Source organism: Pauljensenia sp. C0254C2, assembly GCF_056583835.1.
Genome location: NZ_JBWPJO010000002.1, coordinates 1 through 57,671 on the forward strand (window position 1 = coordinate 1; position 57,671 = coordinate 57,671).

At 59.0% G+C, this 57,671-nt stretch carries 48 protein-coding genes, 3 tRNA genes and 1 pseudogene (1 of these 52 running past the window's edge); 37 read left to right on the top strand and 15 right to left on the bottom strand.

All coding sequences use genetic code 11. From position 1 onward, the window contains the following. Positions 1 to 260 precede the first annotated feature (260 nt). Positions 261 to 1,526 carry a VG15 protein gene (locus AC1DA5_RS01580; protein ID WP_058237554.1) on the top strand — a complete coding sequence of 422 codons (1,266 nt, stop codon included), beginning with the start codon at positions 261 to 263 and terminating at the stop codon, positions 1,524 to 1,526. A gap of 268 nt (positions 1,527 to 1,794) precedes the next feature. Here AC1DA5_RS01580 and AC1DA5_RS01585 read toward each other — a convergent pair whose 3' ends face one another. After that, positions 1,795 to 2,409, bottom strand: coding sequence for a type IV toxin-antitoxin system AbiEi family antitoxin domain-containing protein (locus AC1DA5_RS01585; RefSeq protein WP_058237553.1), 615 nt, complete (start codon positions 2,407 to 2,409; stop codon positions 1,795 to 1,797). Between the two features lie 97 nt (positions 2,410 to 2,506). Between AC1DA5_RS01585 and AC1DA5_RS01590 the strand changes: the two genes are divergently transcribed. From AC1DA5_RS01590 to AC1DA5_RS01600, 3 genes are all read left to right on the top strand, one after another. Beyond that, positions 2,507 to 2,821: an ADP-ribosyltransferase gene (locus AC1DA5_RS01590; RefSeq protein WP_058237552.1), complete on the top strand. Its 315-nt coding sequence runs from the start codon at positions 2,507 to 2,509 to the stop codon at positions 2,819 to 2,821. A 65-nt stretch (positions 2,822 to 2,886) separates the two neighbouring features. After that, positions 2,887 to 3,066, top strand: coding sequence for a hypothetical protein (locus tag AC1DA5_RS01595; protein ID WP_154955724.1), 180 nt, complete (start codon positions 2,887 to 2,889; stop codon positions 3,064 to 3,066). Between the two features lie 147 nt (positions 3,067 to 3,213). After that, positions 3,214 to 3,360, top strand: a complete 147-nt coding sequence (locus AC1DA5_RS01600; RefSeq protein ID WP_157843526.1) for a hypothetical protein — start codon at positions 3,214 to 3,216, stop codon at positions 3,358 to 3,360. Positions 3,361 to 4,353: 993 nt separating this feature from the next. Here AC1DA5_RS01600 and AC1DA5_RS01605 read toward each other — a convergent pair. The 3 genes from AC1DA5_RS01605 to AC1DA5_RS01615 form a co-directional block, all read right to left on the bottom strand. Next, positions 4,354 to 4,442 (bottom strand) — tRNA-Ser (locus AC1DA5_RS01605). 150 nt (positions 4,443 to 4,592) lie between these two features. Next, a tRNA-Ser gene (locus tag AC1DA5_RS01610) sits at positions 4,593 to 4,679 on the bottom strand. 173 nt (positions 4,680 to 4,852) lie between these two features. Further along, entirely contained in the window at positions 4,853 to 6,187 is a 1,335-nt protein-coding gene (locus AC1DA5_RS01615; RefSeq protein WP_058237551.1) for an AGE family epimerase/isomerase, read from the bottom strand. A gap of 108 nt (positions 6,188 to 6,295) precedes the next feature. On the opposite strand from AC1DA5_RS01615, the gene AC1DA5_RS01620 reads away from it, so the two are divergent. From AC1DA5_RS01620 to AC1DA5_RS01640, 5 genes are all read left to right on the top strand, one after another. Further along, entirely contained in the window at positions 6,296 to 6,631 is a 336-nt protein-coding gene (locus AC1DA5_RS01620) for an LPXTG cell wall anchor domain-containing protein (protein WP_480289078.1), read from the top strand. A 60-nt stretch (positions 6,632 to 6,691) separates the two neighbouring features. Continuing rightward, on the top strand, positions 6,692 to 8,362 hold the full coding sequence (gene pgm / locus AC1DA5_RS01625; RefSeq protein ID WP_058237549.1) for a phosphoglucomutase (alpha-D-glucose-1,6-bisphosphate-dependent): 1,671 nt from the start codon (positions 6,692 to 6,694) through the stop codon (positions 8,360 to 8,362). A gap of 166 nt (positions 8,363 to 8,528) precedes the next feature. Beyond that, positions 8,529 to 9,887, top strand: a complete 1,359-nt coding sequence (locus tag AC1DA5_RS01630) for an MFS transporter (protein ID WP_117394379.1) — start codon at positions 8,529 to 8,531, stop codon at positions 9,885 to 9,887. Positions 9,888 to 9,964: 77 nt separating this feature from the next. Then, entirely contained in the window at positions 9,965 to 12,655 is a 2,691-nt protein-coding gene (locus tag AC1DA5_RS01635) for a beta-glucosidase (protein WP_058237548.1), read from the top strand. After that, the gene (locus tag AC1DA5_RS01640) at positions 12,621 to 14,129 is read left to right on the top strand and encodes an App1 family protein (protein WP_371935776.1); all 1,509 of its coding nucleotides are present in this window, start codon (positions 12,621 to 12,623) and stop codon (positions 14,127 to 14,129) included. The genes AC1DA5_RS01635 and AC1DA5_RS01640 overlap by 35 nt, the downstream gene beginning before the upstream one ends. Here AC1DA5_RS01640 and AC1DA5_RS01645 read toward each other — a convergent pair. The 5 genes from AC1DA5_RS01645 to AC1DA5_RS01665 all read right to left on the bottom strand — a co-directional run bounded on the left by AC1DA5_RS01645 (position 14,126) and on the right by AC1DA5_RS01665 (position 21,621). After that, a complete protein-coding gene (locus AC1DA5_RS01645; protein WP_082628624.1) occupies positions 14,126 to 17,356 on the bottom strand; it encodes a PIG-L family deacetylase in 3,231 nt (1,076 codons plus the stop codon). The two genes, AC1DA5_RS01640 and AC1DA5_RS01645, sit on opposite strands and share 4 nt — an antisense overlap. 40 nt (positions 17,357 to 17,396) lie before the next feature. After that, positions 17,397 to 18,206, bottom strand: a complete 810-nt coding sequence (locus AC1DA5_RS01650) for a carbohydrate ABC transporter permease (RefSeq protein WP_058237545.1) — start codon at positions 18,204 to 18,206, stop codon at positions 17,397 to 17,399. After that, positions 18,203 to 19,144 carry a carbohydrate ABC transporter permease gene (locus AC1DA5_RS01655; RefSeq protein ID WP_058237930.1) on the bottom strand — a complete coding sequence of 314 codons (942 nt, stop codon included), beginning with the start codon at positions 19,142 to 19,144 and terminating at the stop codon, positions 18,203 to 18,205. The genes AC1DA5_RS01650 and AC1DA5_RS01655 overlap by 4 nt, the downstream gene beginning before the upstream one ends. Positions 19,145 to 19,236: 92 nt before the next feature. Continuing rightward, complete coding sequence (locus AC1DA5_RS01660; protein ID WP_257525594.1) at positions 19,237 to 20,616, bottom strand: ABC transporter substrate-binding protein; 1,380 nt, start codon at positions 20,614 to 20,616, stop codon at positions 19,237 to 19,239. 27 nt (positions 20,617 to 20,643) lie between these two features. Beyond that, the gene (locus AC1DA5_RS01665) at positions 20,644 to 21,621 is read right to left on the bottom strand and encodes a carbohydrate kinase family protein (RefSeq protein ID WP_058237543.1); all 978 of its coding nucleotides are present in this window, start codon (positions 21,619 to 21,621) and stop codon (positions 20,644 to 20,646) included. A 131-nt stretch (positions 21,622 to 21,752) separates the two neighbouring features. On the opposite strand from AC1DA5_RS01665, the gene AC1DA5_RS01670 reads away from it, so the two are divergent. From AC1DA5_RS01670 to AC1DA5_RS01680, 3 genes are all read left to right on the top strand, one after another. Next, positions 21,753 to 22,547 carry a DeoR/GlpR family DNA-binding transcription regulator gene (locus tag AC1DA5_RS01670; protein WP_058237542.1) on the top strand — a complete coding sequence of 265 codons (795 nt, stop codon included), beginning with the start codon at positions 21,753 to 21,755 and terminating at the stop codon, positions 22,545 to 22,547. Further along, positions 22,544 to 23,938, top strand: a complete 1,395-nt coding sequence (locus tag AC1DA5_RS01675) for a family 4 glycosyl hydrolase (protein ID WP_058237541.1) — start codon at positions 22,544 to 22,546, stop codon at positions 23,936 to 23,938. Before AC1DA5_RS01670 ends, AC1DA5_RS01675 begins: the two co-directional genes overlap by 4 nt. Before the next feature lie 122 nt (positions 23,939 to 24,060). Next, entirely contained in the window at positions 24,061 to 28,530 is a 4,470-nt protein-coding gene (locus AC1DA5_RS01680) for a lamin tail domain-containing protein (protein ID WP_480289079.1), read from the top strand. A gap of 57 nt (positions 28,531 to 28,587) precedes the next feature. On the opposite strand, the gene coaE is transcribed toward AC1DA5_RS01680, so the two are convergent. Beyond that, positions 28,588 to 29,280 (bottom strand): dephospho-CoA kinase, encoded by a 693-nt coding sequence (gene coaE, locus AC1DA5_RS01685; RefSeq protein WP_092648986.1) that lies wholly within the window; start codon positions 29,278 to 29,280, stop codon positions 28,588 to 28,590. 334 nt (positions 29,281 to 29,614) lie between these two features. Between coaE and AC1DA5_RS01690 the strand changes: the two genes are divergently transcribed. The 5 genes and pseudogenes from AC1DA5_RS01690 to AC1DA5_RS01710 all read left to right on the top strand — a co-directional run. After that, a complete protein-coding gene (locus tag AC1DA5_RS01690) occupies positions 29,615 to 31,231 on the top strand; it encodes a peptide ABC transporter substrate-binding protein (RefSeq protein WP_058237539.1) in 1,617 nt (538 codons plus the stop codon). Between the two features lie 394 nt (positions 31,232 to 31,625). Beyond that, positions 31,626 to 32,552: an ABC transporter permease gene (locus AC1DA5_RS01695; RefSeq protein ID WP_058237538.1), complete on the top strand. Its 927-nt coding sequence runs from the start codon at positions 31,626 to 31,628 to the stop codon at positions 32,550 to 32,552. After that, positions 32,545 to 33,519 carry an ABC transporter permease gene (locus AC1DA5_RS01700; RefSeq protein WP_058237537.1) on the top strand — a complete coding sequence of 325 codons (975 nt, stop codon included), beginning with the start codon at positions 32,545 to 32,547 and terminating at the stop codon, positions 33,517 to 33,519. The genes AC1DA5_RS01695 and AC1DA5_RS01700 overlap by 8 nt, the downstream gene beginning before the upstream one ends. A gap of 191 nt (positions 33,520 to 33,710) precedes the next feature. Beyond that, positions 33,711 to 35,444: a dipeptide ABC transporter ATP-binding protein gene (locus AC1DA5_RS01705; RefSeq protein WP_058237928.1), complete on the top strand. Its 1,734-nt coding sequence runs from the start codon at positions 33,711 to 33,713 to the stop codon at positions 35,442 to 35,444. 139 nt (positions 35,445 to 35,583) lie between these two features. Continuing rightward, positions 35,584 to 35,901 (top strand): annotated as a pseudogene (locus AC1DA5_RS01710) (acetylxylan esterase); the annotation flags it as partial. 93 nt (positions 35,902 to 35,994) lie between these two features. On the opposite strand, the gene AC1DA5_RS01715 reads toward AC1DA5_RS01710, so the two are convergent. Beyond that, positions 35,995 to 37,467, bottom strand: coding sequence for an arylsulfatase (locus AC1DA5_RS01715; RefSeq protein ID WP_058237536.1), 1,473 nt, complete (start codon positions 37,465 to 37,467; stop codon positions 35,995 to 35,997). Further along, positions 37,460 to 39,121 (bottom strand): xylulokinase, encoded by a 1,662-nt coding sequence (locus tag AC1DA5_RS01720; protein ID WP_480289080.1) that lies wholly within the window; start codon positions 39,119 to 39,121, stop codon positions 37,460 to 37,462. The genes AC1DA5_RS01715 and AC1DA5_RS01720 overlap by 8 nt, the downstream gene beginning before the upstream one ends. A 230-nt stretch (positions 39,122 to 39,351) precedes the next feature. On the opposite strand from AC1DA5_RS01720, the gene mgrA reads away from it, so the two are divergent. Both mgrA and AC1DA5_RS01730 read left to right on the top strand, forming a co-directional pair. Then, positions 39,352 to 40,422 (top strand): L-glyceraldehyde 3-phosphate reductase, encoded by a 1,071-nt coding sequence (mgrA, locus tag AC1DA5_RS01725; protein ID WP_083314349.1) that lies wholly within the window; start codon positions 39,352 to 39,354, stop codon positions 40,420 to 40,422. A gap of 13 nt (positions 40,423 to 40,435) precedes the next feature. Beyond that, positions 40,436 to 41,419: a PfkB family carbohydrate kinase gene (locus AC1DA5_RS01730; protein WP_157886412.1), complete on the top strand. Its 984-nt coding sequence runs from the start codon at positions 40,436 to 40,438 to the stop codon at positions 41,417 to 41,419. Positions 41,420 to 41,448: 29 nt separating this feature from the next. Here AC1DA5_RS01730 and AC1DA5_RS01735 read toward each other — a convergent pair whose 3' ends face one another. Continuing rightward, positions 41,449 to 42,438 (bottom strand): diaminopimelate dehydrogenase, encoded by a 990-nt coding sequence (locus AC1DA5_RS01735; RefSeq protein ID WP_092649163.1) that lies wholly within the window; start codon positions 42,436 to 42,438, stop codon positions 41,449 to 41,451. A gap of 133 nt (positions 42,439 to 42,571) precedes the next feature. Between AC1DA5_RS01735 and AC1DA5_RS01740 the strand changes: the two genes are divergently transcribed. Then, a tRNA-Arg gene (locus tag AC1DA5_RS01740) sits at positions 42,572 to 42,644 on the top strand. Here the strand turns inward: AC1DA5_RS01740 and AC1DA5_RS01745 are convergent. Then, the gene (locus tag AC1DA5_RS01745) at positions 42,610 to 42,933 is read right to left on the bottom strand and encodes a helix-turn-helix domain-containing protein (protein WP_480289081.1); all 324 of its coding nucleotides are present in this window, start codon (positions 42,931 to 42,933) and stop codon (positions 42,610 to 42,612) included. The two genes, AC1DA5_RS01740 and AC1DA5_RS01745, sit on opposite strands and share 35 nt — an antisense overlap. A 103-nt stretch (positions 42,934 to 43,036) precedes the next feature. Between AC1DA5_RS01745 and AC1DA5_RS01750 the strand changes: the two genes are divergently transcribed. Continuing rightward, positions 43,037 to 43,288: a helix-turn-helix domain-containing protein gene (locus tag AC1DA5_RS01750; protein ID WP_480289082.1), complete on the top strand. Its 252-nt coding sequence runs from the start codon at positions 43,037 to 43,039 to the stop codon at positions 43,286 to 43,288. A gap of 165 nt (positions 43,289 to 43,453) precedes the next feature. Here the strand turns inward: AC1DA5_RS01750 and AC1DA5_RS01755 are convergent, their stop codons facing one another. Then, positions 43,454 to 43,777, bottom strand: a complete 324-nt coding sequence (locus AC1DA5_RS01755; protein WP_480289083.1) for a hypothetical protein — start codon at positions 43,775 to 43,777, stop codon at positions 43,454 to 43,456. A gap of 42 nt (positions 43,778 to 43,819) precedes the next feature. Here AC1DA5_RS01755 and AC1DA5_RS01760 point away from each other — a divergent pair, with 42 nt between their 5' ends. The 16 genes from AC1DA5_RS01760 to AC1DA5_RS01835 form a co-directional block, all read left to right on the top strand. Further along, positions 43,820 to 44,098, top strand: a complete 279-nt coding sequence (locus tag AC1DA5_RS01760; RefSeq protein WP_480289084.1) for a hypothetical protein — start codon at positions 43,820 to 43,822, stop codon at positions 44,096 to 44,098. A gap of 1,697 nt (positions 44,099 to 45,795) precedes the next feature. Next, positions 45,796 to 46,029, top strand: coding sequence for a helix-turn-helix domain-containing protein (locus AC1DA5_RS01765; RefSeq protein WP_480289085.1), 234 nt, complete (start codon positions 45,796 to 45,798; stop codon positions 46,027 to 46,029). Further along, positions 45,995 to 46,276: an HNH endonuclease gene (locus tag AC1DA5_RS01770; protein ID WP_480289163.1), complete on the top strand. Its 282-nt coding sequence runs from the start codon at positions 45,995 to 45,997 to the stop codon at positions 46,274 to 46,276. The genes AC1DA5_RS01765 and AC1DA5_RS01770 overlap by 35 nt, the downstream gene beginning before the upstream one ends. Positions 46,277 to 46,396: 120 nt before the next feature. Continuing rightward, positions 46,397 to 46,729, top strand: a complete 333-nt coding sequence (locus tag AC1DA5_RS01775) for a hypothetical protein (protein ID WP_480289086.1) — start codon at positions 46,397 to 46,399, stop codon at positions 46,727 to 46,729. Then, a complete protein-coding gene (locus tag AC1DA5_RS01780) occupies positions 46,726 to 48,171 on the top strand; it encodes a terminase large subunit domain-containing protein (protein WP_480289087.1) in 1,446 nt (481 codons plus the stop codon). The genes AC1DA5_RS01775 and AC1DA5_RS01780 overlap by 4 nt, the downstream gene beginning before the upstream one ends. 71 nt (positions 48,172 to 48,242) lie before the next feature. Further along, a complete protein-coding gene (locus AC1DA5_RS01785; RefSeq protein ID WP_480289088.1) occupies positions 48,243 to 49,400 on the top strand; it encodes a phage portal protein in 1,158 nt (385 codons plus the stop codon). After that, positions 49,393 to 50,940, top strand: coding sequence for an HK97 family phage prohead protease (locus tag AC1DA5_RS01790; protein WP_480289089.1), 1,548 nt, complete (start codon positions 49,393 to 49,395; stop codon positions 50,938 to 50,940). Before AC1DA5_RS01785 ends, AC1DA5_RS01790 begins: the two co-directional genes overlap by 8 nt. A gap of 2 nt (positions 50,941 to 50,942) precedes the next feature. Then, positions 50,943 to 51,254, top strand: coding sequence for a hypothetical protein (locus AC1DA5_RS01795; RefSeq protein WP_480289090.1), 312 nt, complete (start codon positions 50,943 to 50,945; stop codon positions 51,252 to 51,254). Then, entirely contained in the window at positions 51,251 to 51,607 is a 357-nt protein-coding gene (locus tag AC1DA5_RS01800) for a hypothetical protein (protein ID WP_480289091.1), read from the top strand. The genes AC1DA5_RS01795 and AC1DA5_RS01800 overlap by 4 nt, the downstream gene beginning before the upstream one ends. 12 nt (positions 51,608 to 51,619) lie before the next feature. Continuing rightward, positions 51,620 to 52,051: a hypothetical protein gene (locus AC1DA5_RS01805; RefSeq protein WP_480289092.1), complete on the top strand. Its 432-nt coding sequence runs from the start codon at positions 51,620 to 51,622 to the stop codon at positions 52,049 to 52,051. 2 nt (positions 52,052 to 52,053) lie between these two features. Continuing rightward, positions 52,054 to 52,488: a hypothetical protein gene (locus AC1DA5_RS01810; protein ID WP_480289093.1), complete on the top strand. Its 435-nt coding sequence runs from the start codon at positions 52,054 to 52,056 to the stop codon at positions 52,486 to 52,488. A gap of 11 nt (positions 52,489 to 52,499) precedes the next feature. Continuing rightward, positions 52,500 to 52,763: a hypothetical protein gene (locus AC1DA5_RS01815; protein WP_480289094.1), complete on the top strand. Its 264-nt coding sequence runs from the start codon at positions 52,500 to 52,502 to the stop codon at positions 52,761 to 52,763. A gap of 141 nt (positions 52,764 to 52,904) precedes the next feature. After that, complete coding sequence (locus tag AC1DA5_RS01820) at positions 52,905 to 54,956, top strand: phage tail protein (protein ID WP_480289095.1); 2,052 nt, start codon at positions 52,905 to 52,907, stop codon at positions 54,954 to 54,956. Next, a complete protein-coding gene (locus AC1DA5_RS01825; RefSeq protein ID WP_480289096.1) occupies positions 54,953 to 56,725 on the top strand; it encodes a hypothetical protein in 1,773 nt (590 codons plus the stop codon). The genes AC1DA5_RS01820 and AC1DA5_RS01825 overlap by 4 nt, the downstream gene beginning before the upstream one ends. 12 nt (positions 56,726 to 56,737) lie before the next feature. Beyond that, complete coding sequence (locus AC1DA5_RS01830) at positions 56,738 to 57,193, top strand: hypothetical protein (RefSeq protein ID WP_480289097.1); 456 nt, start codon at positions 56,738 to 56,740, stop codon at positions 57,191 to 57,193. A 2-nt stretch (positions 57,194 to 57,195) separates the two neighbouring features. Beyond that, positions 57,196 to 57,671, top strand: the 5' portion of a protein-coding gene (locus AC1DA5_RS01835) for a peptidoglycan recognition protein family protein (RefSeq protein ID WP_480289098.1). Its footprint extends 274 nt past the window's final position; 476 of the gene's 750 nt are visible here — the first part of the coding sequence; the start codon lies at positions 57,196 to 57,198; its stop codon lies beyond the right edge, outside the window.

The following is a 57,671-nucleotide window of genomic DNA, read 5'->3' on the forward strand; positions in this document are numbered from 1 at the left end:
TCACCCACTACATCGCTCGGTCGCTGCTCGAAGCCGGAGGGTTTAGACCCGCGCTACACCCTCGTTCGTGAAGAGCCCGTTAAAAGCAAAGTTCGACGCTCTAGGGGTCGCGATCCGTGCAGGAGTCTCCCCAGAATCGGCGGCAACAAGCTTGGGTCTGGATGGCGTCGAGTTTACAGGGGCGGTTCCGGTGAGTTTGCGTATGCCTGAATCGGAAGCAACGGATTTGGAAGAAAAATAGATAGAGCAGGGAGGTCCAGTTGGAGATTCCCAGTAATTTACAGCAGGAACTCGACCGGCTCTGGGCAAACTACCAGCAGGACCTCGACGCGATCACAGAGTACGCGTGCGGCCTCGTCGAGGAGGTTGCCGGCAACGCTGATGACACGCTAGAAGTGATCAAGGACTACACATCCGTAGCGTCACAGGCAGCTAATGAGTATTACGACGCTGTGCGAACCGTGTGGGAAAAAGCAGGCGTTGACCTGCCTGCATTCGAGCACGACAATCTGATCGACCTGAGGCGGGCTCTGCGGCAGGTTCAAGGCGGCTTCTCAAACACCGACTTTAATGGCCTGACCTACAAGCAGGTTATTAGTGGCGAGGTGCACTCGGGGATGACGATTTGGGATCTGCTTCCCGACATTACGAATGTAGATACTGCGCAGCAGCTTGTAGCCGACATGATTCATTCAGCTGCGCGCCTGACGACTCAGCGGAACATGCGCCTGGATCCGACCAGCCCGAGATGGGCGAGGGTACCGAGGGGCGAGACGTGCGAGTTCTGCCTGATGCTCGCGTCGAGAGGGTTCGCGTATACCAGTGAGAAAACGGCTGGACGGGAAATGCAGTATCACTCGGATTGTGATTGCAGGATCGTTCCATCGTGGGGAAAACAGACTTTAGCCGGATATGATCCTGACGGCTTGTATGCGCGGTATAAAGCGTGCGCGGACACTGTTGCGCCTATGACGACGCGCGAACGGTACGACGCGTATAAGAAGACGCTGGCCGCCAGGGGCGGTGAGGAGCTTCGTGACTATGAGTCGTGGAAATGCAGTATCGAGCTTGCTGAGATGCGTTGGCGTGATCGGCACTGGCTCAACACCGGTGAGCTACCAGAAATCACGTTCGCGTCACCGGGGGTCGAGCAGGAGATTCTTAAAGAACGTCCGCATGAGCTACGAACAGCCCAACGATTAAGGCTATGTGGCGTTCAGTGTCACTTCATCGAGGACGAACTGCATATTCGACGTGGAAATGAAACAGTAACTGTTGGATTATCTGATCTTGCTGGCGGTATCGAGCTAAAAACCTTACTTAAAGCGGGTTCCGCGAACACGATTGAATCCCACTTGCGTTCACTGAGAACGAAGAGCGATTGCCGGCGTGTCATATTTGATAACCACGAAAATGACCAAATGGACGATGCTTCTCTCATCGACATACTCACGCGGTCAAAACGATTTGGCAGAGGAAGCGTTTATGTCCTTACCGGGACAGAAAGGCTCATGAAAGTACGATAGGCGTTCAACATGTCACCCTACAGTGTCACACTGAACGCCTAACACCTCGATTATATCACTTGATCGCTCGACTACGCCACCCCCCCTTCAGGCTGGGTGGTTTTTTATGCCCCGCAACCCGCACTCCCATAGTGATTGGAGGAACATGTTCACGAGATTAGAAATGAACAGGCATCGGAACCTGGTATTTGCACTGCCGGACTCGTTGCAAAGCGTAAGGGTGTAGCCAGTTTTTGGGCGAATGCAGTTACGCGGGGTACATGTCCACTTACAAGTCGAGTCCTTTTGGCAACGTGGTTCTAGGATGCCGCGCGAATGCTTGTCGGAGAAGCGCAGGGGCGGTGGCTTTGCCCATCTCAGCGAGCATGTCGATCGCAGTTCCAAGATTGTCGGCGTCGGGGACGAGCGAATACATGTCGGCTAGTGCGTCTTCGAGTGTCATAACGGGCATCCCGTCAATGCGCTCGATGTTCAGGTGTGCGATGTTACGTTGACAGTAGTAGATATGGCGGGCGCGGGTACGGTGCCGGTGGGTTGTGACAAGGCAAGTTTTAGGGTAGGCGTAGTAGGTGAGTCCGTGGAGTTCGAGGGCGCTTTGGGCTGCGACGACGGCTTCGTTTGGGTAGAGCGTGTTTTCGCGCTTCCATGCTTCGACTGCGGGTATAGCTGCGAGCCATGCGGCGTAGGTGTCCTCATACACGATGGGTGGTGTGCCGGCGAATTTATAGACGCCTGATGCAATTCTCTCCAGTCTGCCCAACCTGACTCCGCGAGCGAGTCGGTTGCCAGTGGCGCCTAGGCACGTGGCTTGCACGGCTGTGAACATGCCGTTTTGGTAAGCGGCGAGTTCGGCCAGCTTGGTGCGCATCTCACGCATGGACATGCCGCAATATTACCTATTACGGCATTTTTGCGCCGTATTTCATGATGCTCGGGGTGCCTTGGCGCCCCCTGCAACACGCGCCATGACAGTTGACCGCATGGCACCTTTCGCAACATTTGGTGCTCACGATATGGAAGAGCTTTATCAAAAGATTGGCGAGATTCACGATCACAAAGGGTATATCGCGGCTTCGTTGAAGCCCGGCGGCGTGCAAGTCGGGAGTAAGCCACGGTTCCTGATTCGGCTACTTCTCCCGAAAGGAACCAACGCCGCCGCTATCAGCAAGTTCTCCGTTATTCTCAGCGAGGAAGAGATCCTGATCATACGCGGTGGTAAACCGAAATTGAATAGGATTGTGGATGAGGGCGACAAGAAGGTTGTTCTTGTAAAGTATCTTGGAGGTGAGCAGTAATGATAAGAAAATACGCGTCTCCTTTGCAGGATCCTTGCACATTCCAATGGAATAACCCGCGTCAAATGACGGATGCTGAAATCAAAGCTGAAGAGGAAGAAATGGGTATTTGTATTCCTCGGCCGGGCCCTGAGAAGGACTGGGTAGGGAATAGGGTTTCTGAATGCCTAGATCGTGGTCTGCCTTTCGATACTTCAGATTTGACCAGGGAGTATCGTCGTTTGAAATCTGAAGGTAAGCTCTAAGCGCCTCTTGTTTTAATTTTTGCCCCGCATCGGTGTTGGTGCGGGGTTTTGTTATGCCCACCCTTGTGGCGCTCCGTAAACAGCCCGGAGACCATTGGCTGGACCAACAAGGCTGACGAGCCATAAACGGGAAGAAAGGAACAGACCATGTCTGATTCAACCGCGCCCAGCGAGGGCAACACCGATGTTTCGGAAGAAAACACAGGCGGATTCAAACCGGTCACCATTCAAGAAGACCTCGACCGGATCATCGAAAACCGCCTGGTGAGAGAACGCAAAAAATTGGCTGGTTAACTTAGACTCAGATATTTGTGGCGCGACCGAATGCCTGTCGTTACAACAGAACTTGCAGCGAACCCAGAGCGTGGAACGTGGCCTTCAAAGATCGCATTTCGTCATACATACAAAAGCCATCGCGGTGATGAGCGTGCCAACGTCGCTGAATCTTGGGGAGAGTTCTCGCTCCGTGCGCGGTATCAGTGTTTGCCGAAGGTTGCTACCTTATTGGTTTGTCATCTCGAAGAGTTGTTTCCCGTATGTCGCGTGATACGGGAGCTGTTGGATGTTCGATGCCGCATGCGACCTGCCCAACGCAAGGAGGCAGGTCAAAGTCGATTAACTCTCGTGAGTTTCAGTTGAGGAGGTCGAGCAATTTACGTCCGCTTGACTCCATCGAGGTTCACCACCGGATGATTGATTGCCTCTGAGGCAAAAGTCCGTGGGAGTCTGTCCCAATGTGCGAGTAACAATCTCTTGCGGATCTAGTTTCAGCTCGTGAAAACAAGTGGGGAGAAGCGCGGCAGGTGGTCGAAGCATGGTCCTCCGATCGAGTGTGCCGTCAACGGGTCAAGGTCGATGAGGGGCTTTTGAGTCAACGGGTCAAGGTAAGAGCGCTGAATGCACGTCTCGTGTAGAAGGAAGACCCCGACTTTTTGGCACCATCATGCGGTTCTCACATGATGAGACTCTTAGCGAGGTCTCTCTTACCTCGACCGGTTGATCGCCAGCCCTCCGGCTACTTTGACCGGTTGATCTCTACCTTGACCGGTTGATCGCAAACCATCAGGCTACCTTGAGTGGCTGATCGGGAGCCCTCCGGCTGTCTCGACCAGCGGCTCCAACCTCGACTGCAAGCTTCAGCCTGTGACTACTGTGTGTCTAAAAAAGCCTTCAAGGTGGCCCGAAACCGGGCGTAATTTGCAGTCACACGCGTAGGCACGAGCTACAGCGAAACCCTGTCATGCCAACGAAAAACCCCGCCGTTCCAACGAAACAGCGGGGCATTTGCGGAGACGGCGGGATTTGAACCCGCGAGGGGCGTGAACCCCTACCTCCTTAGCAGGGAGGCGCACTCGACCGGACTATGCGACGTCTCCAAGTACCGCTTGAGTCTACCGGGCTTGCGCCCGTGCCACAAATACGCAGACTCACGATCCGGGCAAACTTCCCGGCGCGGCGGCACGTAGCTGGAAAAAATCCCGAAAACAGTGATCACCGAGGTGAAGCGCCATTTTCGGGAAATCCCGCGGAGGGCAAGGGATTCGAACCCCTGGTGCCATTGCTGACACAACGGTTTTCAAGACCGTCACCTTCGGCCGCTCGGTCAGCCCTCCCAGCCCGCCTAGTGTACCTGTTCGGGCGCGCAGATGAAAATCTGAAACAGCAGTGAAACACGTAACGATGTCAACACCACGGCACCACTAACGCGCTGGTCCCCTCGTCAATGATGATGACGAACGAGGGTGACCCACCCGCATCACGCGCCGCGCGCGAAAGTCGAACTGGCCTACCAGCGATGCTTGAAAATGTTCCACGAACGCCGATCCGTAGGTGCTTCCTCCGGATGATCCAGAAGACCGCGCGAAATTGCCGAGGCAAACGGCGGCCACAGCGGCACGCGTGACATCAACAATGTCTGGATTGCGTGGTACACATCCAGGCGTGAGGCGATCGGCTCGGAAGCCGGTTCGTTGTTCTCATCCAGCGCGCGAATCCACCTGCCAGGAGACAAGATCAGGTAGTCGTTGATGAAGTCGAGCCAGGAACGGTGACAGTGCTCGTAGCTCTCCACCTCAGCAGGGTTGACACCGTCATCGAGCATTGCGCGGCGAATCGCCAGCGCAGCGCACACACCTTCGCACACGACCCACTGCAGGTGGTGCGTATCCACAGGCTCGCCATCTGCGGACACGGTCAGTGCGAAACCGGGCTTTCCGTTGCGCCGCCATCCATCAACGCGGGCGCGGTGGAAAAGCTCCTGTGCCATTTCGAACAGGTAATCCGGCTGCTGGCGACCCATCGAGCGCAGTGCGGCGCGAATATGGACAGCCAGGCGCGCCCACTGCATCGAGTGGCCGATGACGTAGCCGGTGTACACGCGCCGACCGTCGTCAAAACCGGAGGGGACATGATCCAGCGGTTTCCATTGCGCGTCGTAGTATTCGGGCAGGCGCCAGTTGTGAGACGACGCCTGCTCGTTGACGAACTGCGCGATCACTTCGGCGCGTTCAATCCACAGTGGATCGGTTGTGGCCTCAGCCGCTGAAAGGTAAGCCTCGGCGGTGTGCAGCAGGCAATCCATCGCATGCAGACGGTCGGTCGGCTTATGGTCAGCGGTCAGCGAATCGTGCACCAACCCGTTCTTGTCCAGCCAGAACCGCTCCTGATCGTGCAGCGCAGCGTTGAGAAGTTCAAGCGCGCCGGGCCTGTTGGCGACTGTGGCCGCGGAAGCCGCCAGAATCAGGAACGCGTGGTGGAACTGCGACTTCATATCGGCGTAGGGGCCTTCCCACGGGACCGCGTTGCCCTCAGCATCCAGGTCGTGTGTGAGGCCGGTGAACCAGCCGCCCTGAGCCTCATCCACAAAATGTGTCGACAGGCAGTGGATCCCGTGGTCTGCGAAGCGACGGCAACCGGGGATTCCCATCAGGACACCCAACGAGTACACGTAGGTCATGCGCGAGGTGACCGCGAGCTCCACTGGTCGGGTCGTGTCAGCGTCCCCCTCCGTGGTCAGGTGAGCAAACCCGGTGGATGCCATCGTGCATTTCGCCTCTTCCAGGAGGGCGCGCATTTGTGCCGATAGCCAGTTATTGTGTTCAACTGAACCAATCCAACCCATTGTCTTCGTTAACCTCCAATGGCACTGATGAGCCTCTATCGCGTCATTGCCTTTTCGTCGTAGAGTGGTTGTTATCAGTACTCAGCCTACCGTCTCAGTGGAGTTCAGATGCCTACTGTCATCAATACGTTCAACGCGTCGTCACCTTTGGCCAACACCGGCGCAACTGTACTGCCGTACGTTCTGATTGGCCTCCTGCTGGTTGTCCTCGCCATCGCCGCGTTGCTGTGGGCGCGCAATTCGCGTCGCCAGCAGGCTGAGCAGGCTGCCGCAGCCAAGCCGGTCGTTCCGCCGGCACACACTGACGAGGCAGGCTCCACCGCCGCTGATGCAACCGATGCTGCAGGCGGAGCAGTTGCTGCTGATGAGAACCTTGATTCAGGTGAATCCTCCCTGGAAACGCCTATTAATCCCACTGATGGAGATGATCCGGCAACCAAGTAGGCACGTGCCGAAAGCTGAAATAGGGCGACAGGTGGCACCGATCAGTGACACACTGGAGTCATGCATGAAAGAGCTGGCACAGTTGCCCTACCAGAAGACCTGATCGACGTTCAAGAACTTCTTTCCGCGTATTACGACATTGAGCCGGATGTCAGCAATCCGGACCAACGCGTCGTGTTCGGAACTTCCGGGCACCGTGGATCCTCACTCGATGGCGCATTCAATGAGGCGCACATCGTCGCGATCACCGCGGCCATCGTGGAGTATCGCGAAAGCCAGGGATATAACGGCCCGCTGTTCATTGCGCGCGATACTCACGCGCTGTCCGAGCCTGCATGGAAAACCGCCGTTGAGGTGCTTGCCGCTGCAGGCGTGCAGATCAAGGTTGACGAGCGTCATTCCTACACGCCGACCCCCGCGTTGTCCCTGGCCGTGCTCAATGCGAACGGTGCGCCCGAAAATCTACGCACCAGTGGTGACGGACTGGCTGACGGCATCGTCATCACCCCATCCCACAATCCGCCGCGCGACGGTGGCTTCAAGTACAACCCGCCTCACGGTGGCCCGGCTGACACGGATGCCACCTCGTGGATCGCGCAGCGAGCCAACGAGCTCCTTGAAAAAGGATGGCGCTCCATCCCGCGCGTCCTCGACACTGACCTGTACAGCCACGAATGTGTGGGCACATTCGACTTCCTGGCGAACTACGTGCGCCAGCTCGACACGATCATCGACATGGATGCAATCCGCGAAGCGAAGATCCGCATCGGAGCAGACCCGCTGGGTGGCGCCTCGGTGGACTACTGGGCGGCAATCGCTGAACAGTACGATCTGGACCTGACGGTGGTCAACCCGAAAGTCGACCCGGCCTGGTCGTTCATGACGCTGGACTGGGACGGCAAGATCCGCATGGACTGTTCATCTCCCTACGCGATGGCTTCCCTGCGTGATCAGATGACGCCCGATGCCAACGGGCACACCCCCTACGACATCGCCACCGGCAATGATGCAGATTCAGACCGTCACGGCATTGTGACCGCTGACGGCCTGATGAACCCGAACCACTACCTGGCGGTCGCCATCGAATACCTGCTGACGCACCGCCCCGGATGGTCAGAGTCCACAGCGATCGGTAAGACCCTGGTGTCCTCCTCCCTTATTGACCGTGTTGTCCAATCACTGGATCGCACGCTGATCGAGGTACCCGTGGGCTTCAAGTATTTCGTGCCCGGACTGTTGGACGGGTCAGTGGGCTTCGGCGGTGAGGAATCGGCCGGAGCTTCGTTCCTGCGTAAAGACGGCACCGTGTGGACCACCGACAAGGACGGCATCATCCTGGCGTTGCTCGCCTCGGAAATCATGGCGGTGACAGGCAAGTCGCCCTCGCACATTCACGTTGAGCAGGTGGAACGCTTCGGCGCCTCGTCGTACGCGCGTGTCGATGCGCCCGCGAACCGGGAGCAGAAAGACAAGCTGAAGAACCTGGCTGCTGACGATGTGAGCGCAACGGAGCTGGCGGGCGACCCGATTACCGCGAAACTGGTGCGCGCACCGGGCAACGATGCGGCAATCGGCGGCCTGAAGGTGACCACTGACTACGCGTGGTTTGCTGCCCGCCCGTCAGGAACCGAGGATGTGTACAAGATTTACGCCGAATCGTTCAAGGGCGATGACCACCTTGCGAAGGTTCAGGACGCTGCGCGTGACGTGGTGAGCGAAGCACTCACGTAAGGCTTGATGCGGCGCTGCTGCACGCTGCCGGAAGATTGGAATGAAGGTGAGGCGGGCCCGGCCTGCAAACTTGCCGGCAGAGCAGTGATTCTATACCCGTCTGGGTGACGAATCTGGCCAAAAATGGTGGTGCTGACCCGCCTGCAGACGGTTAGGATAGTGAATCGTGCTCTCGAATTACGCTGATTTGCTGCGCATCCGAGGGGCATGGAAATTCTCACTGGCTGGTATGGTGCTGCGCGCACCCATGTCATTGATGGGAATCTCAACGATTCTGCTGGTCAAAGGCATGTACGGCAACTACACGCTTGCGGGCGCGGTCAGTGCAATCTCCGTCGTCTCCTTGTCGATCTGCGCCCCGATACTTGCCCGCCTGGTCGATCAACGCGGCCAGGCTGTGATTATGGTGCCGTCCCTGGTGGTGTCGGCACTTGCGACCATCGGACTGTTTGGTGCCGCCGTCCTGCACGCCCCTTCGTGGGTGTTGTTCATCTTCGCCGGGCTGTCCGGCGCAACGTGGGGTTCACCCGGTGCACTGGTACGTGCCCGCTGGGCAAAAGTGGTGCGCACGCCGAAACAGCTCACCACCGCGTACGCATTTGAAGCTGCAGTTGACGAGGTTGTCTTTGTCATCGGACCGATCGTTGCCACGCTGCTGGGAACAGCGCTCCATCCGGGGACGGGTCTGATTTTGTCGGTGTTCTTCATCATCGTCGGCTCAATCGGGTTCTTTCCGCAGCGCGCCAGCGAGCCGACCCCGACTCCGAAAATCAAGGGCGTGCGCCAGCCGACCGTCCTTCTCAACCCTGTCATCATCATCCTGGTGCTCACCTTCATCGGTGCGGGCGTCATGTTCGGTGCGAACGATGTGGCAGTGGTGGCCTTCACCGAAGAGCACGCTCACCCTGAGCTTGCCGGTGTGCTGCTCGGCTTCTTCGCAATGGGGTCGTTCACGGCTGCACTGTTCTACGGTGCACGTCACTGGACCACTGCGCTGTGGAAACTCTTTGCCATCGGAATCTTGGCACTCGCCATCGGTGTGTCAACATTCCTGCTGGCGCACTCCCTGCTTGCCCTTGGCGTGGCAATGCTCGTGACGGGACTGGCAATCGCGCCGACCATGACGAACGTCAATGCGATTGTGTCGAAAGTCGTAGCCTCCTCACAGCTCACTGAGGGATTGACGTGGATGTCCACGGCAATGAATATCGGTGTGTCGGTGGGGGCGACGCTGGGTGGCCGCGTGATCGATGCGTCCGGCGCTCACGGCGGCTTCCTCGTTACCGTGTCCTTTGGGTGGGTGATGGTCGCGGTCATGCTGATCGGACTGCCCAGGTTGCGTCGCGACGTGCTGCGCGCTGAAGCCGAACCACTGATCGCAGACTCGTCAAAAGACGAAGGCGCAGACTCAGACACGGCCTCGAGCTCACCCGAGGAGCCAGCCTCCCAAGAACCAGCGTCCAACGGGCAGACGCCTGACGATCACACTTCCAACGATTCTCACAGTGAGGGTGACCCACATTAAAGTGTGCGCCATGAGCGCACGTGGATAAGCTAGTGACAGATCCTGTTGATCCTGTTGACCTGTGAAAGGGACCTGACATGGCTGTCACTCCAACACCGTCCGCACCCACGCTGCGCATCCCGTCCGAGGGAATCACCGTCGATATCGATGATCCCGACGGCCAGATGTTCATGCTGGACCGCTCCCTTCAAGGCTGTGTCTCACTGGCATTCAGCACGCAGATCGACAAGGAACATCCGGGCGATGTTTTCCTGGACGGCTCCCCAACCCCGTACGTGCTGGCTGACGTTCTGGCTATCCGGGGCGTGACCCACCTGGGGATCACAGTATTCGGCGTGCTCACCCAGCGAGGAACGTGCCACCGCGTCACGGTCCGGGGATTTCGCGACCTGAACGGCACGGTGATGGAACCGACCAGCTTCACGCTGACCACCCTGCCCGACACTGCCCCCGATCCAGCGTTCGCACACCACGACGCCATCGCCCTGCGCGCCGCCGAAGAAGGAATCGTCTTGCTGGAAAACCGGCGCAACACGTTGCCGCTGCCTTCGGGCACACTCAACCTGTTCGGAGCAGGCGTGCACGCCTTCCGCACCGCCATCGTCGGGGCAGGCAGGATCAACCCGCGTTACACGGTGCGGCTGCGTGATGCCATCGAAGCATCCGACACGTTCACTCTCAACGAGGAACTGGCCTGTTTCTACCGCACCGGAACCAACGATCTGCCACCACGTGACCTGCGTGATCGCGCCCGCGCACTGTCCGACACCGGCATTATCGTGCTCACCCGCCCCTGCGGAGAAAACACGGACAACAGCTCAGATGAGGCAGAATTCAGACTTGACAGCGCCGAGGACACGCTCGTGCGCACTGTATGCGACCTGTTCGACCGCAACGTCGTCATCTTGAACACTCCGTACCCCATTGACGTGTCCTTCATGGACACCTACCCGGTCGATGCGCTCATCCTTGCAGGAGTGGGAGGTATGCTGGCCGGCCCCGCCATCGAACGCGTCCTGTCGGGCGCAGTGAACCCCTCTGGCCGCCTGTCAGATTCGTGGCCACGGGCACTCGCGGACCTGCCCGCCGACGTCAACTTCTACGACTGTGCAGGTGGAAAGACGCGCTACAACGCCGAACACCGCACATGGATCGACACGGCGTACGAAGAAGGCATCTATGTGGGCTACCGCTTCTATTCCACATTCGACGCCGAGCCGGCCTACCCATTTGGCTACGGACTCAGCTACACCACATTCGACCTGACGCCCTCGGCAACGATCAACAGTGACGAGGGGGGCCACCCGCATGCGCAAATCGATGTGACAGTGACGAATACGGGGGAGCGTGCCGGCCGGGACGTCGTCCAGGCCTACGTGCGCAAGCCACATGAGCGGATCGAAACACCTGAACGTGAACTCGTGGCATTTGCGAAAACGCCACTCCTTGAGCCAGGTGAATCACATGTCGTGCACCTGGACGTTGGCGCTGACCGCCTGAGTGTGTGGGATGAAGAGGTGTCCAGCTGGATCGTGACGGAAGGTGAGTACACCCTGTTTGTCGGACACGACGCGGCCGATGCCGGCCAGACCTGCCAGTTCCGTCTTGACGCTGACCGGGTTCTTGCCCACGGGCACCCAGTAATGCGCGCACCTGAGCCGGTCACTGCGCTTTCACGGCGCGATCCGTCCCACACCTGGCCTCAGGGCACGCGCAGCGGAATCAGGGATACTCCCGGTTTTATCCCCGTGCGCCATGTCCCCTCGCGTGACGGACTGGAGGAAGCCCTGCCTTCTGACACCCCAGTCACATTTGACGACGTGGCGGCAGGGCGGGCCACGGCAGCTGACCTGGCCAGACAGCTCGACGTGGATCAGTGTGTGCGGCTGCTGGTGTGTTCGCGAGACGACTGGGGGATGGAAGGGACAGGCGCTGCCGGCATCATGGCCACCGTCGCGGGCGTTGACCTGCCTGAATTCGTAGTGGCTGACGGCAATTCCGGTGTCAACATCAGGAAACCGAACATCGGGATGCCGACGACGGTCGTCCTCGCCTCCACATTTGACGTGGATCTTGCTGAGGAAGTCGGTCGGGTGATCGGCCAGGAAGCCCACGCCAACCGGATTGACGTGATCCTGGCACCGGCCATGAATCTGCATCGCCACCCCCTGTGCGGGCGCCACCCTGAATACTTTTCGGAAGATCCGTATCTGACTGGCATGATGGCGGGGCATTTTGCGAAGGGCCTGGAAAGCGGGGGAGTGGGTGCCTGCTACAAGCACTTCCTGGCGAACAACGCTGAAGCCTCCCGCAAACGCAACCAGTCGCTGATTCCGGAGCGTGCGCTGCGTGAACTGTACTTGAAATCCTTCGAAGTCGCGATCGGCGTGCACCCGGCCGCAACGCTGATGACCAGTTACAACGGCGTCAACGGGTGTCACACCGCTGCAGATACCGAACTGCTGGAGACGATTATCCGAGGCGAGTGGGGCTGGCGCGGCATGATCATGACCGATTGGACCTCCTACGACACGTGCCCGGTTGACATGATGGTGCCTGCAGGCACCAACTGGATCACTCCGGCCTCCCCGGATGACACTTTCACGGCTCCGATTGTGCGCGCGGTGCGCGAAGGACGAGTGGGCGAATCAGTCGTTCGGAGGGCAACCGCGGAACTCATTGGTACGCTGGTAACCGTTCGCGCCCTCGCCTCGCAGGCTGATTCGCGTCTCAGTGAGCACAACACGAAAGGTGAATCCGACGATTAAACCGGACACAGGGGATCAACCCGACAGCCTGCACACAGGGGATGCCCGCCGCGAGAACCAGGGTGCCCGCGCCACATTCGCGCCTTTGTTGCGCGCAGTGAATACGGTGAGCGAATTCGCCTCCACCGGCTTGGCGCATGCACTGGCCTTCGGAGGTTTCTATCCCTCCGTCGTCGGATTCGGAGGGTACGGCTCTGCAACGCAGGTGCGCATCCTGGCGCGCGCCCTCATGAGCCGCACAGATGATCAGCGTCGATGGCTGGCCGAAAGGCGCGGCTGGCGACAGTTCTTCGACGCGCAGGTGCCACGCCAACCCGCCCTGATCACCGTGGGAAAGGCGCGCGTCATCTGCTTCGCAAACGCGGAAGGCTACATCGACCTGACACTGAGCGACCATGGACTTGCGCCCGGCTGGCATGACGCGTGGATTCAGGTTCTGCACGCCGGCGACGTGGCACACCTGGGAATTGTCGAGGGCGACGCTCCGATTCTGCATCACGTGCGCAACGAACATACGCACACCGATGTCACGCCCACTGCGGAGCGCCGCCGACTGCGCACTCAGCTTTCACGCGAACAACGGGCAGTTCTTCAGCGCATCAATGCCATCCCCACCATGCCGTCAGGCCAGCAGGTGTTCGTCACTGCAGGTAAGGAACTGTACCAGCTGGTGCCGGAGAATCTTTCCTCAACGGCTGGCGGCCACCTGTCCTACATTGAGCATCTTGTCTTGACGGCAAGTGAGCCCGACAGGAAAGACACGCCTGAGCGTGAGAAGCGTTCGGGCAGAATTCGTGCTGGCCAGCCCGTCGCCGTTAAAGTCCGCATCATCGGTGATGATGAGCGGGTCGGGGTCGTCTCTGACCTGGATGACACGGTGCTGGTGTCGATGCTGCCACGTATGGCAATAGCGCTGCGGCACGCCCTCGTCGATCGTTTTTCGTCACGTCAGTCGGTGCCGGGAATGATGCGCCTGCTCAACGAACTGGCTGAAGGTGACCAGCACGCTGAGGCGATTAACCGGCCGCACGCTCCCGTTATCTACCTGTCGACCGGTGCGTGGAACGTGTTGCCCGCAATGCGGGACTTCCTGGGGCGGATGGGCTTCCCTGAGGGAGCATTTTTGATGACTGACTGGGGGCCGTCCGCCAATACATGGTTCCGTTCGGGCCGTGAACACAAACGGCGCGAACTGCAGCGCGTGGTCACTGAACTTCCGAACGTTCGATGGTTCCTGGTGGGAGACGACGGGCAACACGACCCGGAAATCTATGCGGACTTTGCCCGCAAATATCCGGAACGTGTTGCCGGGATCGCCATCCGATCACTGACTCAGTTTGAGCAAATGCTTTCGCACGGCACGTTGACGCCGCTTCGGCCCGAAGCACTCCATGACATCCCGGAAGATATCGACGTGTGGTACGGGCCGAACGGCTTCAACCTCCTTGCTCAAATGCGTCGCGATCAGCGTTAGTGTCGCCGCCGCGATGCTGCCAGCCCTGCAGCTCCGGCCACGCCGAACGCTGCGAGCATGATGAGTGCGCTACCTGACGCGCCGGTTCGTGCGACGCCACCTGGTCGGCCGGCTGCGTTCGGATCGCCCTGATCGGCGTCGCCGCCACGCTGCCCATCCTGATCGCCGGGCTTCTTGTCGGTATCCGGCTTGGGTGTGGGCGTGTCACCGGCCTTCTTTGCCACTATCGGGTAGGCCCACGCGTTGACAGTGTCACCGTTGCGGTAGGACACCAGCAGGTGAACGTCGGTACCCAGTGCTGCGCGAATCTCATCGGTCAGCTCGATCGTCATGTCGGTGCTCCCCACGTCGGCCTGAGCGCTGGCCAGGAGCCTGCCACCCATATTCGGCTGCCACGGCATCGCTGCCCCGTCATCAGGTGAACATGCGTCGAAGTTGTGCGCGGAGTTCGCGCAGCTGGACGTCCACACCGGAATGAAGGACGGATCCCCTTTCCACAGGAAGGCGCGCGCCGTGCCGGCCTGAGTTCCCGACAGCGGAACGCGGATGGCCTCGGCATCGATACTCGGAGCCACGGTGACATCGGCGGCGGGCATCAGACCTGCAATCGGCACGCCTCGTGTAGCGGACTGGAACACCGTTTGAGGTGAATCAATACTGTCCAGCGCGCTGTCAGGAATGATGGGATCGCCAGCTTCATGGGAACGGTCCGTCGGAGGCTCGTACCCGTCCAGGTAGGCGTGACCCCACCGGTACGGCTCAGACTGCTGAGATCCGAAAGCCGACCAGGCCAGACGGGTCTGGCCAACGAAGTCAGGCGTATCGGAATCGTACGGCGTGATGTTGAAGCCCAGGTAGGTCGGGTTGACAGCATTGCTGGCCTGATCTCCGGTCGGTGCAGTGGACGTGGGGCCAATTGCTGCCGGCAGGTTTGCCAACGGCAGTTTGACTTCCAGCTTGTAGTGTCCATCCGTGTAGGCACCCGAATCGTCACGTGGGGCAAATGCCTTGACTTCAACGTCGGGAGCGTTCAGGCCACCCTCGATAGTTTCCGCCAAAGGTCCTGTGGAGAATCCTTGATGATGGTCAGCGTCACGCGACCAGCATGGGCCGTTCGCGCCGTTGCCGTTCCGGCCGTCAGGGTCGTCAGTGAATGGGAAAACACCGAGCTTGAACGTGGTGGACGTGTCGTTGGACGGTGCGAGCGGGTCGAGCAGGAATTCGACGGAGTCAACCAGCCAGTGACCGAAGCAGCGGTCAGGTGTTGCCGCCGCTGAGGCCTGCTCGTCGACCACATCGACCAGAGCGTACAGCGCATCGTCGTACCATCCCAGCCATGCCTGTGACGTGCCGCCGCAGTCAGCCTCGGAGGAGCACTCCTCGCCTTCCCACCGTGCGGCAACGCTGATCGGCGTGCTGCCGTAGGCTGACGCGTCACCATCCAGAGCAGGGGCCTTCGCCAACTTGGGGATCACCGTTGTCGGCACGACATTCAGTTCGAGCTTCTCGGTCGAAACCGATGTTCCAGCGGTTGTGGTGGCTGTGACCTCGTCAATCGTGTTGCCGACGGCAGCAGGATCAGTGTGAGTGAGAATGAACTCCACCGTCACCGTCTTACCCGGTGCGACCGCATCGAATGATTGTGACGGCTGGTTGAGTGCATATCCTTCCGGAACCGTTAGCTCCACCGTGCCACTTTGCGCTTCACTGGAACGGTTTGTGACGGTCACGGGAACCGTGATCGATTCACCTGCACCGATAGCGCGCCGCGCCGGTGACTGGCCGTAGACAAAGACGTTGTAATCTTCGGTCCACTGATCGTAGTAGGCGGCGTTGCCGGCACGCGTGAAGCGGCCGTTGACCGGGGCCACCACGTCAACATGGGTTTCGTTGTAGCCCGTCATCTCGGCTGAATCTGAGGCGAAACGGATCGGCAGACGCATCGTGCCGAGGGCACTGGAGTCAGGGGCGGTCACAGTGAACGTGACATCGGTTGAGTCACCGGACGCCAGTTCACCTGTTGCCTGTTTGTCGCTGACGGTCCACCCCTCGGGGACGTCAATCGAGACGGTGCCGGCCGGAATTGCTTGCTCGCCAGCCACGAGCGTGACAGTGACGTCGACCGATTCACCGGGAGCTACCATCTGGGCTTCCGGTGATCCATACATCAGTGTGCCCAGTGGCATGCCGCTGGGGTCGGGCAGGGATGCGCCGAAGAGGATGGAACGATCATCGCCGCCACCTTCGGTGCCGTTTTCCTGCATCGGTACCCACGACCTACCCACCAGGAAGCGTGTACATCGATTGTCGACAACGGTCTTTTCCATCAGGCGGGCCTGAGTGGCGTGAGCCTTGGCGTTTTCACCGCCAACCTGCGCCCAGGTCTTGGGTGTTCCGGCAGGCTGTCCCTGCACGTTGCCTTCCACCCACGTGTACTCAGATTCGTATCCTGTCCACGTTCCGGCCACGGTGTAGGGACGTCCCTCGATTCCGGCGTAGCCAGCCAGACAGTTGGCCTGATCAGGCAGCTTGGTGGTGTTGCCAAAGTCAAAGACGTATTCGGTGACTTTCTTGACCTGCCAGGGCTGAACCGCGTTGGGTCCGCTGAGCTGTTCAGGGAAACGGTTGGGATCAGCAGCTGCCTGCGCCACTTCCCATGCCAACATCGAGGCGGCCTGATGGTTGCCGTGACCTGCGTCGAAGGAGGCGGGCCATGTCACCAGGATCTCGGGTCGGGTCTCACGCACAACCTGTGTGGCCCGGCGCAACGTTTCGTCATGGTTCCACAGCTGGTGAGTCAGCGGCGCGGACGTGTTGTAGAAGAAGTCCACCCGGTCAAGGAAGTACACATCAACTGTGCCGTCACGTACGTGCGCCGCACGGTCTTCGTTTTCACGTCGCAGGCCCAGGTCCGGCCCGGCTTCGGAGCCGACTGAATTGGAGCCGCCCTCGCCGCGCGTGGTCAGCATAATGCCGCAGCGTACATCGGCAAGATCACCCCACACGCCACACGGTGCACTGAAGGACGCGTCATCATCGGGGTGCGCCCACACGCCCAGGACATCGAGTTTTGTTGGATCACTGGTTGAGGAGGTTTGGGCGTGGCCGAATGCCCATTCAGGTGCCTCAGACGAGGGTGCCGCGAGGGACGGCGTCGCATACATCATTCCTGGGACCAGAAGCGCACACGCCCCTGCGAGCGCGACCGATCTGAGTAGGTGCTTCATTGCAAATTCTCCAGTTCTTTTCAACAATCACGGTCAAATATCAGCCTTTAACTGCTCCTTCGGTCATTCCGGAAATGAAGCTGCGCTGCAGGGCGAGGAAGAGGATCACCATAGGCAATGCAACAAGAACCGCTCCGGCTGCCAGGAGCGTGGATCCGGTGGTGTACTGGCCCTGGAAGAATGCCAGACTCAACGGGGCGGTGCGCATCCTGCCGGTCGGTGACATGACCAGCGGGATCAGGAAGTCGTTCCACGTCCACATGAACGTCAGCACAATCTGAGTCACGATTGCGGGACGTGCCAGTGGAAGCAGGATCGACCACAGGATTCGGATGTCACCGGCGCCGTCAAGCCGGGCAGCCTCCAGGATGGATGGGTTAACTGAGCGGAAAAACGCGCGCATCCAGAATGTGCCGAATGCCAGTGACTGCGCAATCTGTGGCAGCGCCACCGCCCAGAGCGTGTCGGTGAGTCCGAGGGTGCGAAGATCGTAGAACAACGGCAGGATGATCGCTTCGGACGGCACCATGATGCCCAGGAGGAACACGTAGAACAGAACGTTGGAGCCAGGCGGGCGCAAAATGCCGAGCACGTAGCCGCTCATCAGTGAGAGCACCAGTGCCGACGTCACGACAACCACGGCGATCATCGCCGAGTTCTTCATGTACAGCGAGAACTTACCCTGGCTCCACGCCTTCGCGAAGTTCTCGATGTGTCCCCACGACGAGTCGTTGATTTTCTCTGAACTCAACGACAGGAACAGGACATACAGAATGGGGATCAGGGACTGCAGCGCAAAGAAGATCAACACGATGTAGCTGACAACTTTTTCAGCGGGAGAAGTTTTCATTGGTCCTTTTCCCCCCACAGGTTGATGGTCAGATTGATCAGGAAGATCACCAGTGTTAGTACGACCGCCAGTGACGAGGCCGTTCCCACCTGTCCGAGTCGGAACGCCTGGTTGTAGACCTCGTAGGACGGCACGGTTGTGGATGTGCCGGGGCCGCCCGATGTCGTCATGTAGACCAGATCGAATGTCTTCAGCGCTGCGATCACCGTCAGGGTCAGTGAGACGAGGATTTCACCACGCACGCTTGGAATAGTGACGGACCAGAAGCGGCGAAACCACCCAGCGCCGTCAAGCATGGCTGCCTCGTAGTATTCGCGCGGGATGCGCGCAATTCCGGACATGAGCAGGACGGTTACCAGGCCGGTGGACACCCATGTGCCGATCAGGCCCACGGCGATCAGCGCCGTCGAGTAGTCACCGAGCCACGGCCTGGCAAGTCCGCCCAGACCGATCGCCCGGAGCACACGGTTGAGCAGCCCGTCGGGCGCGTAAATTTCACGCCACGAAATGGCCAGCACCACCATGGCGATGACCTGTGGCAGGAAGACGACGGTTCGGAAAAATCCGAGCCCGCGCACGCTTGAGCGTGTCAGCAGTGTCGCCAGGACGAGGCCGATGATCAGTGGGAACACCGCGTAGAAAATGATGAGGACAAGAGCATGCCAAAAGGCGTCCAACAGCCTGGGGTCGGTGAATGTTGTGACGTAGTTGTTGAACCCTGCCCATGTTCCTACGCCCAGGCCATCCCACTTGTAGAACGACAGGGTGATGACGCGACCGATGGGGTACAGCATGAATGCGCCGTACACCAGCACTGGCAGTGCCAGCAGAGCAATCGACATGGCCCACCGTGACTGTGCGCGTGACCTGTTGCGTCCACGTGCGGGGCGTGAACTAGTGGCGGTCGCTGTCTGTGCACCGCCGGTGTGGTTGGTCATCGAAGCCTCCTCAATGTACACGCGAACGGATATAAAAAGCGGATGGGTCGCCCTCGTTGATCATGAAAGACGAACGAGGGCGACCGGCTGCATTATTGGTTGGTGAATTCGGTGTACGCCGTCTCCAGAGTGTCGACGAACTGGTCAGGGGTGATCTTCGAATCAAGCAGTCCCTGCAGTGCGTCACCAAGAACCTGATCGAAGGTCGGGGTGGCGTAGTCGAGGTACGGCAGAACGTTGCCGGAGTTCGTCAACGTGTCGAAGGCGTTCATGACATCGGCCACGACGCCCTTCTCGTTGGCGGCGTAGGTAGCCGTATCGTTGACGGGCACGTTTCCGGTTTCAGCCAGAACCTTCATCGCATCGGCGTTCGTCAGGAAGTCGATGTAGGCCGCAGCGACGTTGACATCCTTGGCGGCTGACGTGATGGCGAACGGCAATCCGGTGCCGCCGGTGGTCTGCGGCGCATCCATTCCTTCGGCCATTGGCGGCAGCATGAAGCCGACATCTTCACCCATTGCTTCGAGCAGGTCAGGTGCGAGCCATGAACCGGCAATCAGGTACACGCCCTTGCCGCCAGCGAAATCCTGCCAGGTGCTGTCGTAGTCAGCGCCGTTGAAGCCGTCGTTGAAGAAACCGTTCTTGGCCCATTCCTGGATCTGCGTGGCGGCAGCAACGTTTTCCGGTGTCTTCCACGAAGCACCTGCGTTACCGAAGCCGAGCGAACGCACGGTATCTGCGTCCACATGTGCGCCCTGCACGACGCCGAAGACGTGCAGTCCCGGCCACTTCTCGACGTTACCGAGCATCAGCGGTGTTTCACCGGCTTCCTTGATGGTCGGCAGCTGGTCGGCCAGTTCCTGCCAGGTTGTGGGCTCCTTCAGACCGAGGTCAGCGAGCTTGGCCTTCGAGTAGTAGATCCCCACTGATTCGCCGACCTGCGGCAGACCGTAGACGCAGCCTTCACCGAACTTGGTGGCATCAGAGGAGTACGAAGAGTTCGCCAGGATGCCTTCAGCGAAGGTTTCGTTCCACTTGTAGGCCTCCACATAGGGGTCGAGGCACTGGATCTGTCCAGCTTGGACGAACTGGCCCATCATGGAACGCGAGTTGTTGGCCTGCACAACGTCAGGCGCATCCGCGCCGGTCAGAGCCAGACGCAGTGTGGTCTGCAGATCGTCAAAGGACTGGGAGTTGCGCTCGATGGTGATGTTCGGGTACTTCTCCATGAACGCTTTGTTGAGGCGCTCGATCTGTTCATTCTGGCCGCCGCGCACTTCCTGGTCCCACACCACAAGTGTCTGTTCGGGGGCGTTCGAAATATCGGTTGATACTTCGGATGCTGCCGTCGACTGGGAGCCGGAGTCGCCACTGGTCTGGCCTCCGTTTCCGCCGCTGGGAGCACACCCCGCCATCAGTGCCAGGCACGCCAGTCCGGCAACCATTGCCGAGCCGTGAGAAGAATACTTCATCGTGTTACATCCTTTCGGTCGTGTCATTTAAACGTTGAGTACATCAAGAAAAGTCAGGTCAAGTCCCTTGGTGAGGTCTCGCGAAAGGCTCGTGACCCAGTGGTGCAGGTCGGAGCCGGTCGGCGCGCTGGATGAGCCGCCGGGGAAGCGAACGGTGTAGTTACTGGCAGCGATTGCCAGGGAAACTGCGGCGCGCGGTGCGAGCCCCGCATGGTGAGCGAAGGTCAGGCCCGCTGAGAACACGTCTCCGGCTCCCGTCGGGTCAACAACAGGGATATCCAGGGCCGGGACCGTGAACAGCTCCGTCCCATCGCAGGCGACAGCTCCCCTCGGCCCGCAGGTGACAACCACCAGCGGCACCTTCTTCGACAGTGCCCGGGCTGCCTCCTCGACGCTGTCGGTGCGTGTGTAACGCATCGCTTCAGTCTCGTTGGGAGTGAACACATCGGTGACGTCAAGGCCGCGCAGATTGTTGATATCCCACTGCCCGCTTGGGTCCCAACCAACATCGCCCAGCACCCACACATCACCCCACTGAGCAATGCTGTCGTGGTTGGCGTTAATCGCATTCATGTCAGCGACGAGGGCGGCCGGGTGATCCCCCTGGATGACATCTGCCAACAGTGAGACGCTCTCCGAGCCATAGGTCACCATTGCCCGGTCACCGTTGAATGCCAGCGACGTCGTGACATTCTGGCGGTCACATCTGCTCGCCCACCTCAGGTCAATACCTTCACTGGTCAGGATGTCGGCCACCAGATGACCTGCTCGATCCTGGCCGATAGTGGTGACCAGGCGTGGACGGGAGGAATCGTCTGTGTCAGGCGCCTGAAGTAAACGCGCAATAGCGATGGCCTGGTTTGCTGCTCCACCTGCAGTGATGGCGCATCCTGATACCCATTGTTCTTCACCTGGGCGCGGGGGGCCTGCAAGTCCCGACATGACAACGTCAAGGAAGACAGGGCCAATGACGCAGGTTGATCCATCTGACGACACAGTGCCCACGGATGCCTCCTTGCCAATGTGGAACTGAACGTGATCTTGTTCTCATCACACTGTAGCGATATTTCGGCGCATTGTGCTTGCAAATGACCAATATTGCTCACAATTGAAAGAATTTCGTTATAATTGGCACTATGTTGGCTTATCAGCGTCGTGCCAGAATCCTTGACTTGGTACATGACCGCGGCAGTATGTCAGTATCCGATCTGGCACAGCACTTCGGCACCTCCGAGTCAACGATTCGGCGCGACCTGAACCGTCTGGATGAGCAAGGCGCACTGACGCGCGTGCGCGGCGGCGGAATTCACGGCGGTGTACCCAGCTTTAGAGCCCTGAGCGAATCCCCTCACGATACACAGGACCTGCCTTTTGCCACGGTTGCTATGCGATCAGCCGAAGAGAAGGATCGTATCGGCAGGTCAGCTGCAGCCCTCGTACCCGATCAGTCGGTCGTCCTCATCGACATCGGCACCACCGGCGTGATGGTGGCCCGCCATCTCAGGCATCGCGACGTGACCGTTGTCACTGCCTCCCTGGCTGTCGCAGACGAACTGCGAGGCGAATGTGAAGCAACGCTTGTCGTACTGGGTGGTGTGTTGCGAACAAACTACCTGTCACTGGTCGGCAGCCTCACTGAACATGCACTGGAGGCAATCAGAGCTGACATCGCATTCGTTGGCACCTCGGGTGTCCGCCATTCCGGCGCTTTGATGGATTCGACCGGAATGGAAGTGCCCATCAAGAAATCAATCATCGCGCATTCTGAACAAACCTTCGCCGTCGCGTCATCGGACAAGTTTCCGGGATCAGGCCTGCTGACCGTGTGCCATCTCAGTGACTTGACGGGTGTTGTGACGACCGCCGAAATATCCACCACCCCCTCACTGGCAGAGCTTGAGGGAACAAACACGAAAGTGATCAGCGCATGAAACTTGTAATTGCAGGCGGAGGCGGATTCCGCGTCCCGCAGATCATCGAAGTTCTTTCAGCAGCACGCGAGGGCAAGGGGCCTCATAGCGGCCTGAACGTCGACGAAGTGGCCCTCTATGACATCGATCAGCGCAGGCTCGACGTCATGATGGCGGTCATCCGCGGAATGGATTTCGCCCATCCACCGACACTGACCGCCTCCACCGACCTGCGCCAGGCCCTCACGGGAGCCAACTTCGTCTTCTCAGCCATACGAGTGGGCGGCACAGCCGGACGTGTCACTGACGAGCGTGTTGCGCTGGCCGAAGGAATCCTCGGACAGGAAACGGTCGGGGTGGGTGGCTATGCCTATGCGTTCCGTACACTGCCCATCGCGATGGAACTGGCTCGTGCAGTGCGCGAGGTGGCTCCCGATGCGTGGGTCATCAACTTTACGAATCCTGCCGGAATCATTACTCAGGCGATGCGGCGCGAACTGGGCTCCCGTGTGATTGGTATTTGCGATACGCCGATCGGACTGGTGCGCCGTGTCAGCGCGGCGGCAGGCATCGATCATCACTGGGTTGACCAGGACGATCCTCGTCTCACATTCGACTACGTGGGCCTGAACCACCTAGGGTGGCTGCGGTCGCTGGAACTGGACGGCACAGATCGTCTGCCTGACCTGTTGGCCGACGATGCCGCGTTGGATCACATCGAAGAGGCACGCACAATCGGTTTTGAGTGGGTGCGCGCACTGGGAATGTTGCCCAACGAATACCTCTTCTACTACTACCTCAACCGCGAATCAGTCGCCCGGATCAGGCAGGAAAAGGCTACACGCGGCGAATTCCTCGACAAGCAGCAAAGCGCTTTCTATGACGAAGCTGCCGGAGCGAGCGACCACGATGCCGCAGCCGCATGGACCAGGGTCCATGACGAGCGCGAAGCGACCTACATGGCCGAATCCCGTGATGAGGAAGACCGCGCCAACCGTCGTGACGAAGACATCGCCGCAGGTGGCTACCAGCAGGTCGCCTTCGATTTGATGAACTCGCTGACCACCGGCACACGCGCACGCATGATCCTGGGTGTGGGCAACTCGGATGCGGACGGTGATCTGATCGTGCCGCAATTGCGCGAAGACGCGGTGATTGAAGTGCCCTGTCGCGTCGACGCTGACGGAGTTCATCCGCAGCACGTGCGGCCTGTGACCGGTCCCGAACTCGGACTCATCACCACCGTCAAGGGGTGTGAGGAACTCGTGATCGAAGCGGCAACGCAGGGGGACAGCACCCTTGCATGGCGCGCAATGGCCAACCACCCATTGGTCGATTCCGTTGCCGTGGCACGCCGCGTGCTGGAGGGTTACATCGACCAAAGTCCCCAGATCGCGAAGGTTTTCGAATAAAGGAAAGAAGGCTCACACACCGGTAGACCTACACGTTAGGCAGTGTTTACCGGGTGGTTGAACTGCGTCATTAGCGTCAGTGAAGTCATAGTGATTTTTGCTGACTGATGGAGTACATACACATGTTTTCAGTTCGACCTCGTGCCCTCATTATGGGAGTGGCGGCAGCTCTGATGATGACGAGCGTGTGGAGCGGTGGCCCGGCACAGGCTGAGACCATCGCTCCGCCGCTCATGATCACGGAGATTGCGCCCGACAATACCGGCTCTGACGAATACGAATACTTCGAAATCCACAACACGACGGATGCGGCGATCAACCTTGCTGAACAGAAGTACTCTTTCGCTTACACTTACGCCGATTCCGATGACCGATCCCAGGACAAACAACTGACGGTTGACGACGCCAACCTGACCCTCAGCCCAGGCGAAACAATCATCATGTGGCTGTCCTACACGGCGAAGAACCTCGATTCCTTTGCTCGCACGGACGCAGATTTTCGCACCAACTGGTCCATGAGCAACACAGCCAGGATTGTGCGCATCACCGGCCAGGCAGGTATGGCCAATAAAGGTGAGCGCGGAATCCGGGTCCTCAAAGACGGGCAAATCGAATCGTGGTCGTACTACCCGGCCGGATCCGTTGGAGCCAACAAAGTCGCAGAATTCGCCGTATCAGACACCCAGTCGATGACGTTGCTGGCGTCGCAGGCCACTGCAACACCTGGCACTGTCCGCGACGAACAGTTCGTCCGCACCTCTCAGCCAGATCCGGGCGACCAGTCAGGTCAGCCAGACCCCGATGACCCCACGTCGGCACAGGACGCACCTGACACGGCAGCACCTCTGATGATCACCGAACTCGTACCCGACACAGATAACGTGTCCGGCTCAGATGGCTATGAGTTCATTGAGATTGCCAACACCACCGACCAGCCCATCGATTTCTCCAACTACACGCTCAGCTACCTGTACCCCGATTCGAAGAGCTCGGCACTGTGGCCCTCCACCCCTGACAACGTCGTGATCCAACCCGGAAAAACCCTGGTGTTCTGGATCAGGAACGGCAACAACAATGATCTGGGCGCAGCCGATTTCAACAAGCAGTGGGGTACGTCGCTGACTATGGGCCAGGACCTGGTGGAAATCTACTCAGGTGGCATGGCCAATGGTGGCGCTCGCGGCATGCAGATCCAGACGAATACCGGCACGGTCATTAACCGGGCCTACTACAACATGAACGGCAAAGAGGTCGAATACAACAAGGGATTCCATTTCTGCGTGAACACGGACGACCTCACCACACAGGGCCGCATTGGCACTCACCCGGCATCGCCGGGCACACTGATGGCTGCCCAGCTCCCCAGGCCCCTGGTCGCGCTGGCCGCAGACACGCAGGAACCGGCGCTGACAGATGCCACCCCATCCACAGTTCGCGCCGACCAGCCACTGACATTCGACTTCACCATCACGGACAACACCAGCGTCAAGACGGTGACACTGAACATGAAGTCAAGCGCCGATCAAGATTCGCGCGCGATCAACTTGACACATGACAGCGAAGACGTCACGCACTTCACCTTCGAGGTGCCTGCCGCTGACATGACCGGCAAACGCTGGTTCGACTACACGCTGACCTACACGGACGGAACCTTCACCAAAACCACCGCTCCCGTACGAGTTGCCATCCAGGGAGCAGCCACTGACCCCTTGCGTATCAACCACGCCGACAATGACTGGGTGTCCGGCACCACCGACCTGATTGCGGCGACCGATGCCCCCTCGTCAATCACGATGACGATCGATGGCACGAACGTGCTGACGGAAGCCTCACTGGAAGGTGAGCCGGTCTTCGCCTTCGAAGCCACGCAGACTGACACGTTCTTCCGCAACGGCGTGCTGGCCCCCAATGGCGACATCCTGACGATTTTCGATGAGGGTACCTACAGCGAGATCACGACCATTTCAACGCCCGTGCCCCTGGTCTACATGGACGGACAGACCGTAACCGCCTCGATCTACGCGGGTACCAAAGCCAAACCCGGGATCGACGAGAACGAAAACAACGACGATTTCGATGTGCGTGCATTGCGACTGATCCTGCCGGACGGACGCACGCTCACCCCACGCGGATACTCCGATGCCACACAATGGCTGCGCATGGGCGATTCCACAGGCAAGCACGATTTCTTTGACGCGACGTTCGACATTCCTAACGACGCGTTCACCGGCGCTCGCCACGCGTGGGACACCACGACAGCAATAGACGGCACGCACACTATCACCGCGCAGGCAACAGTGGACGGCACCCAGCACAACGTCACACGCGTCCTGCGGGTCGACAACACGGCTCCGGTCATCGAGACACACATTGACGAGGGCGCCCTGCTCCAGGGTGACATCACCGTCAATCCCACCGCCACTGACAGTGGGATTGGACTGGATTCACTCAGCGCAACACTCGACGGCAAGGACATCACCCTTCCGCTGACCACCTCGTCGACGTCACTGCCGGCCGGCAACCATGAACTGACCGTCATTGCCGTCGACAAACTGGGGAACTCCGCAACTGTCACCACCCACTTCACGACGCCCGTGGAAGACCCCACGGTTGCAACCTTCACTCCTGGTGACGGTGCCCGTGTGGAAGCCGGCGATGTGGTACTGAGCGCCCACGTGGATGATGAAGCAGGCGACCAGGTCACCGCAAAATTCTACGAAGGCGATCGCGTGGACAACAGCACCATTCGCACCGCCTCCGGAACAGTGAATGACGCTGCCCAAGCTGAGCGTGAGTCAGCTCGTCCGCTCACCAGTGACGAGATCGAGCAGCTTGCCCAGGATGATGATGTGGTCAAACAGATCACCTCAGATGATGCCTTCCCGTATGAACTGTTCGAGATTCCTGTCAGCGACAGCGACGCTGGCGCCACGGTGCGTGTGCACTGGTCCGGACAGGCTGAACGGAACGCTCAGGTGTCGATGCGCGTGCGCGCCGCTGATGGATCCTGGGATGAGGTCGACCGCCACATCACTGGCACAGGCACGGATTCGGCCAACACGCGCGCCGCGTCTGCAGCAGATGGTGCGTACGAAAAATTTGACCTGGACGCCCTCGTCAAGACAGATACGTATGCTCATGATGGTGTGATTACCGTGCTGATCCAGCATTCCGACGGGTGGGCCGGGAAGAACCTGACGACGCGTGAGTCCACCGTGACTCCCGCGCACGCCGACGACGAGGCGCGCTCCACGTACGATTTCACGCTCGCCTGGGAATCGGACACGCAGTACTACAACGAGCGCGACGACTACTACCCACATCAGCTCGCCATCCACCAGTACCTGCTGGATCAGCGGGCCAACATGAATATCCAGTACCTGTTCCACACAGGTGACATTATCGACGACTTCGACCAGCAGCATCAGTGGGACCGTGCCAATCCGGCGTATCGCACGCTCGATGAGGCGGGATTCCCTTATGGCGTTCTGGCAGGAAATCACGATGTTGGCCACCTTGCCAACGACTACTCGGAGTATTCGAAGAACTTCGGTGAGGCACGCTTCGCTGCTAACCCGTGGTACGGCGGCTCATATGAGGACAACCGCGGACACTTCGATCTGTTCTCCGCCGGAGGCATCGACTTCATTGCCGTCTACCAGGGCTGGGGACCAGGGGACGCGGAAATTGAATGGATGAATCAGGTGCTGGCCGCTCACCCGGACCGCATCGCAATCATCGACTTGCACGAATTCATGCTGACGACCGGTGGGCTCGGTCCGATCCCGCAGCGCATCCTTGATGAGGTCCTTGCCACGAACCCGAATGTGCGGATGGTGATGTCGGGGCACTACCACGATGCGTTCACCCGCACGGACAGCTTCGATGACGATGGGGACGGCGTAGCGGAGCGCACCGTGACATCGATGCTCTTCGACTACCAGGCACTTCCCGAGGGTGGCCAGGGCTACCTGCGCTTGCTGCATTTCGACAACGAAGGCCAGCGCATGATGGTACGCACGTATTCACCTTCGCTGCAGCGCTACAATTCCGATGATCAGGGGCTGTTGGGCAGCGCTGACAATCCGTATGAGTACCAGCATTTCGATGTCTCATACGCACAGCTGGGAATTACGCCTTCACAGCGCGTGCTCAGCACGGACAACTTCTCCGCGGACGTGCTGTCCACTCGCCTCATTGGAACTGCCGGGGGTGTTACCACACCTGGCACTGCCAGTGCGACGTGGAAAGATGTGCCGGTGGGGACACATAGCTGGTACGTGGTGGTCAGCGATGTCAATGGTGGTGAAGTGATCTCACCGGTATTGACGTTCACAGCGGTGCCTGTCGGTGAGCCGACCGAGCCGGGAAATCAGCCGACCGAGCCGGGAACTCAGCCCGTCGAGCCGAGCACCGATCAGAACCATGGCCAGGGTCAATCAGCGCAACCAGGTGCATCGCCAAACGTATCTGCGGGAGGGCGTCACCTGTCAGCCACCGGCGCTGATGGCGGTCTGCTCGCAGCGGTCAGCGTGATCGGCATGGCGGGCGCCGTGATGGTGGCGACGCGACGACGCCGTCATACGCACTGACAGATAAGGATCTGGTCAGGCTCCCCACACTGCCATCTGGTGGCGTGGGGAGCCTGCTTATGACAGCAGTGGTGTCAGCCAGTCATCGATGAGTCGGTCGACCACCTGATTGAGGTCAGCGACCGTGCCCGTGTTCGCGATCCACACATCGCTCACCGCCCGTCGCTCAGCCTCACTTGCCTGAGAATCGATGCGCTCGCGGGCATCGTCAGCTGTCAGACCACGGCTCACGAGGCGTTCGACTCGGATCTGCACCGGAGCACCCACCATGATGACGACGTCAAAGGTGGATGCCAGGCCACCCTCGACCAGCAGAGGAACGTCGTAGACAGCGAAGGTGCCGGGCGGTGCGCTGGCGAGTATGCGCGCCGACTCGCGAGCAATACGCGGATGAGTAAATGCCTCCAGGCGGGTGCGCCGCGCCGGATCAGAAAAAACGAGCTGTGCCAGCGCCGGACGATTCAACGAGCCGTCAGCGTTGAGGATATCCGTGCCGAACGCCTGCGCAATGTCGTGCAGGGCGGGCGAACCGGGTGCGACGATCTCCCGGGCAATCTGGTCTGCATCTGCAACAGTGGCATGGCGGCGGGCAAAAACATCCGCCACCGCCGACTTACCGGAACCGATTCCGCCGCTGATGCCGATACGTAGTGCGTCAGGCGGTTGCGTGATGCGACGCTCCGGTGTGCGGAGTGCCGTCGCGTGTGCCTCTCCGCACGTGATGACGTGACCTGCAGCGCTGGGTTTCATGCACTCAAGGGTAGTCACAAATCAATTGGTGACGGTCCCATGGCGAAGTCTTGACCAAAGTGTGTGAAGTCAGACACAATTAGTTGAGGCAAAGATGAGGGTTTGTCTCAAAGTGACGCGACGACACCACGTGAGCTTTCGGCTTGTTTCCAATGATGAAGACGAGTTCTTGATCATTTCGTGATAATTCGTGACCAAATTGTAGCTTCCACATGGTGAACTCTCAACGCTTTGAGGCAGATTGATCGATAGTGTCTGTGACATCTGGCATCCGTGTCCTGTGTATGTGACACAGCGGCCCAGAAGCACCTGCATAAAAATCAGGAGGCATCCCATGAGGATTAAGAGAACATGGCTGGCGGTTCCGGCCGCCCTCGCCCTTGCACTGACCGCATGTGGCGGCGGCAGCGGCGACCAATCAGGAAACGGTGGTGAAAGCGGTGCCGCAGCATCAGGCGGCATTGTCGAGGTCAACGGATCTGAACCTCAGAACCCGCTGATCCCTGCGAACACGAACGAAACGGGCGGTGGCCGTCTTCTTGACGTGCTGTTCGCCGGACTGACTTACTACGATGAGACAGGCGCAAGCCACATGGAAATGGCCGAGTCCATCGAAACTGACGACCATCAGACCTACACCGTCAAACTGAAGGAAGGCCTGAAGTTCTCTGACGGCTCCGATCTGAAGGCCAAGAACTTCGTTGAGGCATGGAAGCTCGGTGCAAAAGAGGCCATGCTCTCCGCTTACTTCTTCGCACCCATCGAAGGTGCCGATGAGGAAGGCAACGGCGATCTGACCGGCCTCGAGGTCGTGGACGACACCACCTTCACCATCAAGCTCAAGCAGCCGGAAGCTGACTTCGAACAGCGTCTGGGCTACTCAGCTTTCTACCCGCTGCCCGACTCTACTCTGGCTGATCCTAAAGCCGGCGGCGAGAACCCGGTCGGCAACGGCCCCTACATGGCTGACGGCGAAGGCGCATGGGTTCACAACGAAGGCTTCTCACTGGTCCCGAACCCCGAGTACAAGGGTGAGCGCACTCCGCAGAACGGTGGACTCCACTTCACCTTCTACGCCAAGCAGGACGCGGCCTACCAGGACCTCGTGGGCAACAACCTCGACGTGCTGGACGCCATCCCTGAAAACGCATTCCAGACCTACGAAAGCGAGCTCAACGGGCGCTCGGTGAACCAGCCTGCTGCTATCTTCCAGGCATTCACCATTCCGAACGACCTTGAGCACTTCACCGGTGAAGAAGGCAAGCTGCGTCGCCAGGCGATCTCCTACGCGATCAATCGTGAAGAAGTCACCGAGAAGATCTTCTCCGGTACCCGCACCCCTGCCAAGGACTTCACCTCACCAGTCGTTGACGGCTTCAACGACTCGATCCCCGGCAGCGAGGTTCTGACCTACGATGCCGACAAGGCGAAGGAACTGTGGGCACAGGCTGAGGCCATCGCTCCGTTCGAAGGCAAGTTCACCATTGCCTACAACTCTGACGGCGGTCACCAGGGTTGGGTTGACGCAACGGTCAACTCCATCAAGAACACCCTCGGAATCGAAGCGGAAGGCAACCCCTACCCGGACTTCAAGTCACTGCGTGACGACGTCACCAACGGCGCCATCAAGGGAGCCATGCGAGCCGGATGGCAGGCTGACTACCCCGGTAAGTACAACTTCCTGGCACCGATTTACGCCACCGGCGCAAGTGCGAACGACGGCAATTATTCGAACCCTGCATTCGATGAACTGCTGACCAAGTCCTCGGGCGCAAGCTCGCTGGAAGAGTCCAACAAGCTGCTGGATCAGGCCCAGGAGATCCTCTTCCAGGATCTGCCGGCAATCCCGCTGTGGTACTCGAACGTGGTCGCCGGCTGGTCGGAGAACGTGGACAACGTGAAATTCGACTGGCACAGCGTTCCGATGTACTACCTGATCACCAAGCAGTGATCTGCTCCGTATAGATCAGCACTACATAGTTCTGTGGCGACCAGGAATGGCCTGTTCGCCACAGAACTATGTTCACGTCCAACCGAGTGACCTGCACAAACATGTCTCTGATGTGATGGGTCATACAGTGCAAAAGTGACGCGAATGCCGCTCAAGAGTCGACTCGGCTCCCAAGACTAAAAGAATTAGTGATACGCTCACCAAGCGAAGCTTGCATATTTTGGCGTGAAGTTTGCACGATGTTGAACATTCGACGTTGGCAGGTCTCACGGCAAAAGGTGAGTGGCCGAAACGATCGCGAGGCGTCAGCTCCGTGATCCTGTAGCACACATGCACGCGATTCTGAGCAATCAGAGGGGCGAGCATGTCCTGTCCACCCCGAAGGAAATACCCAATGTCCCGATATATCGGACGACGGCTCCTCCAGATCATCCCGGTCTTCTTCGGAGCCACGTTCCTGATTTTCGCAATGGTGTACCTGATGCCTGGTGATCCCGTTGCCGCCCTGGGAGGCGACCGTGGCCTCAACCCGGAAGTACAGGCGCGTATCCGTGCGGAATACAACCTCGACAAGCCTTTGTACATGCAGTACCTGCTGTACCTCAAGGGCGTCTTCACTCTCGATTTCGGAACCACCTTCTCGGGTCGTCCAGTTGCCGAAGTAATGGCGGGAGCCTTCCCCATCACCATCAAGCTTGCAGTGATGGCGCTGCTTTTCGAAGCGATCCTCGGTGTGGGTTTCGGTGTCATCGCCGGCATGCGCCGAGGCGGCTTCTTCGACTCAACGGTTCTGGTTCTGTCCCTCGTGGTCATCTCAGTACCGACCTTCGTTATCGGCTTCGTACTCCAGTTCCTGGTCGGCGTGAAATGGGGCATCCTGCCACCGACGGTGGGCAGTAAGACTACGATCACCAATCTTTTGATGCCGGCGATAGTACTGGGCGCCCAATCGCTGGCTTACGTCTTGCGACTGACGCGCCAGTCAGTGTCTGAACACACCGCGGCCGACTTCGTGCGCACTGCGCGGGCAAAAGGCCTGTCGAACGGACAGGTCATGCGCCGCCACATTCTGCGCAACTCACTGATCCCCGTCGTGACATTCCTCGGCGGTGACCTCGGCGCCCTCATGGGTGGCGCCATCATCACAGAAGGCATTTTCAACATCAACGGTGTAGGCGGCACGCTGTGGCAAGCAGTCATCAAGGGCGAGCCGGCAACGGTGGTGTCCTTCACGACTGTGCTCGTGCTTGTCTACATCATCGCGAACCTGATCGTTGACCTTCTGTACGCCTGGCTCGACCCGAGGATCCGCTATGAGTGAGAATCTGATTCCTTCCGCGTCCATTGAGCGCACTCGCCATGGACAACAGCACTACGTCTCTGAAATTGACGAGACCGGCCTGGGTGCCGTCGACGCCGTAGCTGACGATTCAGCACCCTCATCCATGTGGGGTGAAGCGTGGAAGCAGCTGCGCAAGCGCCCCATGTTCTGGGTGGCAGCCATCATCATCTTCATCGCGCTCCTCATGGCCTTCGTGCCGCAGCTGTTCACCTCACAGGACCCGCGTTTTTGCGAACTGGGCAATTCACTTGAACCAGCCGGTCCCGGGCACCCCTTCGGCTTCGAACGACAGGGCTGCGATATCTACGCGCGCGTCATCTACGGTGCTCGCGCCTCAGTGACGGTCGGTGTCTTCACGACCATCGCCGTCGTCCTGATCGGCGGATCGCTGGGCGCCCTCGCCGGATACCTCGGTGGCTGGGTTGACGCTGTGATCTCCCGCATTATCGACATCTTCTTCGCGGTTCCGCTGCTCCTTGCCGCAATCGTGTTCATGCAGATGTTCCGCGACAACCGCAATGTGTGGATGGTCGTCCTGGTGCTGGCATGCTTCGGGTGGACGCAGATTGCGCGCATCACCCGCGGCGCCGTCATGTCCACCAAGAACGAGGAATTCGTGACGGCAGCGCGCGCGACCGGCGCATCGAGCTGGCATATCGTGGTCAGCCACATCCTGCCGAACGCAATGGCACCGGTGATCGTCTACGCAACCGTGGCACTGGGAACATTCATCGTTGCCGAAGCCTCCCTGTCATTCATGGGTATCGGTCTGCCGTCGTCCGTGGTGTCCTGGGGTGGCGACATTTCGATGGCACAAGCATCCCTGCGCGTTCAGCCCATGGTTCTGTTCTACCCGGCTATCGCGCTGGCACTGACCGTTTTGAGCTTCATCATGATGGGCGACGCCGTGCGTGACGCCCTCGATCCGAAGGCGCGTAAGAAGTGACAACTCCACGTAATCCAGATCTGACACCTGACCCCGACGACCCCACGTTCGCCGCGTCGCGACCGGTCACACCCAACCCGGCCAGTTCCGACTCGGGTGACAACCGCTTTATGCCCGACGTTGACGAGGGTGACTCGACCGACGCTGAGCTGACAGACGAACGCCTCGAAAAGCTGGTCACCCGCACTGTCATGTCCGATGCGCCAGAAGTGGTCAATGAGCATTCACGAGACCAAGGCGACATCCACCCAGATGACGCTGAACCGCTGCTCAAGCTCAAAGACCTTGAAGTCACGTTCACCACGTCCACCGGCAAAGTTCCCGCCGTGCGCGGAGTCAACCTGACGATCTACCCCGGCCAGACCGTGGCAATTGTGGGTGAGTCCGGTTCCGGCAAGTCAACGACTGCCTCTGCGATCATCGGCCTGCTGCCCGGCACCGGTGAAGTCACAGGCGGAAGCATTGAATTTGACGGCAAGGACACCACGCATCTGTCCACCAAAGAGTGGGTGAAGCTGCGTGGATCCGGTATTGGTCTGGTCCCACAGGACCCGATGACGAACCTCAACCCTGTGACCCGTATCGGCAAGCAGGTCGGTGAGGCTCTGCGGGCCAACAACGTGGTCCCCACCTCGCAGGTGGGTCAGCGCGTGGCAGACCTGCTTGAAGAGGCCGGACTTGCCGGTGGCGGCAAGAGGACCAAGCAGTTCCCACACGAATTTTCCGGCGGTATGCGCCAGCGCGTCCTGATCGCGATCGGTCTGGCTGCCCGCCCGAAGCTGCTCATTGCCGACGAACCGACCTCCGCGTTGGATGTGACAGTTCAGCGCCGCATCCTTGACCACCTGGGCACAATGACTCGTGAGCTGGGCACAGCTGTCCTGTTCATTACTCACGACCTTGGCCTGGCGGCTGAACGCGCCGAGCAGCTGGTCGTCATGCACCGCGGACGTATCGTGGAATCCGGGCCCGCGCTGGAGATCCTGCAGCATCCGCAGCATCCGTACACGAAGCGACTGGTGTCGGCGGCCCCCTCGCTCGCATCGGCACGTATCGAGTCCGCCCACGCCCGCGGCGTGAAAGTGACGGACGAAGAACTCACCGGTACAGGAGCAGGTGCGTCCTCCACCGAGGAGATCGTGCGCGTCGAACATCTGACGAAAGTCTTTGACGTGCGCGGTGCGCGCGGCGAAGCCAAGGAACTGCGCGCCGTTGACGACGTCACGTTCGGATTGCGCAAGGGCACAACCCTGGCATTGGTGGGTGAATCCGGTTCCGGTAAGTCCACTGTGGCCAACATGGTGCTCAACTTGCTCACTCCCACCGAAGGCAAGGTGTTCTTCAAAGGGCAGGACACGTCGCAATTCTCATCCAAAGAGCTGTTTGAGTTGCGCCGCAAGCTCCAGGTTGTCTTCCAGAATCCCTATGGGTCACTGGATCCGATGTACTCGATCTTCCGCATTATCGAGGAACCACTGAAGGTTCATAAGATCGGAAACAAGAAGGAGCGCATCGCACGGGCCCAGGAACTGCTTGACCTGGTCGCTCTGCCGCGCTCGGTCATGCGGCGCTATCCGAACGAACTGTCCGGTGGGCAGCGTCAGCGCGTAGCCGTGGCCCGCGCCCTGGCACTGAAGCCCGAAGTGATTGTGCTGGACGAGGCTGTCTCTGCCCTCGACGTGCTGGTGCAGAACCAGATTCTGCACCTGCTTAATGACCTGCAGGCACAGTTCTCGCTGTCCTACCTGTTCATCACGCACGACCTGGCGGTGGTGCGTCAGATCGCTGATGACGTGGTGGTGATGGAGCACGGCAAGCTCGTCGAGGCGGCACCGTCCGACGAACTGTTCGATCACCCCAAGCAGGACTACACGCGCGAGCTGATCGACGCAGTGCCGGGACGAGCCATCCAGCTCAACCTGTAGGAACCCCTCAGCGACAAACTCTGTCGGCAAGTGCCAGGGCCGCATAGCGACGCCTGGACCGGATCATCACTGCCGGAGGAAGCTAGGGCGGCGGCCTCACAATTGCAGCGACCGCACTGAACCACCGGGTTTCGCAGCCATGCCGGACGTACCGTTCCTGTGCCACTTGGAACGCGCCGTGGGCATGACGGGACAGGAACCCTACGAGGAAATCTCCCGCTACCTGTCGATCATGCGCCACAAGGTGGCCACGGTGTTCACCACGCTGTCCTACTTCGACGCAGTGAACCTGGCGAAGCGAGTCACTGCCGACACGCCGGCTCTGTTTTCAACAGAGGAGATGGATATGACCTGCCCACCTTCGACCGTGTTTGCGGCGCGAAACTGGTGGGGCAGGACTGATGCATCGCAGACCGGGGACGCCCCCGAAATCGTCGTCTACCCCTTCAATCAGCACGAAGGTGGCCAGATAGTGAAGGGAGCAAGCAGCTCACGTGGCTGCGCGCACTGCTCGACGAGTCATCGTCACCGAGCTCGCCACGCTAGCCGCCTACCGGCCCTCATCCAGCGGCGGATGGGGCTGAGTCAGGACGGCATGAACAGGTCGCCCAGTCACCAGGTCTCCCTCGTCAACAAACCCTTCCTCACGACCTTCGAGTTCGGCAATGAGGTAGCCGCGCGCTTTCTTCAACGCTGACTCGTAGTGCGGATCTGAAGCAAGGTTGTGAAGCTCGTGCGGGTCGTCGGCCAGATCGAAAAGCTGTTCGGTGCCCCACGATGAGTACCACACATACTTGAAATGCTCGTAGACAATCCATTGCAGTGACTGGCCGAATAACGTGTGCTCACCGTGGATGTAAGTGCGCCATGACGCGTCCTGTCCACGCAGGAACGGTGCCAGTGACCGCCCATCCACGCCCTCAGGCACGGGTACGCCAGCCAGATCCAACAAGGTGGGCATCAGATCGCGAAGTTCGGTCAGCTGGTCGACGCGCGCTCCTGCAGGGATGCCGGGACCTCTCACGAGGAATGGCACGTGAGCGGACCCTTCGTAGGGGTATCCCTTGCGCCACAGATGGTGGTCGCCCATCATGTCGCCGTGATCGGAAATAAAGACCACATACGTGTTGGAGTCAACGCCGAATTCAAACAGAGCCTGCAGGAATCGTGACACCTGAGTGTCGATATGGGTCATATGTCCGAAGTAACCGGCACGCGCGCGATGCACGGACCGCGGATGATAGACGGCTGCAAGTGCTGTCGGATCCCAGGCGCGCTGCTCATCTTCCATGAGCTCATCAGCCCAGTCGCCCACGGGAGGATCAGTCAGCTCGGCCGAATCGTACTGCTCGAACGCCCATGCAGGCGGGTCGAGGGGCGCGTGCGGGCGGTGGAAGGACAGGTACAGGAAGAATGGACAGTCAGGATCGCGCCGGTACATCCAGCGGATCGCCTCACTGACAACCCAGTTCGTCGGATGGAGACGTTCTGCCTTGTCCCACGGACGGGCAACGATGGAATTGCATTCCAGGCCGGAATCAATGTAATCCTCGACAGCGTTTGCGCCCTCCTGGTCGCGCAGCCACGGCAGATAGTCGTCGTACCACGCCACATCGCGTGTGCGATCGCGTGAGACATGAAGGTAGCCGTCGTGCAACTGGACGTCGTCAAATCCGATTCGCGTGCGTTCGGGCCAGTAGTGCATTTTCCCGATCGCCTGCGTCTGGTAACCGGCCTCTTTCAGACACTGCGGCAAGGTGGGAGCCACGTCGAATGTGACGCCGTCCTGGTAGCCGACGCGTCGGTGCGACTGAGGACTCATGCCCGTCATGAGTGACATGCGCGCCGGCACGCATGTTGGAGCCGCGGAATACGTACGCGACATCTGCGCGCCCATCCCAGCCAAACGGTCCAGGTAGGGGGTCTGAACATCCGGATGGCCCAGACTGGAGAGGCAGTCACCCCGCCACTGATCGACACAAATCAGGACGATATTGGGACGCGAATCCTTTTGATCAGTCATTTGATTCGTGCTGCGAGTGAGTGGAGAGTGCCCGGCCGGCTTCCTGCTGAACACTGATGGCCGCCTGGTAGCGGGTCAGGAAGCGCTCGAAACCTTCTTCATCGCGGGCGACAGGATCAATGACCGAGGATTCGGTGTCGGCAAAGACGCGTTCGGCAAGATAGTCCGGCAGGGACTGAGCATCCCCATTGGCACGGTCTGCGCGGAACTTCGCCAGGATTGCGATGCCCCATGCTCCACCTTCGGCGGCGCTCTTTCCAACCGCAACGGGCACACCCAAAGCGCCAGCCATCAACTGCTGCGCGACGATCGGTGTCTTGAACAGGCCACCGTGAGCGAACAAGCGGTCCACCTGGACACCCTCGTCCTCAGTCAGAATGTTCATGCCCAGGCGCAGCACGGCGAACGGCGTCATGAGCTGTGTGCGCATGAAGTTTGCCAGGTTGAATGTGGAGGCAGGCGGGTTGACGAACATGGGTCGACCGGTTTCCACGCCGACGATCGGTTCGCCGGACAGGAAGTTGAAGGCGACCAGGCCGCCGCCGTCGGGATCGCCGGTCAGGCCATGCTCGTACAGCAGGTCGTAAACGCGTGGCTTGGGAATATCGACGCCGGCAATTTCAGCGAACTCGCGGAAGATCTTCACCCACGCATCCAGCTCACTGGAACCGTTGTTGGAGTGCACCATCGCAACCGGGGAGCCGTCGGGCGTTGTGACAGGGTCAAGCTCAATGTGCACCTTCTTCAGGGCTTTCTCAAGGACGACCATCGCGAAGATGGACGTGCCGGCCGAAACGTTACCAGTGCGCGGCGCGACAGCGTTCGTTGCCACCATGCCGGTGCCTGCATCGCCTTCAGGAGGACACATCGCGATTCCTGCTTCGAGGTTACCGCTGGGGTCGAGGAAGCGTGCGCCCTCGGCGGTAAGTTCACCTGCATCGTCGCCCGCTGCCAGAACTGTGGGCAGCAGGTCTGCAACGTCCCACTGGAAGCCTTTTTCTGCGACGAGGTCGCGGAACTGCTGCAGTCGCTCCTGGTCATAGTCAACGGTGGTGGAATCGATGGGGAACATGCCCGAGGCGTCGCCCACGCCCAGCACGTGACGACCCGTGAGACGTTCGTGGACGTAGCACGCGAGGGTCTGAATCTTCGCTACGTCCGTGACGTGCGGTTCCTCGTTGAGAATCGACTGGTACAGATGAGCAATCGACCAGCGCAGCGGAATGTTGAAGTCGAACAGTTCAGTGAGCTTTTCGCTGGCAGGCCCCGTGTTTGTGTTGCGCCACGTCCGGAACGGCACCAGCTGTTTGCCATCGGCATCGAAGGCCAGGTAGCCATGCATCATGGCGGAAATGCCGATCGCGCCGACGCGAGTCAGCGTGACGTCGAATTCCTTCTTCACGGTGTCGGCTAGCGCGCGGTAGGCGGTCTGCACGCCTCGTTCCACGTCGGCCAGCCCATAGGACCACAATCCGTCAACCAGCTTGTTTTCCCATTCGAATCCACCCTGGGCAATCACCTGGAAGTGTGAGTCGATAAGAACAGCTTTAATGCGGGTGGAACCCAGTTCAATTCCCAGCGCCGTGTGTGCAGCGTCAATATCTGCGCGTTGTTGTTCGTGCGAAGATTGTGCTTCCTGATCTGTCAAAGTCACGTCATACTCCCAGTTCCGACAGTCGTCATCGTGTCGAATCTTCATTAGTCGTCAGGGTCATCCCTGTGCGAATTCCTCACCAGTGTACGTTATTGCGCGAACATTGAAAGTCTGATTGACCACTTGGTGTTAACGTGATCATCGCGGCAGTGGTTCGCAGATGCACACGCAGTGGGCCATACTGAAGACGAACAAACTGCTCAGAGCGGGAAAAGAATGAAGGCAGTCCAATGGTGAACACGCACATATCAGAAACTCCTATCGCACCACAGCAGATCGATCGCCCGTGGGCACCGGACCCTGACCGATACAGTGGGCCAGGTGCGCACTACCGGCGCTGCGGTGCATCTGGACTGGACTTGCCTGCCATCTCACTGGGTCTGTGGCATAACTTCGGTGATGACCACCCCATCAGTGTGCAGCGGGAGATTATTCGCACGGCCTTCGATCTGGGGATCACCCACTTCGACCTCGCCAATAACTACGGCGTACCGTATGGCTCTGCCGAAAAGAATTTCGGATACCACATGGACCACGACCTGCGCCCCTACCGCGACGAACTGGTCATCTCCACCAAGGCCGGCTACGACATGTGGGACGGTCCCTACGGGAAAGGCGGCGGTGGTCGCAAATACGTTCTCGCCTCCCTGGATCAGTCACTGCGCCGCATGCGTCTGGACTACGTGGACATCTTCTACTCACACTGCTTCGATCCGACCACGCCGCTGGAGGAAACGATCGGCGCCCTTGATCAGGCTGTGCGCTCGGGTAAGGCTCTGTACGCCGGCATCTCGTCGTATTCCCCGGCCGACACCGAACGCGCCGTTGCCCTGGCAGCGGAGGTACACCTGCCGCTGATCGTCCATCAGCCCCGCTATTCCATGCTGGATCGCTCGGTCGAATCCGGCCTCATGGACACCTGCGGTGAAAAGGGACTGGGCATGGCCGTCTTTTCGCCCCTTGCTCAGGGCCTCCTGACCGACAAGTATTTGGGTGACGAGGGTGTCCCTGTCGGATCGCGTATGCGTGAACAACGCTTCCTCCACACCGATGTACTGACCGAGGATCGAGTCAGCCATCTGCGGGCTTTGAATGAGCTGGCTTCCCAACGTGGACAGTCACTGGCGCAGATGGCACTCGCATGGTTGCTCAAAGATGAGCGCATCACCACGGTTCTGGTCGGTGCCTCATCGGCTGCTCAGTTGGCTGATTCGGTGAGCGCCCTCGACAATGCGGCATTCAGTGAGGACGAACTGGCACTCATTGACGAACACTCGCGCCAGGCATCGCTGGACAACTAGGAGCAGGATCGCCATGACAACGCAGCAGGTGGGTCGCGTCATCCACACCGGTCAGGTCGTCGTCGACCTGACCATGAATATCGACCACATTCCACAACCGTCCACGGAGATCTTTGCTGACGGATACGGGCTTGAAGTGGGCGGCGGTTTCAACGTCATGTACGCCGTGCGTCAGATGGGCATCATCGCTGAATACGCCGGCGGACTGGGAGTCGGGCCGTTGGCCGATATTGCGCGCGAACGTTTGGTACGCGAAAAAATCGTTGCCAGCGGGTATCGCGACACGACGATGGACACCGGAATCTGTGTGGCGATGACGGATCGCAACGCTGAACGCACCTTTGTTTCGACCCGCGGCGCTGAACTCAACACTCCACTGGACGCTTACGACGATATTCGACTGGGTGTGGGGGACGTTGTCTATATGACGGGGTATTCGCTGGTTGATGAAGCTCCTAAGGCCGCGCTGCTGCGGCTGATTGAACGGCTGCGCACGCACACGGTTAAGCAGTCGGCTGATTCCGATGAGAAACCCACGATCGTGTTCGACCCCTCCACGATGGTGGCTGACATCGACCGCGACACGTTGGAAACTGTGGCATCTGTGCATCCGATCTGGTCACTCAATGCCCGCGAATCACGCATTGTTGCGGGCACGCTCGGTGTCGAGATTGACGAAACGGACGATGCCTCACAGCGTGCGCTGTCTTTGTCTGAAACAGTGGACGCGCCCGTCATTGTGCGTCAAGGCGGCAAGGGGGCGTTCGTTGCGGCGGGCGGCCGAGTCGAGACCATCGCGCCGCATGCGGTTGATGCCATTGACACGAACGGTGCGGGGGACACGCATTGCGGCGTGGTCTGCGCGATGCTGGCACGCGGAAGCGAGCTTAATGAAGCGGTGCGCGTCGCGAACGTGGCGGCGGCACTGTCAGTGACGCGGCGCGGCCCGGCAACATGCCCGAGCCTGGCCGAACTTACCGCCGCACTGTCGTCTTAACGGTGTCGCTCACCCATGCCCACGCTAGGTTACAGGAGCTGGGAACGCAGCTCCTCGGCGCTCAGCGGTGAATAGTAGGCGGGCGCAATATCGAAGACGGTCATTGCACCAGTGCGTCCCTCGCGGGCCAGTCGGGCAACCGCGCGGGCAGTTGCCGTCGCGAAAGCACCCGTGAACTGCGGGTTTGATTCAAGCGTCAGGCCGAAGGAGACAACCTGGCGCGCACCACCGGCCGTGTGACCGCTGCGAATCACCTCTCCGCCGTGCGGCATGCCAGTGTGATCACGGTCGAACTCTTCACGGCTGATGAAGTGGACCGTGGTGTCGTAGTCAGCAAAGTAGTTCGGCATCGTGACGATCTCGCGTTCGATGCGTTCGCGGTCAGCCCCATCGGCCGCTACAACGAAACACTCGCGGGTGTGCTGCTCACGCGTGGTCAGCTCGAGTTCCTCTCCGGCACGAATCCGCTGGCTGTTTTCTTCGACCGGCACCGTGTACTGGATAGCGGTTTCGACACCCTCGATCCGCCGGATAGCATCGGAGTGGCCCTGCGAAACGCCACGACCCCAGAACGTGTAGGTCTTCCCATCTGGCAGAGCGGACTGGGCGATAATGCGGGCCAGTGAGAACAAACCGGGATCCCAGCCGGTTGAAATCACGCTGAGGTGCCCCTCGGCATCAGCGGCAGCGTCAACGGCAGCGAAATACTCGGGAATCTTCGCATGAGTGTCGAAAGAATCAACCGTATTGAACAGTGCGGCAAACTCTGGACCCTGATCTGCCAGATCCGTAGCGGATCCGCCACACAGCACACACACGTCAACTTTGTCACGCCATTGAAGCGCATCACTCACAGCGACAGCTTCGCAGAATTGTGGCTTGATCGTCGCGGGATCGCGTCGTGTAAACACTGCGACCAGCTCCATATCCTCAGCGGCCTGAACTGCCTGCTCAACGGCCTTGCCAAGGTTGCCATACCCGTTAATTGCTACGCGAATTGGTGAATGCCCGTGTGTCATGGGTTGATGGTAGCCCGCACCACCCGCCGACGCACCAGTGGTGTCCACACTGTGAATGTGGCGACGTTGACACCAATTCGATTTGAAGATCAGGCGCCTGACGGTCTAAAGTTAAGTTCAGCCAAACGGCACTGCGCTCGTAGCTCAATGGATAGAGCATCTGACTACGGATCAGAAGGTTGGGGGTTCGAGTCCCTTCGAGCGCGCAGCGGCCCCGCTCGGTGCGATCCACCGGTCGGGGCTTTGCTTTACCCCGTGACTATGGTCAGTCACCAAATCTTGAACCGTTAGGTTGAATAGGTCGGCAACGCCTTCTAGTTCATCCAATTGCCACGGCCTAGCGCCCTTCCACCTCGTTGTGATCTGGTTCTGACTCATTCCAAGCGCCCGTCCTAGTGCTACTTGGGTAAACCCCGCGCGCGCTGCCTCAGCCCTAATGTTCTCCGCCACGACATCGGTTAGCGTTCGTTGTTCATATGCGATTGCTATGTTCATGTCAGATAGTTTAGTTCTTTTTCAACTATTTTCACTACTCATGCAACGAGACACGCCGGAGGAAATAGAGCAAATCTAGTGGTATAACCACTAGAACAGATGCATGAGCAATTTACAGTTGTCGCTATCTCAGACAGCCATCAACAGGCAGGTTAAGCGCTTCATGACTTCCGAGCACCTTAATCAAACGCAGTTAGGCGCGCTTATCGGACTTCAGCAGACCAACGTGTCATCACGGCTAAGAGGCAAGACACGCTGGCAACTAGATGAGCTAGACAAGCTGGCAGCTATGGGAGTGCCGATTACGCTACACGTTCCATACGCCGCGCCACTGAAAGAGGCAACGCGCGCATGAGTGATCAATATTTGGCAGATATTGCTGAGGATATTAGCGGTATTGGTATCACGCTTGCCGCTCTAATCGAGCACTTCGATATATCAGCAGATGAAGTATCCGAGATTGGAAGTATTGAGGCCTTATTAAGGCTTTGTGAGTACCGCTTACGTGAAATAGCGCGCTCTAGTCCATCGCTTCATCTTCGAAGCTCACGCGCGCCGCGTTCACATCGTCAATCTCGCAGATCGCTATACCGCCCGATTCGTCCCACTCCAAGTACAAAACAAGGACATCTATCGGCTTTGTCGGCTCAGGCCAAAAGTCCTGACCGTGTAGATGCCACCGGCGCAAGCCGTGAATGTTCAACACGTCAAAGTCGTTTTCGTCGTAAGAGCGGATTACTACAGGGTCAGGGTTTGTTGACAGCGCGTAAAGGACTTGATCAGGCGCATCGAACGGAAACCACAAAGCGAACTTTTGATTATCAAAAGAAATGTATGTGCCCATGCACACATGCTAGCGACGACGTAGCAGAAAAGAGGGAAAGTCATGAGTAATGAGCTATTCACAGTTAGTCATCTTGAGCGCATCAGGCTTGAGGCCTATCTCAGTGACGCAGCAGAGGATCTAGCCGACGCACGTGCCCACCTTGAGCGCGCTAAGAAAACTCTCAGGGAGTTTGGCCGCGGCCTGCCGCCCGGGTCTTGCATTGCCAGCGGAGCGCGTGAAATCAGAGTTGGCAGCGGCGGTGTGATTGAGGAATTGAGAGCCGTGCAGAACAAGCTAATGGTGTTTGACTTGGGGAAGTTCGATGCCTGGGACGAGTGAGAATAACCGCGCCGCGCGCGTGCTCGCCGGCCTCAACATGTTAGTGGCCGCGTTTGTTATGGCGAGCTTGCCACCGTTCTACCGTGTCGATCTAGCCCTATGGGCTTGCGTGTGGGCATGGCTAATTACAGCTACCGCCCTTGCCGTGCAGGTATCGAGGCGCACACGTGACTAGATACAGGCGTGATTCTTGTTTTATGAGGCACCCTGACCGCGCGTGCTTATGCACCTTGCCAGCGGGGCATCAAGGAGAGCACCACAGTAGGGTGACCGGCGCGTCATGGGGAGCCCGCGTTAATTGCGGTGCCATGCACCCCTTTAAGCGTGGCGTGGTGTGTGGCCGTCAGGACGATCACGAGGGTTGTCACATCTCAACTGACGGCCTCGTCAGGTGGTCAAACGTGAAAGGAATTGAGCAATGACAATTGAAGAAATACTGAAATGCCCGTGTGTTTACGCATCACGGCCAAGGCTTGACGATGAATATCCGGTATTGATCTTTGACTGCCCGTGTCCCGTGTGTGGCTTTCCTGATGCCACCGTGACGGTGAGAGCCGGCGCTTTCGTGGTGTCACCGTGTGCGAACTGTGATTACAAGCGTGTTGAATGTGAGTGGCCAGAATGAGTATGACTATCACAGCGCGCGCGCCCGTTGAGACCTTGGTCTATCAGCTTTCAAGCGTGGAATGGAGCGCGCTTAACGCCCCGTGCTTTAGAGGCGCGCGCGCAATACTGCAAGCCCTCGCCCGCGCTATGACCGTGCGCAAGCAAAGCCTCAAAGCGGAAACCGACATGACAGCCGAACAGCTAGCGCGTCAGTCTGGATACGGCCTCAGGTGGACGAGGAACGCCTTACATGACCTAGAAGATGCCGGCGTGATCAAGTGGCAGCGCGGGGGTATCAGGGACGGTAAGCCAGAGGCCGGAATTATCCGCATCGTGAAAAGCGTTTTAGCCCGGTGGATCAGGGACGCTTTACCGACAGCAACGAGGCGTGAGCGTAAGCGCCGTGAGCGCACAGCGCGCCGCCTTGAAAAGATCCATGTTCAAAACTTGTACCCGCGTTTGTGCAGGTCAGCCCATGAGGCAGTGAGTGCAGATCTTTCCCCTTATAGGGGAGATAAAGCGCGCTCACCAAGGAGCCGCGCGCGCTTTCCACGTCGCCCAGAGGATAAATCAATGAAGAAATATCGAAAGCTCAACACCGATTATCTACCTAAAGAGTGCAGGCACGGCATAGGCAGGCCGGTAACATGCCCGAAATGTAGACGCATTGCCATAGCGTGCCAGTACGCAGGCAAGGACACCAAGGAACAACAGCCAGCCCTAACAGCACCAGTCCCAGCGCCTATGCCTATGAAGCCACGCGCACAGGAGTACAGGGAGCCGACACCTTTCGAGGACTACATGAGCGGCGCATACCCGGACGCCTCGCCGCGTGAGTGGGCACGCCTCGCACTCCACGACCAGACCGCCCGGCTACTAGCACAGGAGCAATAAGCAATGGAGCCAGAAGCAACGGAGATCTACGAGTACGCCAAAGCGATCTTAGACACGGCACATGACATTGAAGATCTACTGCCCGTCTCGCCGTACTCAATGAGTAAGGAGCAAATGAGGATCAGCGTCTATAAGCGTCAGATAGTGCTAGGCGCGCTTGGTATCAGAGCAGTGATCAGGCAGGAAGCGAGGAAGCAATGACAGGACGCCTACTGACTACGAGCGAGGTAGCTGAGCTACTGCAAATGACACCGGACGCGATCAGAGTAATGAGACAGCGCCCCGGCGGTATCAGATATATCAAGCTAGGCACGCGCGTCAGGTACGCACCAGCAGATGTAGCAGCATGGGTAAGCGAGGGCAGGAGCAGTGGAAAGCAAAACAGCGTGGCAGCGTATGGCACCGCGCCGGCGCGCCGCTCTCGCCCGTGAGATAGCAGACCGGGACGGCTGGATATGCGCACTGTGTGGCCTACCGATCTACGAGCAGGAGACGCGCCGCGCGCTCAGATTGAGTATCGATCACATCGTGCCGCAATCACTAGGTGGAACCAACGAGGTAGAGAACTTGAGGCCGGCTCACTGTGGTTGCAACAGCTCACGTGGCAACCGGATTAAGCGACCTATTAAGCGCTTTGACAATCTCAGAGCGATCCTCGAAAGGAGAGACGCGAAATGACCGCCGGTGTTTTTTCTGGCCTATGTGCTGGCCACTCTACGCCCGCCCCCGATACTTTCTCTCCCCACACCCAAAAAACGGCGGAATCATGCGGAAAAGTGCACGTCTTGAGGAGCCCGAATGACCCAAAATAGCCCTGAAATGCTGTTCAATATGACCCCAAATAGAAGCAAATCGACGCAGAACTACGACGCAGCCATGAAAACTATCGCAGCCCTTAAACAAGATGACGCGATAGCTGCCAGTGATGCCGCCCTCGTCGAGCTAGTACTGTCAACAGCGCGTGACGTAGACGCAATCAGCGACGAGGACGCAGCATCAGGCAGATCTACCCTACGCAAGACCTACCTATTGGTTTTAGAGACGCTAGAAAGACGCGCCGCAATGAACAGTGGCCGCTCACTCAGTCCCGCTGATAACGTGCTGGCCGTCATTCAAGGCCAAGCCTCATGACTGACTGGCTGAAGTCCGAGCGGTGGACGCATGACCCCGCGCCGCGCTACATGCCAGAGCCAACGCCCGGCGCGCTCAACGAGCTTGCAGAGATAGCCGCCGTCGCTAAACTCATGCAGTGGGATCTACAGCCGTGGCAAAGGCGAGTTCTGCAGGTCGCTACCGAGTACGAGGCCGCGCCCAATGGTGAGCGCGCCTATAAGTACCGAGAGGTCTTAATTACCGTGCCTAGGCAGTCCGGCAAAACAACGCTTATTAGCCCGCTAGGCATTTTCAGGGCATTATTACGCCCTAGGTCTGAGATCTATTTTTCAGCACAGACCGGACAGTATGCCGGCGACTACATGAAGAAGCTAGGCCAAGCGTTCAATAAATCGTGGCACCCCGCCTTACGTGTGGCTTTCGAGTTCATGAGGTCAAACGGTAGTGAGGGCTTTAGGTGCGCTAACGGTAGTATCTTTCAGCGCTTTACCCGTGGAGCCGAAGCCATGCACTCCAAAACGCCCCAGCTAGTAATCAATGATGAAATCTGGAGCCTCAGCAGGGACGAGGGAGCAGACCTCGTGGGAGCAGTCAGGCCGGCACAGTCCACGCTAGGACGCAGCGCGCAGATGTGGAACCTCTCAACTATGGGAACCATTCAAAGCGAATATATGAACGATCTAGTAGAAGTAGGCAGGTCAGGCCAGCGAGCGGACTTGTGCTATGTCGAATACGCGCTACCACCAGACGCAGACCCGACAGACGCGGAATTGTGGCCGACGTTTCACCCCGCGTTAGGCAACACCCAGACAATAGAAACGCTCATGACTGACTTTCAGGCATTGTGGCCAGAAGTCCCTAACGAGTGGATACGCGGTTATTGCAACCGGCTCACCGTGGCCAAAGATGCCGAACTGATCCCAGACTGGAGCGATCTAGACGAGGCCGGCGAAATCACTAGCCCCGCGTTCGGTGTCGAGCTATCGGCAAGGTCTTACGGCGCGTGTATTGTAGCCGCGTGGCTAGAAGACGAGCGCCCATGTATAGCGCTCGTTAAGCAGAGTGCCGGTCTTAATTGGGTGATACCTGCCCTCGTGCAGCTCAAACAGGTCTACCCAGATGCCGCGATCTGGCTAGACAAGGCCGGCGCAAACATGCGCATTATCGATCTGATCGAGCGCACCGAAGCAGTAGAAATCAATACCGCCGGCCTTAACGAGCGTCAGATAGGCGATGCCGCGCTACTCGAAGCAGCGAAAGACCTCAAAACCCTACGACATGACCACTCACAGGCGTTCACTGATGCAGTCGCCGGCCTACATCTGAAAACCGTCAATGGCAGGAGCAGGATCGACCGCGACAAGTCCGAGACCGACCCCATGCCGTTTATCGCTGCATCGGTCGCACTGTATGGCGCAACACACGTAGCAGAGAGGCGCGCGCCCATGATCTTTGCCTAGGTGTTCCACCGTGTGCCCGAGGGTGCCACATTCCTAGGTGATAGAGCAAGGCCGCGCGCATTATGTGCGGTATGAGAATCAGGGACGCATGGGACACACTCATAGGCCGCGCGCAAGCGGTGCCGGTACGCAAATCACCAACCGGCACAGTCCCGCCCGCCCGTACAGACGCGCCGGGCGTGGCAAGCCGTGAAGCCGTCTCCCTCGCAGCCGTCTACCGTGCCGTCTCCATCATCTCCAACACCGTTGCGTCGATGCCGTACTACGTGGAGCGAGACGGTAAGCGCATTGAAGAATCTGCCACACCGTCAGTTATCAGAGCGCCTAGCCTCGAATACTCCCGCGGCGACTTCGTGGAAGCACTGACAACAAGCCTTGCACTAACCGGCAACGCCTATTTTCTCGCAGAGGGCGAATACCGAGGCGCGCCCGCCCAGCTCACCCCTTTAGATCCGCATCTCGTCCAACCCATCTACGACCCCGCCAAGCGGCGCACACTTTACGCAGTTGAGGGCAAGACATACGGGCGCGATCGTGTGGGACACTGCAAATTATTCACGATGCCCGGCACTGTCAGCGGACTTGGGCCGATACAAGCCGCCGCAACCGACATTAGAGGCGCGATCAACACGCGCGATTACGCTAGCAAGTATTTTGACGCGACAGGTCAGCCCTCAGGCATCATCACCACCGATCAGGACATGACCCGCGACGAAGCCCGCGACATCATCGCCGCCTACAACAACCGAGACCCGGAAACAGGGCAAGAGCTCAACCGCGCGTATAACCCCGCGCGCGTCAAGGCGCTACCAAAAGGCATGAAATACCAACCACTGAGCGTTGCGCCGCGCGAAGCGCAATGGATCGAGGCCAGACAGTTTGACACCACGAGCATTGCCCGCCTTTTCGGTGTGCCCGCGTCTTTGCTACTGGCAGCAGTTGAGGGCAACTCACAGACGTACGCAAATGTGGAACAAGAGTGGATATCATTTGCCCGTTTCACGCTCACACAGTACACGCGCACCATCGAGGACGAACTCACCCGCATGACTGTTCGAGGCCAGCGCGTCAAGTTCAACTACTCAGGTCTTTTGCGTTCGGATACTCTCACGCGCTATCAGGCCTATCAAATCGCCCTAGCGTGCGGATTCCAAACCATTAACGAGGTCAGGGCGCTAGAGGACTTGCCACCACTCACCCAGCCAGCAGGGAGCATTACTAATGATTGATCTAAACAAGCGTCAGGAGCGATCTTTAGAGATCAGGAGCGTTGATCATGAGGCGCGCGAAATAACCGGGATAGGCGTGCCATACGGCACCGAGATTAACCTATGGGACGATTACCGCGAGCAGTTCGCACCCGGAAGCGTTGACGCGACCGGCGCGATCTTGCGCTATGCACACCGCGAGCCTATCGGACGCATCACGAGCACCACGGACACTGAGGCCGGTCTAGAGATTACCGGCGTTATCAGTCAGACCGAGAGGGGCAACGAGGTCTGGCAGTTGATCAAAGACGGCGTACTGACCCGTATGAGTATCGGCTTTGACCCCATTAGTAAAGAAGTCACCGAGGACGAAGACGGGACTGTTCATGTCAAGTGGCTTGAAGTCAAAGCCCGCGAGTTTTCCGTAGTGGAATTCCCCGCATACGACACAGCGGAAATCACTAATCACAGAGACGAACAAGGAGCACATGAAATGACCGACACCACTAGCCGCGCCGAAATCGACGAGGCCGCAATCAACGACCGACTGGCAACCTTGGAGCGCTCAGTTGCCGTGATGAGTGAAAATCGTGAAGCGCCCGCCGCGCCCGCTTTCAACTCTTTAGGCGAGTACGTGGCAGCATACAAGAGGCACGATGAAAAGGCGCTGCAGCTCAGGGCAGCAGTCACTTCTAAGCAGTTCGAGGCCATTAACCGCCCCGTGTGGCTTGGTGATCTTTCTAAGCGCATGGAAGCCAAACAGAGGATTAAGAACACGTTTACCGTCGTGCCGCTGCCCGATAAGGGCATGACGATGGAATACGCTCGGCGCGACGATACCAGCACCCTTAAGGTTGGCAAGCAGACCACCGAGGGCGCAAAGCTGCCACAGGGCAAGCCCGCCACGTGGACAGTTGGCAGCGCCACAGTCAACACGTACGGCGGTGTCACTGACGAGGTGACCCGGCAGGTGATCGAGCGCACCACTAGCCCTGTCATTCTTAACGAGATCTTCACTGATCTTGCGTTCCAGTACGCTACCGCGATTGAGACCGACGCGCGCGCCACGTTCGAGGATCTGGCCACGCAAGCTGAAAAGAAGCCGGCAATAACATTGACTGGTGGCGTGGCCGGTCTCACCGTCAACGCGCTAATGGACGTTCTGGTAGAACTTGATGACATTTACGACACGACGCCTTACATTATGGACGGTATTTTAGTGTCGCCCGATGTCTTTAAGGCGCTCACCCATCTTGATTATCAGCCTAAAGCGCTGCAGCTTGTCGGAGCACCAGACCGCCAGCAGGGCACATTGACCCTTGGAGCCGTTGGCAGTGCCGACATTGGCGCCGTCACCGTGACCCGCGTTCCGAACTGGCAGGGCGCACACATGGCCGCATATTCCAAAGAGGCCATGACCACGGCGGAAAGCTCAGGCGCACCGCTCAGGCTTGAGGACGAGGACATTACCACGCTCACCAAGCAGTTTGCCGTGTACGGGTACGCCGCGATGTATAGCGCGCACCCGGATCTGATCAAGGCCATCAAGCTAGGAGAGTAAACATGATTGGGTGGGACGATCTGCAAAAGTACGTGGCCGCGCCCGCTAGTGATCAGGCGTTCCTCGAACTGTGTGTAACACAGGCGGAAAGCATGGTCAGCCGACTATGTAGAAAACGCGAAGTGCCAGAGGCCGCCCGCAACGCAGCACAGCTAGAAGTGGCCGCAAATCTGTATCAGAGGCGCACATCTCGCCGCGACATCACTAATTTTTCAGACGGCACGGCTATGCCGATGCAGATCCGCCCCGCCCTTGACCCGCTCACCCCGGCGCGCCCGATTCTCGCCCCCTACCTTGGGGTAGGTATCGCATGATCACACAGGCGATTAGTGAGCAAGCCGGCACTCTGCAGGAGCTACTGGCCGGCACGTGCGAGGTCTACACTGACCCGCCCCAAGCGCTCAAAGCGCTAGCAGCAGCCGAACCCGTAGCGATCCTCGCAGACCCGGACATCTCACTAGACGGCTACTCACAGGCCGAAATGGAGTTCACGGTCTGGCTGGCCGCGCCCGGCACTGACACCGATCAGGCGCGCACATTCTTTGACACGGCTTTAGAGGCGCTGGCCGCTATCGGCTTTGATACGGCGCGCGCCGAAATGATGCAATCACCAGCCCGAAGCTATATCGCTTACCGGATCACATACACGACCACCTACACGCTATAAGGAGCAGACACCATGGCAGTACAAGCAATGAAGCTAGGAAAAGGCTCCCTAGACTTCACTATTAACGAGGCTAAGACGAGTTTTTCAGGTCAGGCCACCAAGGTCACCTACTCACCCGACTACAAGACTGAGGATCCCACGCCGGTCTTGTCAGGCGAGGAATATCAAGAACCCGGCACGCTCACAGGCAAGATTAGCGGTGACATTCTGCAGGACTACGGCGCGAAGTCGCTACCCGTGTGGTGCTTTGATCACGCCGGCGAAATTGCGAAATTTGAGTTTATCCCGAACGAGGAAGCCAAGCTGGCTATTACAGGCGAGTGTATGATCACGCCGGTAGAAATTGGCGGCGACGTAGCGAAAACTAACTCCACGTCGTTTGAGTTCCCGGTAGTGGGCAAGCCAGAGTTTAAGCAGACCGGCGCGAGCACGGGAAGCCGCTAGCAATGACCAAGAAACGCGGCACGAGCGTCTTTCAAGTCGAGGGCGCGGCAGAATCGCGCCGAAAATTACGCAAGGCCGGCGGCGATCTTCACGAGCTGAGAGACATTCACCGTGAAATCGCTAAGGAAATCGCAGCAGCGAGCCGCGCTAAAGCACCAGTAGGCGCTAAAGGCTGGCTCCGGCGCTCAGTGCGAGGCTCAGGCACGAAAACCAAGGCCGAAGTATCCATGGGATCAAAGCGCGTGCCATATGCCAACGCGATCCATTGGGGCAGATCGTGGTGGCCGAACATCGCGACTGACGAGACCCCATCAGGGCGCCGCCCGTTCCCCGCGCCTATCCCGCGCCGCGCGTTCATTTTCGAGACCGCGCACGAAATGGAACCGCAAATATTAAGCAAATACGAGACATACATCAAGAAAGTTCTAGACGAATAGGAGCCACGATCATGGCCGTTTCCACGATCCATGTCACACACCCAGACGGTGAGCACACCTACCCGCTCAGGCCAGCAGCCATTGTGAAAGCAGAAGAGTACCTTGCGGCGCGTGGCAAGAGCCTCAAGGACGCTCAGTACACCGGCACCGCTTTTGCCGCGTACACCGAGGCACGCCATGCCGGCGACACGCAGGCCGCTTTCACAGACTGGCTAGACACGGTAGACGAACTCACTACCGACACGCCAGAAGAGGACGCGCCGTTTCGAGAATGACCAGTACCCAGCCAGCCGCGCGCTAGCCGCCCTATGCATACGCACAGCGACAGCGCCCGGCGACTGGCTAGACCACCCCACCGTGCTTGACCAAGCACTAGACCTACTGCAAGAAGACGCCGACTACTAGGAGCGCGCATCATGGGCAGCCCAGCGATCATGAAAATCAAGATCCTAGGCGACAGTAAGCCCGCCCAAAAAGCCATGAGCGGAGCAGAGCGCGCAATAGGCAAGTTCTCAAGCAAGTTCGGAGCCGCCGCCCCCTTGGTGCAGGCCGGCATGGTCGCAGCCGTCGCCGCCGTACCCGCCCTAGCAGCAGCAGCCGTCAAAGGCCTATACGACATAGGCGCTTGTTTCGACGAAATGAGCGACACCATCAGGGTAGGCACCGGAGCCACCGGCGACGCACTAGACGGACTGATCGACGATGCTAAAGCGGTAGGCGCGCAAGTGCCCGCAGACTTTGACAAAATTGGCACCACAATTGCCGACCTCAACACGCGCACAGGCCTCACCGGCGAAACACTGCAGAAACTGGCAGGGCAGGTGCTAGAGGCAGGCCGTATGCTAGGCGAAGACGTGGACATTAGCCGCGCTACCGGCGCTTTCAACGCTTTCAACATCGAGGGCGACGACACGACGAAAGCAATGGACACGCTGTTTAGAGTGGCGCAGTCTACCGGCATCGGAATGAATGACCTCAGCGATAAGGTCAGCAAGGCCGCGCCCGCCTTGCAGGGATTAGGCTTTAATTTTGACCAGTCAGCCGCCCTTGCCGGCGCGCTAGACAAGGCCGGCTTAGACGCAGGCAAGACGCTCAACTCAATGAGTAAAGGCCTAGTCGAACTAGCTAAAGACGGTGAAGCGCCCGCCGATGCATTCAACCGCGTGACCGGCGAAATCAGCGGAATGATCGACAAGGGCGACGAGGCCGGCGCGCTAGATCTTGCCGGTAAACTGTTCGGCACGCGCGGCGCGCCTCAGTTCGTGGAAGCTATTAAACAGGGCGCGCTGAACATGGACAATCTCAGCGCTATTGCCCAAGGCTCAGGCGACAGCATCATAGATCTAGGCAAGGAAACCATGGACGCCGCCGAATACTGGGATCTACTCAAAAACAACGCGAAACTTGCTTTAGAGCCGCTAGGCAGCGCCGTTTTTAAGGCCGTAGGCGACGCATTAGGCTACATCGTCGATGTCATTCAGCATTTTGACGCAGGCGCGCTGGCCAGCGCGTTCGACAGTCCCGCGCTAGAGGCCGCGCAAGGCGCAATCAAAGGCATTTTCGACGCGTTCGTGAGCTTTGGGCAGCAGGTCTGGCCAATGATTCAGACCATCGCCCAAGCACTGCAGCCAGTTTTCGCGACAGTGTTCAATACCGTGTCAGGCGCACTGCAGGCGATCTGGCAAGTGATCAGCGGTGCCCTCAACGTCATCAAAGGCATTATTCAAGTTGTCACCAGCGTGATCACCGGCGACTGGCAAGGCGCGTGGGACGGGATCAAGACCATCGTGTCAGGCGCGTGGCAAGCCATTCAAGGCGCAATAGGGTACGCGCTCAACATGGTGAAAGGCATCATCAGCGGTGCAATGTCATTGATCAGCGCACTGTTTGGCAATGCATGGAACGCGATCTGCAATCTAGTAGTAAGCGCGTGGAATTGGATCACCGGCGCGATCAGCAGCGGTGTGACCCGCGCGGTTGGCTTTGTGCGTGAGCTGCCCGGTAAGGCGGTAGGCGCGCTGGCCGGCATCGGCAGCAGGCTATATTCTGCAGGCCGTGATCTGATTCAAGGCTTTATCAATGGTATTACCGGCATGGCCGGGCGCGTGTGGGATTCCGTCACTAGCATTGCCAGCAGCGCGGTAGATAAGGTGAAAGGCTTTCTTGGCATCGCTAGCCCGTCGAAAGTGTTTACCGAGATAGGCAGGTTCACCGGTCTAGGCTTGGTCAAAGGCCTTGATTCAACGCGCGCAGCAGTCACACGCAGCGCCGAAAACCTCATGAGCATACCCGCCGCCCAGCCCATGAGTTTTAACGCGCCGCGCACGAAAGGCCAGCAGGCCGCGCCCGTCATCAATATCACCGTGAACGGCGCGCTTGACCCAGCTAGTGTTGCCCGGCAGATTAGCGACATATTGAGAGAGCAGCAGTACCGCATGGGCACTATCAAGCTAGGCGGTGCAGCATGACACCCCAGATCACATGTGAGCTAGCAATTAATGGTCAGCGTGTGGCCGATAGTGCAGCCAGCCTTGCCGCCCACGGCGTCACCGCGCTGGCAGGCCTCAGCGTGCAGTGGGGACGCAGGAGCCGCCTTGACCAGCCAGAGCCGGCGACCATGCACGCAGTACTGGCATTACCAGACGGCACCGGCGCGCCGCGCGCGCTAGAGGATCTGCAGGCCGGTATGCCCGTCAGCGTGACCGCCTCATACACCGCGCCCGCTCAGACCACGACCGTTATCACAGCCAGCCCGGAAACACTCACCGCTGGCAGCCCCGCCCGCCGCGTCACCCGCATTTACCCGCCCGCAACGTTCGCACCAGAGGGACACAGCCCCGCCGCGTGGGACACCATTCCCAAAACCGCTGCAGGCACTGTGCTACACGCAACCGTCACGCTCACTATCCCCGATCAGGCGCGCGCAAGCGTGGCACCCGTGTACTTCACCGCGCCTTGGGCACGCTCAGCGCAAATAGGCGACCCCATCATCACAGTGAGCACTTCAGGCACCTATCAGCAGGACTTCACACCCCGCCCCGGCGTGTGGGTAGGACTGGCCGTCATTTTCGACCCCATCGCCCCGCTATGGCGCACCATGCAGCGCCGCTGGCCAGCATACGAGCAGCGCTGGCAGGACTACACGCGCATCACGATCAGCGCGGCGCGCCTCACCCGCACAGACACGCCCATCTACACAGCGACAGTGTTCACTGGCAGGATCACTGACATTCCAGTGACGTATGACGCGCGCTTGCAGTGCCCGATAGCCACTATCACCGCCGCCGAATTCCCCGCCGAAATGGCGAATATCCGCATTGGCAGCAAGCCGTGGCCGCGAGAAACAGCGCGTGAGCGTATCGAGCGGATTATCAGCGAAGCCGGCATTAAGATCACAGCGATCACTGACAGCGCGCCCGGCGCGCTCACTCTCGCCCCGCTTGACGTAGACCGCCGCGAACCATGGGCACTACTGCAGGACATCGCACACAGTACCGGCGCTATTTTGTGGCCAGCCACGCACGCAGTAACCGGCGACTACGTGCGCCTAGAGGATCTAGACCAGCGAAAAGCGCTATACGCCCTCACCGTGCCGCCTAGTGGTCAGGTCACCATCGACCCCGCCGCCGATCAGGCCATGAGTATCCCCGCGGCCGTCGTTCAGCGCTCAGGCATCACAATCAGGCGAGATACTACAGACCTTGCCACAACCGTCGAAGTGCGCTGGAAAGAAACAACCACCGACCAGCAGGGCGAACAAACACTGACCGACCGCGTAGTGAACGAGAACGACACGCAGCGCCTAGCAGCATACGGATACAGGTTAATGAGCGTGCAAACCGACCTAACCAGCGAGCAGGACGCGCGCCGCCTTGCCGCGCGCACACTCGACCGGACAGCGCCCGGCGGCTGGCAAATACCCGCCGCCACGTGGGACACCGATTATCCCGGCACCGACCCGCTCAGTGTGATAGCTGCCCTTGATTCAACCCGCCGCATTGGCTTGCCCCTCATGCTTACCGGCGTTGCCTCATGGGTGCCCGGAGCGCCGAATATTCCCGTGTATTTAGACGGTGGGACATTCACTTTTGATCAGGGCAGATGGCTAATGTCACTCACACTGACGAGGGCGGCAACCCGCGCCGATTCCGTCCACTGGCAGCAAGTCCCGCGCCCCGTGACTTTCGACCGCCTCGCCCGCCTCACATGGGCACAACTCTCAGCCGCCACAATCTAAAGGAGACTAACTATGCCAGCTACCACAGATAACCTTAATATCCCGTATCCGATTGCCGGCGACCGTGTGGCCGATTACCCCGCCGTTGCCAAGCAAGCCGCCGACAAAATCGACACGCTTTCTTACGCCGGCACGCTCACAGCCCGCCCCGGATGGACTTTTACAAGCGTGAATAATCCATCTGCCCTCGTGTGCCGCGTTAACGGCGGTATCGCAACACTTTTCGGCGCAATCAAGCGAGTGTCAAGCGGCTTTAACTTGAGTGCATGGAGAAATTACGATATTGCGAACGTCACCCCGCGCCCGAAGTACGGAGCCGCGCAAATCGCCATGTGTAATTTCAACAACGGCAGTATTTACGTGTCGATCAATTCCGAGGGCGTTATCAATATTCAGACCTACTCTAATTCGTCGATCCATCAGGGCGGGTGGATCATGCTCGACGGAATTCAGTACGTGGTGGACTAGCCATGACCTACCGATACGAAACCCAGCACACAGCCCGCTCCTACACGGTAGGCAGGGACGGCGCGCGCCCGCGCTACATCGTGATCCACCATTGGGGAGCCGACGGACAAACCCACAGCGGGGTTGTAGACTTTTTCGCCACGCGCGCCGAAACCAGCGCGCACTATGTCGCAAGCGCTGGCCGCGTCACATGCCTAGTAGCGTGCAGCAACACGGCCTATCACGCTGGCACATGGCAAGCCAACATTGAGAGCATCGGCATTGAGTGCCGCCCGGAAATGAGCACCGGCGACCTTGAAACAGTAGCCGAACTGATAGCCGACATTAGGCGCACTTATGGCTATTTGCCGCTAAGGGGACACCGGGACATTGTGCCGACCGAGTGCCCCGGCCGCTACTACACCCGTTTAGCGTGGCTAGACCAGCGCGCCCGTCAGATCCAAGCAGGACAACCAATACCCATTGAAAGGACAGATGA

Excerpts from the sequence above, each read along its gene's own strand:
- AC1DA5_RS01705 (WP_058237928.1), top strand. The coding sequence starts at position 33,711 with ATGTCCGATGCGCCAGAAGTGGTCAATGAGCATTCACGAGACCAAGGC.
- AC1DA5_RS01750 (WP_480289082.1), top strand. The coding sequence starts at position 43,037 with ATGAGCAATTTACAGTTGTCGCTATCTCAGACAGCCATCAACAGGCAG.
- AC1DA5_RS01635 (WP_058237548.1), top strand. The coding sequence starts at position 9,965 with ATGGCTGTCACTCCAACACCGTCCGCACCCACGCTGCGCATCCCGTCC.
- AC1DA5_RS01690 (WP_058237539.1), top strand. The coding sequence starts at position 29,615 with ATGAGGATTAAGAGAACATGGCTGGCGGTTCCGGCCGCCCTCGCCCTT.
- AC1DA5_RS01785 (WP_480289088.1), top strand. The coding sequence starts at position 48,243 with ATGAGAATCAGGGACGCATGGGACACACTCATAGGCCGCGCGCAAGCG.
- AC1DA5_RS01585 (WP_058237553.1), bottom strand. The coding sequence starts at position 2,409 with ATGTCCATGCGTGAGATGCGCACCAAGCTGGCCGAACTCGCCGCTTAC.
- AC1DA5_RS01815 (WP_480289094.1), top strand. The coding sequence starts at position 52,500 with ATGGCCGTTTCCACGATCCATGTCACACACCCAGACGGTGAGCACACC.
- AC1DA5_RS01590 (WP_058237552.1), top strand. The coding sequence starts at position 2,507 with ATGGCACCTTTCGCAACATTTGGTGCTCACGATATGGAAGAGCTTTAT.
- AC1DA5_RS01735 (WP_092649163.1), bottom strand. The coding sequence starts at position 42,438 with ATGACACACGGGCATTCACCAATTCGCGTAGCAATTAACGGGTATGGC.
- AC1DA5_RS01680 (WP_480289079.1), top strand. The coding sequence starts at position 24,061 with ATGTTTTCAGTTCGACCTCGTGCCCTCATTATGGGAGTGGCGGCAGCT.
- AC1DA5_RS01800 (WP_480289091.1), top strand. The coding sequence starts at position 51,251 with ATGATCACACAGGCGATTAGTGAGCAAGCCGGCACTCTGCAGGAGCTA.
- AC1DA5_RS01730 (WP_157886412.1), top strand. The coding sequence starts at position 40,436 with ATGACAACGCAGCAGGTGGGTCGCGTCATCCACACCGGTCAGGTCGTC.
- AC1DA5_RS01755 (WP_480289083.1), bottom strand. The coding sequence starts at position 43,777 with ATGGGCACATACATTTCTTTTGATAATCAAAAGTTCGCTTTGTGGTTT.
- AC1DA5_RS01620 (WP_480289078.1), top strand. The coding sequence starts at position 6,296 with ATGCCTACTGTCATCAATACGTTCAACGCGTCGTCACCTTTGGCCAAC.
- AC1DA5_RS01825 (WP_480289096.1), top strand. The coding sequence starts at position 54,953 with ATGACACCCCAGATCACATGTGAGCTAGCAATTAATGGTCAGCGTGTG.
- AC1DA5_RS01805 (WP_480289092.1), top strand. The coding sequence starts at position 51,620 with ATGGCAGTACAAGCAATGAAGCTAGGAAAAGGCTCCCTAGACTTCACT.
- AC1DA5_RS01775 (WP_480289086.1), top strand. The coding sequence starts at position 46,397 with ATGACCCAAAATAGCCCTGAAATGCTGTTCAATATGACCCCAAATAGA.
- AC1DA5_RS01760 (WP_480289084.1), top strand. The coding sequence starts at position 43,820 with ATGAGTAATGAGCTATTCACAGTTAGTCATCTTGAGCGCATCAGGCTT.
- AC1DA5_RS01700 (WP_058237537.1), top strand. The coding sequence starts at position 32,545 with ATGAGTGAGAATCTGATTCCTTCCGCGTCCATTGAGCGCACTCGCCAT.
- AC1DA5_RS01810 (WP_480289093.1), top strand. The coding sequence starts at position 52,054 with ATGACCAAGAAACGCGGCACGAGCGTCTTTCAAGTCGAGGGCGCGGCA.
- AC1DA5_RS01595 (WP_154955724.1), top strand. The coding sequence starts at position 2,887 with ATGACGGATGCTGAAATCAAAGCTGAAGAGGAAGAAATGGGTATTTGT.
- AC1DA5_RS01715 (WP_058237536.1), bottom strand. The coding sequence starts at position 37,467 with ATGACTGATCAAAAGGATTCGCGTCCCAATATCGTCCTGATTTGTGTC.
- AC1DA5_RS01770 (WP_480289163.1), top strand. The coding sequence starts at position 45,995 with ATGGCACCGCGCCGGCGCGCCGCTCTCGCCCGTGAGATAGCAGACCGG.
- mgrA (WP_083314349.1), top strand. The coding sequence starts at position 39,352 with ATGGTGAACACGCACATATCAGAAACTCCTATCGCACCACAGCAGATC.
- AC1DA5_RS01695 (WP_058237538.1), top strand. The coding sequence starts at position 31,626 with ATGTCCCGATATATCGGACGACGGCTCCTCCAGATCATCCCGGTCTTC.
- AC1DA5_RS01830 (WP_480289097.1), top strand. The coding sequence starts at position 56,738 with ATGCCAGCTACCACAGATAACCTTAATATCCCGTATCCGATTGCCGGC.
- AC1DA5_RS01795 (WP_480289090.1), top strand. The coding sequence starts at position 50,943 with ATGATTGGGTGGGACGATCTGCAAAAGTACGTGGCCGCGCCCGCTAGT.
- AC1DA5_RS01745 (WP_480289081.1), bottom strand. The coding sequence starts at position 42,933 with ATGAACATAGCAATCGCATATGAACAACGAACGCTAACCGATGTCGTG.
- AC1DA5_RS01600 (WP_157843526.1), top strand. The coding sequence starts at position 3,214 with ATGTCTGATTCAACCGCGCCCAGCGAGGGCAACACCGATGTTTCGGAA.
- AC1DA5_RS01655 (WP_058237930.1), bottom strand. The coding sequence starts at position 19,144 with ATGACCAACCACACCGGCGGTGCACAGACAGCGACCGCCACTAGTTCA.
- coaE (WP_092648986.1), bottom strand. The coding sequence starts at position 29,280 with ATGAAACCCAGCGCTGCAGGTCACGTCATCACGTGCGGAGAGGCACAC.
- AC1DA5_RS01660 (WP_257525594.1), bottom strand. The coding sequence starts at position 20,616 with ATGAAGTATTCTTCTCACGGCTCGGCAATGGTTGCCGGACTGGCGTGC.
- AC1DA5_RS01780 (WP_480289087.1), top strand. The coding sequence starts at position 46,726 with ATGACTGACTGGCTGAAGTCCGAGCGGTGGACGCATGACCCCGCGCCG.
- AC1DA5_RS01645 (WP_082628624.1), bottom strand. The coding sequence starts at position 17,356 with ATGAAGCACCTACTCAGATCGGTCGCGCTCGCAGGGGCGTGTGCGCTT.
- AC1DA5_RS01820 (WP_480289095.1), top strand. The coding sequence starts at position 52,905 with ATGGGCAGCCCAGCGATCATGAAAATCAAGATCCTAGGCGACAGTAAG.
- AC1DA5_RS01765 (WP_480289085.1), top strand. The coding sequence starts at position 45,796 with ATGACAGGACGCCTACTGACTACGAGCGAGGTAGCTGAGCTACTGCAA.
- AC1DA5_RS01675 (WP_058237541.1), top strand. The coding sequence starts at position 22,544 with ATGAAACTTGTAATTGCAGGCGGAGGCGGATTCCGCGTCCCGCAGATC.
- AC1DA5_RS01650 (WP_058237545.1), bottom strand. The coding sequence starts at position 18,206 with ATGAAAACTTCTCCCGCTGAAAAAGTTGTCAGCTACATCGTGTTGATC.
- AC1DA5_RS01790 (WP_480289089.1), top strand. The coding sequence starts at position 49,393 with ATGATTGATCTAAACAAGCGTCAGGAGCGATCTTTAGAGATCAGGAGC.
- AC1DA5_RS01670 (WP_058237542.1), top strand. The coding sequence starts at position 21,753 with ATGTTGGCTTATCAGCGTCGTGCCAGAATCCTTGACTTGGTACATGAC.
- AC1DA5_RS01615 (WP_058237551.1), bottom strand. The coding sequence starts at position 6,187 with ATGGGTTGGATTGGTTCAGTTGAACACAATAACTGGCTATCGGCACAA.
- pgm (WP_058237549.1), top strand. The coding sequence starts at position 6,692 with ATGCATGAAAGAGCTGGCACAGTTGCCCTACCAGAAGACCTGATCGAC.